The sequence below is a fragment of the Nonomuraea monospora genome, from assembly GCF_039531895.1.
Classification (GTDB): domain Bacteria; phylum Actinomycetota; class Actinomycetes; order Streptosporangiales; family Streptosporangiaceae; genus Nonomuraea; species Nonomuraea monospora.
Window position 1 is genome coordinate 285,524 of sequence record NZ_BAAAQX010000008.1, and the last position, 54,100, is coordinate 339,623.

The window sequence follows — 54,100 nt, forward strand, 5'->3', positions numbered from 1 at the left end:
CAGATCGGCCTCCAGGGCGGCGATCTGCTGCGAGATCGCCGACTGGGTGTAGCCGAGCTCGGCTGCGGCGGCGGAGAACGAGCCGTGCCGGGCGACGGTCACGAACGTGGTCAGCAGGTGAGGGTCCATCAGCATCGCTTATCGTCGGTGCAGTAATCATCGTTGGCGCTTAACGCGGTGCGCCGGTCACGATGGTGCCATGAGAATCGCTCTGGTGGGGGACCGCTCCCCCGAAGTCCGCTCCCACACCCGGATCCCGCTGCTGATCGAGACGCTGCGCGAGCGTGACGGGATCGCGCTCGACCCGTACTGGATGCCCACCGACGACGTCAGCGGGGTGGACGCCTTCGACGGGATCTGGCTGGTGCCCGGAAGCCCGTACCGCGACGAGGCGGGCGCGGTGGAAGCCGTGCGGGTGGCGCGGGAGCAGCGGATCCCGTTCCTGGGGACGTGCGCGGGGTTCCAGCACATGCTGCTGGAGTTCGGGCGCAACGTGTGCGGGCTGCGGGTCGCGCACGCCGAGAACGAGCCCGGCGCGGAGGAGCTCCTGATGACGCCGCTGGCGTGCTCGCTGGCCGGGCACGAAGGACGGGTGCGGCTGGTGCCCGGCACGCGGATCGAGCAGATCGTGGGGGCGTCCTCGACGATGGAGTCCTACATCTGCTCCTACGGGCTGAACGAGGCGTACAAGGAGACGCTGGCAGAGGGCGGGATGGTGTTCTCGGGGCATGCCGATGACGGGACGGCTCGGGTGGCGGAGCTGCCGGGGCATCCGTTCTTCGTGGCCACCTTGTTCCAGCCGGAGCTGGCCGGGGATGGGCGGCGGCCGCATCCGGTGGTGGCGGCGTTCGCGGCTGCGGTCGCCCGGCATCACAGCGGGCGCGATCTGGCCTCCGCCCGCTGATACGGCCCACCGCCACCCGTCCGGCCCGACGCCGGTTCGACGGGCCGCCCGCCTGCGCCTGCCCCCCGTGCCGGTTCGGCGAGCGTCCCCTGCACGAGCTCCCGTCGGTGCGGTGCGGTGCGGTGCGGTGCGGTTGGCGGGAGCGGCGGTGCGGCAGGCTCGTCCGTGCCGGCGGGGGCGTTCGTGGCCGAGTGAGGTCGGACGGCTGGTCGCGGGGGTGGTCGTGACGGGGCGCGGTGGACGGCCGGTGGCCGGGGGTGGTCAACCGGTGGCGCGTTCGGCGTGGCGCAGGGCGCGCAGGCCGGGCAGGGTAAAGGCGCCCAGGCGGGCGCCGGTGGCCCCGTCCAGGCGCAGAACCTGCTCGCCCGCGCCCGCCAGCACCTCCCCCTCCAGGTACGCCAGCCCGCGCGCCGCCCCCGGCAACTCCCAGGTGGCCTGCGGGACGAGCGTGGCACCGTCGGCGACCAGCACCCGCCGGCCCTCCGCCAGGTACAACCGCCCGCCACCCGCCACCGAGAACGCCTCCTGCGCGGCCGAGCCCTCAGCAGCACCGCTGGCGGAACGGCCCAGCAGGGCGGAGCGGCCGATCGTCAGGACCTGCGCCGAGGCCCGCACCACCCGCCCGCTGGCGGCGTCGAACACGTACAGCACCGCCTCCCCCAGCGCCAGCGTGTGCCCCGGGGCGGGCCCGAGCCCGAACGGGGCGGGCAGATCCAGGCAGTACGCCCAGCGCTGGTCGAGGTGCAGGACGTGGACGAAGGCGTGCACCCCGGGGCTGAGGTCCTGGCCCGCCGCCAGGTCGCGGGTGTGCAGGTGAGTGTCCTGATGGGTGTAGAGCGTGTAGAGGACGTTCTGGGCGGGGTCGAGGACGGCCTGGCGGCCCTGGCCGCGCATCTCCTCCTCCTGCCCGGCCGGGACCTGCCGCTTGTCGCGCGTCTGCAGGGGGCCCATGCGCTCGCGGGTCAGGTCGAAGGCGCGCACGCGGTAGCGGTCGGGGGCCGCTGGGGGCAGGCGGTCCAGGACGTACATGACGGCGCCGTCCGAGGAGAAGGCCTCGGGTTCGATGTTGCCGTCGAGCCGCAGGGTGCGGGGACGGCCCTCACCGGTGAGGGTGAGGGTGGTGCGGGTACGCGCTCCCGGGGGCGGGCCGAGGACGATCTGACCGGTCGAGGCGGCCTTGATCTGCTCACCTGCCGCGGTGACCTCGTGGAGGAGGCGGCCGGTGGCGGGGTCGTAGGTGCGCAGGTGGCCGTCGGCGAGCTGGTAGAGGCGGGTCCAGCTCGCGTCGGCGACCGCGCCGGGGTAGGTGGCGCGGACGGTGCCGGTGGCCAGGTCGGCCACGGCCAGCCCGGCGGTGGTGTCGGCGAACAGCCGTCCTGGGCGGGGCGGGGGCGGGCTCGTGGCGTCCGCGGCCGGGCGGGAGGCGGTGGGAGGGGTGCTGGAGCAGCCTGGCAGGAGGGCGGCGCCGGTCAGGGCGCCGCCGAGGGCGAGGGCACGGCGTCTGGTGTAGGAAGCCATGCCCTGCCTACACCGGCCGGCCCGCGCAGGTTCCCGCCGGCCGCGAGCGGCAGAAGCCCGGTCAGGCGGGTGGCAGGAGGCGGCCCAGTCTGTGCAGGCTGTGCCGGGCGAAGGCGTCGGCGAAGGGCCGGACCAGCGGCCACACCGCCCGTCCCACGACCCCGAACGGCAGCTCCAGCTCCTCCGCCCACAACACCCGGCTGCCACCCCGCTCAGCCCGTACCCGAAAGGCGCCGCGCCCGCGCACCACCCGGCCGGTGTGCGTGACGCGCACCAGCGACGGCGGCTCCCAGTGGGTGATGGTCATCGTGTCCAGGAACCCGAACGGCCACTTGCCCGTGTACGCCTCCAGCCCGCTCTCGCCCACCCGCCGCGCGGTGGTCATGAACATCCACTCCTGATGCCGTGACCAGTCGGTCATCAGCGCGAACACCTGCTCCGGCGGTGCGGGCACGTGCACGACGCCGGCCGAGTACACGGGTTTCACCACGAACGGCTCCCCTCGTCGTCATCGGGCGGGAACGCCCGTGGAGTACCTGCTCACGACGGGACCCGATGAATCCGGCCAGGCCGCAGGACGCTCAGAACGTGACCACGACCTTGCCGTGGACGTGGCGTCCGGCCTGCAGCGTCACGGCGTCGCGGATCTTCTCCACCGGGAAGGTCGCGGCGATGGGAACGGTGAGCCCGCCACCGGCGATCGCGGCGGTGATCCGCTCCATGGCGTCCGCCGCCGCGCTGTACGCGCCGGTCGCCTGGACGCCGCCGGGCGGGTTGGGGCCCGCGGCGACCGTGGAGATCCGGCCAGGCGCCACGCCGAGTGTCAGCGCGGCCTCGGCCGTCTCCGTGCCGAACAGGTCCGTCGCGGCGGTGACCCCGCCGGGCGCCAGCGCCCGCACCCGCTCCGCCAGCCCGGCGCCGTAGGCCACCGGCTCGGCGCCGAGCCGCCGCAGGAAGCCGAACGTGCCCGGCGAGGCGGTGCCGATCACGGTGGCGCCGGCGAGCCTGGCGAGCTGCACGGCGAACACGCCCACGCCGCCCGCGGCTCCTCCGATCAGGACGGTGTCGCCCGCCCGCGGGCCGATCGCGGCCAGGGCGGCGGCAGCGGTGAGGCCCGCCACCCCGAGCGTGGCGGCCACCTCGTCGCCGACGCCCTCCGGCGTGCGCCACAGCGCGTCGGCGGGCGGCCGGATCACCACGTGGTCGGCGACCGCCTTGCCCAGCGCGGTGCCGTGGACGCGGTCGCCCGCGGCGAAGCCCTCGACGCCGTCGCCGGCCTCGTCGATCACGCCGGCGAGGTCGGACCCGAAGCCGGACGGCACGGCGATGCCGAAGCGCGCGGCCAGCTCCGGACGGGCGGCGATGGCCCAGTCCATCGGGTTCAGCCCGGCGGCCGTCACGCGCACGCGCACCTCGCCCGGCCCGGCGTGCGGCTCCGGCACTTCCCGCAGCTCCAGCGCTTCGGGGCCGCCGAACGTCTCATAGATCACAGCTCGACTCATCAGGGACCACTCCTCAAGTGACAAGACTTGGTCTCATCACTGTAGCAGGAGTGACGGGACCGAGTCTCATGCGCCTTGCCATCGGCCGGTGAACAGCTCCTCGCCCGGCGGCGAGCCGGGCAGCGGGTCGCGCCCCGGCCGCAGCCCGTCGAGCGCGATCGCGATCAGCCGCCGCCGGGCCTCGGTGGCGGCGGGCAGCAGGTCGTCCCTGCCCTGCTTGCGGAGCTGATCGACCACCGGCGAACGGCCGAGCTGCTCGATGAGCAGCGAGATGTCGATCGCGCTCACGTCCGGGCGCAGCTCGCCGGCCGCGTGCGCCCGCCGTACCAGCTCATCGAGCAGCTCGTCGCCGCGGCGGGACTTGGCGCTCATCTCCTCGGTGACCTCGATGGTGCCCGCGACGGGCGCCAGCGAGCCCTGCCCGAACTCCACGCAGCCGCGCACGAACGCCGCCAGCCCCGCCCAGGGATCGGGGTCGGCCAGGGCTTGTTCGGCGGCGTCGTTCCAGTGGTCGAGGGAGAGCAGGCTGAGCCGCTGGAACAGCTCCTCCTTGGTCTTGTAGCGGCGGTAGAGGCTGCCGATGCCGACGCCCGCGCGGGCCGCGATGGCGGCGACGGACGCGTGCGCGCCGTCCTCGGCGAGCACGTCGCGGGCGGCCTGCAGCAACGTGCGGTCGTTGCGCTCTGCGATGTCTCTGCGTGTGGTCATCGCCCCGGACTCTACCAGTTGCGGAGCGATTCGCTCCGGCGTAGTCTCGGGGCTCCGGAGTGAATCGCTCCGCTAGTTGAGGAGATGCGACATGAATGCCGAGATCGAAGCGATCGAGCAGGTCGTCCGCGACGCGGAGGAGCTGCAGAGCGACGTGGCCGGTTTCACCGGGCTGCTGACCGAGGAGGTGGCCCTGGTCAACTTCACCGGCATCCGGCTGCGTGGCCGCGAGCAGGTCGAGAAGGTCATGGCCCAGGCGCTGCGCACCCCGCTGAAGGACGTGCTGACCACGAACGAGCTGCTCGGCGTCACCTTCCTGCGGCCCGACGTGGCGCTGGCCCACCTGAACAAGCACGTCAGTGACGGCCGGACGGGGGCGCTGACGTTCGTGCTGGTCAAGGACGAGGGCGCGTGGCGGATCGCGCTGGCCCAGACCACCCCGGTGGTGACGCCCTGAGCCACTCCCTGGTCCGGGGTCATTTCCGGGGCATGAGGACGGTGTCGATGAGGTAGACGGTGGCGTTGCGGGTGGACACGTCGCCGCACACCACCCGGGCGTTGCCGGCTGCGGGCAGGAAGCCTTCGAGCGGGGCGGTTTCGGCGCGGCCGGCTACGACGACCTGGCCGTGCTGCCCGAGGGGACGGTGCGGGCCAGCCTGGGCTGCGGTAACCCGGTGGCCGTCGCCGAGCTGCGTGCCGGGGAGACGGTGCTCGACCTCGGCTCGGGCGGCGGCATCGACGTGCTGCTGTCGGCGCGCCGTGTCGGCCCCGAGGGCCGGGTCTACGGGGTGGACGCCAGCCCGGACATGCTCGACCTGGCCCGGCGCAACGCCGAGCAGGCCGGCGCGGCCAACGTGGAGTTCCTGCACGGCACGATCGAGCGGGTACCTCTGCCGGACCGGTCGGTCGACGTGGTCATCTCCAACTGTGTGATCAACCTGTCCGGCGACAAGGCGGCCGTGCTGGCCGAGGCGTTCAGGGTATTGCGACCCGGCGGCCGGTTCGGCGTCAGCGACGTCGTCGCCGCGCACGTCCTGGACGAGCAGGCGCGGGAGCGGGCCGAGCAGCGCATCGGCTGCGCGGCCGGATCGCTCACCGTGCAGGAGTACCGGGACCTGCTGGCCGCGGTCGGGTTCGTCGAGATCGCCATCACGTTGAGCGCCGATCACGGCGACGGGGTGCACTCGGCCATCGTCCAGGCCGTCAAGCCCGCCATCGGGCCCGGTCTGGAGATCCGGCCGATGCACGAAAGCGACGCCGCCGAGGTGCTGGCCATCTATCAGGCCGGGCTGGACACCGGCCAGGCCAGCTTCGAGACCACCGCGCCCAGTTGGGAGGGGTTCACCGCGAGCCGGTTGCCGCAGCTGCGGTACGTGGCAACCGATGGCGACTCCGGCGAGGTGCTCGGCTGGGTGGCCGCCTCGCGGGTGTCGGACAGGCCGGTCTACGCGGGTGTGGTCGAGCACAGTATCTACGTGCACCCGGGGTGCCAGGCGCAGGGTGTCGGCCGGGCGCTGTTGGAGGCGTTCATCGCCGCGAGTGAGGACGCCGGGGTGTGGACGATCCAGTCCGGCATTTTCGGTGAGAATGCCGCCAGTCTGGCTCTGCATCAGGCGGTTGGCTTTCGCGTGGTGGGGACGCGTGAGCGCATCGGTTGCCATCACGGGGTCTGGCGGGACGTGCTGCTGGTGGAGCGTCGCAGCTCGGTGGTCGGCGGGGGTGGCCGGTTCAGGTAGGTGTTTCCACGGCTCCGCGGGTGCCGTCGACGATGACGTGCTGGCCGTCGTGCAGGCGTAGCGTGGCGTCGCCGGTGGCGACGACGGCGGGGATGCCGTACTCGCGGGCGATGAGCGAGGCGTGCGCGGCGAGCGTGCCGCCGTCGGTGACCACGGCGGCGATCCGCGCGAACAGCGGTGTCCAGGCTGGCGCGGTGGTTTTGGCCACGAGGACGTCTCCGGGCTGTACGCGGTGGGCGTCGCTGAGGTCGCGCACGATGCGTACCGGTCCGCCGGCTCGGCCGGGGCTGGCCGCTTGGCCGGTCAGCGCGTCGTGATGGGTCAGGCCGAGGGTGCGCTGGAGGTGGCGGCCGATCAGGGGCGGGGGCGTGCCGATGGACAGCGGTGCGGCCGGCTTGCGCTGCTGTTCCCAGGTCGTGCGGCGCTGCTGGGCGCGTCCGGGCGGTGGCTGGTCCAGCTCGGCCCGGGTGAGGAAGAAGACGTCGTCGGGTGCGTCGATGGCGCCGGAGTCGGCTAGGTGGCGGCCGATGCGCAGGACGCAGGCTCGAAGGAGTGGCCAGCCCAGGGTGAGGGTGCGTGCTTGCCGCTCGCGGATGGCCGCGTACTGCCGGGCGGTCTGGAGGATGGCGGTGAAGTTGGCGAGTGCCGAGCCGGGAAGCCGTTCACGGCAGGCGCGTTCGGCCTCCCTGCGCCGCTGCGCCGTCTCGTTGGCCGGTGTGGGTCCGTGGTCCGGGGGTGTGGTGGGGAGTTCGCCCGCGGTGGGGTGGTACCAGTCGATGCTGTGCACCGCGTGGGCCGCAGGGGTGTGGTCGATGTCTGTCAGGCCGGTCAGCAGCGGTGGGGCGCCGATGTCGGTGAGGTGGTGGCGGTGCAGGAAGCGGGTCAGGTGGGCTTCCATCTTCCAGGCTGCTCCGCCGACCACGGCCAGGTACCACAGGTGACGGCCGGCCATGTGGCCGATGGCGTCGATCAGCTCGTCGGCGGCTGGCTGGGCGATCAGTTCGCGGTAGGCGGGTAACTCCCGCTCCCGCCACTGTTGGTGCAATCGGCCGAGGAGGGCTTGGTGGGCGGCGGCGGGGTTGCGGCCGGGGCGCAGCAGGGCGTTGCGCATGAACGGCAGCAGACGGCCGCGTGAGCGGATGAGCGCGCCCGGTAGTTCGCTGAGCGCGGGGGTGGGGTGGGTGTAGTACCAGCCGTTGACGATCGCGTACGGGAAGCTCACCGCGGCGCCCGCCGTGTCATGCATGCCCGCGCGGAAGCCCTCGTGCATGCGGCGAAGCAGCCAGTCGGCGAACAGTGGTGTGACCGGATCGGGCAGCCATTCGCCGAGCCGGAAGTTGCGCAGCCACAGCCCAGGTTCTGGCGCCGTCCAGGACACCGGCTCAGGCAGCGCGGTCATGGCACGCGCCTGCAGCAGGTGCACCCGCCCGTGTCGTTGTGAGGCCTCGATCGCCCATTCGATGTCCTGGGGCGTCCCGAACCGCTCCTGGACGCGCAGTGCCAGGCGGGCGATGGCCCGCGCCTTGCGTTCGTCCAGCACGGATCGCGCGTGGCGCCCCCTGCGGTGCAGTCGGCCACGGCGGACGATCCATTCCTCGCCCACCGCTGTTCCGGCAACCAGCGACTCGCCCAGCCCATGTACGGCCGTGATCACCACCTCGTCGCGGTCGCCGCTGAGCGGGTTGGCGGTGAAGGCCACGCCGGCGGCCTGCGCGGCGATCATGGGTTGCACCAGCACTCCTACACCCTCGCCACGGCCGGGGGCGTGGTAGGCGAGCACCCGCTGGGTATGGGCGGCGGCGCGGCAGCGGGTCACGGCGTCGGCGACCTGACCTGCGGGCACGTTCAGGTAGGTCTCGTACAGTCCGGCGTAGGAGGCGTCCGGCAAGTCCTCGGCGACGGCCGAGGAACGCACGGCGAACGGCCCGGTGCCCAGGGCCTGCTCCGCGCGGCGCACCTCCTCAGCGGACGGGGCGGCATCGGCGGGGACGACGAACCCGTCCGGCACGGGGAAACCCTCGGCGAGCAGCACGGCCAGTGCGGCGGCCTTGCCGCCGAGGCGTTCCCGGCCGAGCCCGGCCGCATCCGCCAGCTTGATGATCACGGTGTGCGCTCCCTCTTCCTGATCGCGCGAGCGATGAGCGGGATCCCGGCCAGCGCGGGAAGCACCCAGGAGGTCCAGGCCGGCAGGTGCTTCCAGAGCGGTAGATGCGGGCCGTTGTCGACGTAGAAGGCCGTCAGCAGCACCACGTACGACAGCCCCATGGCGGTGATGTGCAGCCGGTCGCAAGTACGCGTGCGCCGATCCAGGTATCCGGCGCCTCCGGCTGCGACGGCCAGCACGCCCAGGACGAACAGGTGGGCGTTGTCCCGCCATCGGATCGCCGACATCACGCTCATCGTGCAGAACACGACCCCCAGCCCGCAGAGGTAGGCCCGGCCGTAACGCCGGTGCCTGGCACCGCCCTTTCGGGCGAGCATCGCCACGGCTCCGCAGCTCACGCAGGTCAGACCGGCCACGACATGGACGGCGAGCGCGACCAGGAAGACCGGTCCGGCGTCCGGGATCGGGATGCCGAGGACGTCCACGACGCCTCCTATAGGTTGCATTGCTACCTATAGGGACGCTACTCCGGCCGTTGCCGTACGGGAAGGCTCGATATAGCGTTACTACCTATGAGAGCCGAAGCGCTCAAAGGCCACCTCGACGGACTGCTCCTGGCCGCGCTGGAAGACGGTCCCCGGCACGGCTACGCGGTCAAGGAGGCGCTGCGCGAGGCCACCGAAGGCCGCATCGACCTGCCCACCGGCACCGTCTATCCGGCGCTGCACCGGCTGGAGCGTGCCGGGCTCATCGCCGGCAACTGGTCGGTCGTCGGCGGCCGGCGCCGCCGCAGCTACGAGCTCACCGCGGCCGGCCGTACCGCGCTCAGCCGGGAGCGCACCGGCTGGCAGGAGTTCGCCACCGCGATCACGGCGGCACTGGGGACGCGGCCATGGCCGGCCACGAGCTGATCTCCGCCCAGCTCAACATCCTGGCCGAGCGCCTGCCCGCCCGAGCGGTGGAGGAGCTGGCCGACGGGCTGCACGAGTCGTATGAGCATCACCTGCGCCGTCACGGCGATCCCGGCGCCGCCGCCCGGGCGGCCATCGCCGAGTTCGGCGACGCCGAGGCGGTCACGGCCGCGTTCGTGCGCGCCTCACCGTGGCGGCGCATGGCCCTGACGTTGCTGGCCACCGGCCCGGTCATGGCCGCCATCTGGGCGACGGCGCTGGTCTCGGGGCAGGCGTGGGCCTGGCCGCTGCCCGCGCCGGTCAAGATCCTTTACGGTCTGGCGCTCCTGACGGCGGTGGGCGTGCTCGCCGCCTCGGCCCTGGCCACGCACGCCTACCGCCAGACGCGCGGGGCCGTGACCGGCGCCGCGCTCGGGCTGATCCTGCTCGACCTCTCGATGGTGATCAGCGTCCTTGCCCTCTCCCCGGGGCCGGTGTGGCCAGTGGCGATCGCCGTCCCGGCCAGCCTGCTGCGGATCCTGGCCGTCGGGCGAATGCTCCCTGCCGCCTTGGCGACCTGACCTACGAGGCCTGCTCCGGCCTTCCCGCGCATGCGCCGGGATCTGTTCGCGTCATCTGCATGAGAACGTCAGCCGGTGTGCTGGCCGCGGTTCTGGGCGTTGAGGATTTCCAGGCCGGTGTGGATGCAGCCGCCGCAGATGGTGACGCCGGGGCCGGTCACGAGGGGGCCGGGGGTGGTGCAGCCGCAGAAGGAGCAGGCCCGGCCATCGACGGTCTTGCCGCGGCGGCGCCGGCTGCGGCGCCGGACGGGGGCGATCCACTCCTCCAGGTGTTTCTTGATCTGGGCGGGGTCGACGGCGAGATCGTTGAGGACACGGCGGGCCGAACAGCCGGGATCCAGAGCGAGACAGTTCGTCGAGAACGCCGCGAGCCTGTCCCTGCATCAGGCGCTCGGTTTCCGGGTGGTGGGCACCCGCGAGCGCATCGGCCGCCACCACGGCGTCTGGCGTGACGTGATCCTGATCGAACGCCGCAGTGCTGTGACCGGAGCCTGAGACCCGCAAGAGTCGCTGTTCGACCGGCGTTCACCTGCATGATATCGACTGCTGTCGATATCGACAGCAGTCGATATGAGCGACGCCGCCGGAGCCCTTCATGGACAGCACCTACCGCCACGCTGATCTGAGTGTCGATCAGCAGCATGCCCTGCTCACCGCAGCCCGCGCGCTCGCCACCGAGTTCGCCGGCATCTTCGGCACCGAGACCATCGAGCGGTTCCTGCACACCAGCTACGACCAGTTCGCCGGTCGTACCATCATCGCCAACTACCTGCCGCTGCTGGCCGAGCGGTTCGCCCGCCAGCGGCTGCGCGCGCTGGCCCGCGTCGAGGGCAAGGACGATGCCGGCGTGCCGATCGTGCTGTTCCTGTGCGTGCACAACGCCGGCCGCTCCCAGATGGCGCTCGGCTTCTTCACTCACCTGGCCGGCAGGGCGCCCCCTTGGCTGGTCCGGCGGCACCGAACCCGGCGAGCTGATCAACCCCGCCGTCGTGGAGGTCATGCGCGAGCGCGGCATCGACATCACCGGCGAGTTCCTCAAGCCGTGGACGAGCGAGATCGTCCAGGCCGCCGACGTGGTGGTCACCATGGGCTGCGGGGATGCCTGCCCGGTCTCCCCGGGCAAGCGCTACCTGGACTGGGACCTGGACGATCCGGACGGCAAGACGCCAGAGCAGATCCACCCGATCCGCGACGACATCGAGCGCCGGGTCCGCGTCCTGCTGGCCGACCTGGAGATTCCCATCTCCTGAGGCCTGCCCTCCCCCGCGTGCGGAGCACACATCGGCTGATGACAATATAGACATGCACCTATTTCGATGAAGGTCTATACGGGAGGGCGGCGGATGGAACTGCTGGAGATCTTGGAGTGCAGCCCGCCGCTGGCCCGCGAGCCGCTGGACGCCGAGCAGGCGGCCGGGGTGGCGCGGGTGTTCAAGGCGCTGGGCGACCCGGTACGGCTGCGCATCGTGTCGATCGTGGCCAGCCGGGCCGGCGGCGAGGTGTGCGTGTGCGACATCACCGGCGCCTTCGAGCTGTCCCAGCCGACCATCAGCCACCACCTGAAGGTGCTCAAGGAGGTTGGGCTGCTGACCTCCGAGCGGCGCGCCTCCTGGGTGTACTACCGGCTGGTGCCCGAGACGCTGGGCGAGCTGTCGGCCCTGCTCGACGTGCCCGCCACCGTCTGAGGAGCAAGCATCATGTCCTCTTCCTCTTCGCCGGCGCCGTCGGCTGCCGGGCCGGCGCAGGGCGTTGTCGCCGGCCTGTCCACCCTCGACCGGTTCCTGCCGGTGTGGATCATCGCGGCCATGGCCGCAGGGCTGCTGCTCGGACGGCTCGTACCCGGGCTGAATACCGCACTGGAGGCGGTGAAGATCGGCGAGATCTCACTGCCGATCGCGCTCGGCCTGCTGCTGATGATGTACCCGGTGCTGGCCAAGGTCCGCTACGACCGGCTCGGCACCGTCACCGGCGACCGCCGCCTGCTCGTCTCATCCCTGGTGCTGAACTGGATCCTCGGCCCGGCCGTCATGTTCGCCCTGGCCTGGATCTTCCTGCCGGATCTGCCCGAGTACCGCACCGGGCTGATCATCGTCGGGCTGGCCCGGTGCATCGCCATGGTGCTCATCTGGAACGACCTGGCCTGCGGCGACCGCGAGGCCGCCGCCGTGCTGGTGGCGCTCAACTCGGTCTTCCAGGTGGTCGCGTTCGGCGCGCTGGGCTGGTTCTACCTGCAGGTGCTGCCCGGCTGGCTCGGCCTGCCGCAGGCCGCGCTGCAGGTTTCAGCCTGGGACATCGCCCAGTACGTGCTCATCTTCCTCGGCATCCCGCTGGTCGCCGGCTACGCCTCGCGCAAGATCGGCGAACGAGCCCGCGGCCGCACCTGGTACGAGACCCGGTTCCTGCCCAAGGTCGGGCCGCTGGCGCTGTACGGGCTGCTGTTCACCATCGTCATCCTGTTCGCCCTGCAAGGCGGCACCATCACCTCCCGGCCCGGCGACGTGGCCCGCATCGCGCTGCCGCTGCTGGCCTACTTCGCTCTCATGTGGGGCGGCTCGTTCCTGGCCGGCAAGCTGATCGGCCTGGGCTACGAGCGCTCCACCACGCTGGCCTTCACCGCCGCCGGCAACAACTTCGAGCTGGCCATCGCGGTGGCGGTCGGCGTCTTCGGCGTCACCTCCGGCCAGGCCCTGGCCGGTGTGGTCGGCCCGCTCATCGAGGTCCCTGTCCTGGTCGCCCTGGTCTACGTCAGCCTGGCCGGCCGCCGCCTGTTCCACCCCACCGCCGAGGAGCCCGCCCGTGCCTGAGAACGCCCCCGAGACCGTCACCGGCAAGCCGTCCGTCCTGTTCGTCTGCGTACACAACGCCGGCCGCTCCCAAATGGCCGCAGGCTGGCTCACCCACCTGGCCGCAGGCCGCATCGAGGTCCGCTCCGCCGGATCGGCGCCCGCCGATCAGGTCAACCCGGTCGCGGTCGAGGCCATGCGCGAAGTGGGCATCGACATCACCGGCGAGCAGCCCAAAGTGCTCACCATCGACGCGGTCGAGGCATCCGACGCCGTGATCACCATGGGGTGCGGCGACGCCTGCCCCGTCTTCCCGGGCAAACGGTATGAGGACTGGACGCTCGACGATCCGGCCGGGCAGGGCATCGACGCTGTCAGGGCCATCCGTGACGACATCCGAGCCCGCGTCGAGAAGTTGCTCGGCGAGTTGCTGCCCGGCTGAACAGTCCACCGTTGTTCGGCAGGATGGGCCGTCGCCAGGCGGCCATCGCCCCTTTTTCGGGTCGGTACGAGGGGCGTCCGGATGGTTACCCTGACGGGATGCAGATCCGCAGCCAGGTTCTTCAGCTGTTAGCGACGCGGGGCACCGATCCCCGGTTCCATGACTCCTATCTGCCCAAGACGATTCGGGCCGCCACCGGCTGCCGGCCCCACCAGGTGTGGGAGGCCCTCTACGGGCTCCTCGCCGATGGGTTGGTCTACATCGATCACGATCAGCAGCCGTCGGCGGACAACTGGCGGTGGAAGTAGTCCGAGCGCGGCCTGAAGGTCGTCAGCGGCGGCCCGTGGGAGCCGTGCGATCCTGAAGGTTATCTGCGCCGGATGCGCCGCCAGGCGCCGGACCTGCACCCCATCTCCTACCAGTACCTGGAGGAATCGCTGCAGGCGTTCAACGCCGGCTGCCATCTGGCCAGCTCGGTGATGCTCGGGGTGGCCGCCGAGCAGGTCTTCCTGGTCGTGGCCGAGGCGATGGTCGCCGCGCTGGATACCCCGGCAGAGAAGCTACGCAAGGAGCTGGACAATCCCAAGAGCTCCCAGAACGCCCGCTTCCAGGCGCCGCGCGCCCGCCTGGAACCGCTGCGCCCACACTGCCCGACGACCTGGGCGACATCTTGACCATGGATGCGGTGGCTGACCTGCTCAGGGTCACCCGCGCGGCCGCGCGGTCGATGAGGACAGGGACACCGCCTACACCCACCTGCAGATGGCCGCCCGCTACCTGGGCAAGATGACGGCGCTGGCCGCGCACTTCACCCAGCAAACCGCTCAGCGCCCCGGCAGCCCACACACCAGCGGCCTGACGGCTAGCAGCTGACATCGGCCCCGGGGCAACCTACCGGCCAAGCGTGAAGCGGGGCTGCCACGCCCCGGCCAGGGTTCCGCCCGGCACCCTGGCAGGGGGGCCGCCGTGCGGCAACTGCCCGCCTGCAGCCGGCGCGATGAAGCCGGCGCCAGGAAGCGCGCACCGCAAAACGCCCATGCGCTCGTTGCTCTCGCCCAGGTACGATCCCAGATCGTGAGCAGCCGAGCATCGGACGCGATGTCGGTGGACCTGTCCGACGGACGCGTCCTGCACCTGTCGACCACGCCGCAGAGGCCATCGGTTTCGGCGAGGATCACCCTGCTCGATACGATTTCCCGCCGTGTCTTCGACCACTGCCCCATCTGCGGAGATCCGGCAACCGAGGAAGAACACGTCCCGCCGGCGGCCATGGGTGGGGAGAAGCTGACCTTCACGTGTGCTGCGTGCAACCACAGGCTGGGCAGTCACGTGGAGGCGGACCTCATCGACTGGTACGACAACATGATCACGCTTCCGCGCTTCACCGGGCCCGGCGTCCAAAGCGCGAGAAGAACCCCACGCATCCCGCTCATGTGGACGCCCGAAGGCGAGTTCGCGTTCCTGCTGAGCGGGAACATCGATCCGGCGATCGACGAGATGCTTCGAAGCGGCGAGATCGAGTTGGCCGGGCTGCTTCCTGATGAGAACCGATACCGGCTCGCTCTGCTCAAGCATTCCTACCTGGCCGCATGTCTACGGTTCGGAATCCTCGAAGGGGCCGATAGCGATCACGTTCGCCGTGACCTCATCACCGCACGCGACGTGACCGGCCGCATGAACGCGCCTCATAGTCCGCTCGCCATGGGTCTGACCGTCATCCGCCATGACGGAGCGACGGCCTTGGCGTCGGCACCGCTCGTCAGAGCGGTCGTGCACCTGGATGAGGAACCGGTCGAGGGCGTGCTCTTGGTGGGCCGCGTCTTCGTCTCATGGTCCTCGACCTTTGATCCCGGCCAGAGCCCGCCGGATCAGAACCGGCACCTCCAGGTCAGCATGCAGGTGGGAAGGCCGATCAGCGGCACAGTGGCATCGGTCGACCCGTAATCCCGGCCACGTCTGCCGGACAGGACCATGCTCCGGCAGGCGTGGACTGATGCGTCCAGGGAGAGGGAGCCGGCTGTCGTTCGGCGCAGGTCGGCCCCACCGCCCGCCCGGCCTCCCGCGGTGCCAGGACGGCGACGCGACGTCTCAGCCGGTGACGGCAGGTACGGCCAGCGGGGTGAACAGCGCGCCGAGCCGGGCGACCTGGTCGGGGATGATCCAGTAGTAGACCCACGTCCCGCGCCGTTCGCTGCCGATCAGTCCGGCGGTGCGCAGCACCTTCAGGTGGTGGCTGATGGTGGGCGCGGTCAGGTCGAAGGCGTCGGTCAGGTCGCACACGCACGCCTCGCCACCGGCGTGCGAGCCGATCATGGACAGCAGCCGCAGCCGGACCGGGTCGGCCACCGCCTTGAGCAGCGCGGCCAGTTCGGCGGCCTCGCCTTCGCCGAGCGGCTGGCGGGCGATCGGCGCGCAGCACACCGTGTCCTGCGCGTCCGCACTCTTCGGGACGAGGGGCAGGCTGGTGGCGGTCATGCGGAAGCCTCCGATGCGGACGGGTGGTTCGACGTTCGTCTAAATGATAGGCGGTGGTAGCCGGCCAGCGCGGCGGCGGCGATCAGGCAGGTCAGCGTGACGGCGGTCATCACCCAGCCGTACCCGGCGGCGTGCGCGACGGCCAGGGCGGTGGCAGGGCTGACGGCCTTGGCCACGGTGGCGGGCAGGGCCAGGCGGCCGGACAAGCTGGCGTAGGCGGTGGTGCCGTAGCGTTCGGTCAGCAGGTGCGGCTTGGTGATGGTGCCCACGCCGAAGCCGAGCCCGAACAGCAGCACCGCGGCGATCGCGCCGGTAGTGGTGGCGCCGATCAGCGGCAGCGCGGCGGCGGCCGAGGCCTGCAGGGCGAAGATGGCGGCGGCGATCAGCGCGGCGGGCAGGCGGTGCTGCAGCCCGGTGGTGATTAGCCGGCCGGTGACCGACAGCACGCCGAGCAGCCCGGCCACGCTCGCGGCCAGCAGCGGCGGGTGGCCGAGGTGGATCAAGTAGGTGATCAGCAGGACCGAGATGGTGGCCACGCCGATGCCGTGCAGGGTGAAGGCGGCCCCCAGCAGCCAGAAGGCCGCCTGGCGGGTGGCGGTGCGCACCAGCGCTGCCCGCTCGCCTGCCCCGCCTCGGGGCGGGTCGGGAACGGAGGTGGTGGCCGGGGTGGGAGCCGGTGCCGGGCGATCCGGCGCCGGTGGCACGGTCCGGGCCGGGCGGGGCCGGCGTACGGCAAGGGCGTGCAGTGGGATGGCGGTCGCGCCGTACAGCAGGGCGAGGATGATCAGGGCCTGGCGCCAGCCGTGCGCCTGGGCCAGCGCGCCGGTGAGCGGCATGAAGATGGAGGAGGCGAACCCGGCCACCACGGTGAGGGCGAGCAGCGCCGTGGCGCGGGCCGGGGCGGTGAAGCGGGCGACGATGACGGCGAAGGCCGCCTCGTACAGCACCATGGCCGAGGCGACGCCGATCAGGGCGAACACCGCGTACAGCTGCGCCACGGTGTGCACCTGCGACCAGGCCAGCAGCGCCGCCGTGCCGAGCACCGAGCCCGCCGTCATCAGGGCGCGCCCGCCGCGCGCGTCCAGCCAGCGGCCCGCCACCGGCGCGCCCAGCGCCGCGACGAGCACCGAGGCCGTCAACGCCAGCGACACCTGTGAGGCGCCCGCGCCCAGGTCCCGGCTCATCGGCGTGAGCAGCACCGAGAAGCTGTAGTACAGCACGCCGAAGCCGATGGTCTGGGTGACGGCCAGCGCCGCCACCAGCCGCCAATCACCGCCTGAAGGGCGGCCCGGCAGGGTAAGGGGGCCACTCTCGCCGCCGACCGAGGCGGCGAGAGGATCGGCGGCGGGCATGGGGTTTCTCCTTGAAGGGGGGTGCGGCAGCGGGCGGGGGTGTTCGGTGGGCGTCAGCCGCAGCAGCCGCCGCCCTGGGACGCCCCGGCGGTGGCCAGCGGCAGCGGAGTGCCGAGCAGGCCGCCGCTGACTCCGGTGGCCAGCCCGGCCCGCTGCTCCTGGGCCTCGGCCAGACTGGAGGAGCACACCCCGGTCTCGGGCAGGTCCAGCTGCACGTCCCGGGCGGCCTCCCAGTCGCCCGCCAGCGCCGCGACGACGGAGCGGGCCTGCTCATACCCGGTGGCCAACAGGAACGTGGGAGCGCGGCCGTAGCTCTTGACCCCGACGGCGTAGTAGCCGTCCTCGGGGTGTGCGAGCTCCTCAGCGCCGTGCGGCGGCACCGTGCCGCAGGAGTGCGCGTTGGGGTCGATCAGCGGCGCGAGCGCCCGGGTGGAGCCGAGGATCGGGTCGAGGTCGAGGCGCAGTTCGCCGGCGATGGTGTGGTCGGGGCGGTAACCGGTCGCGCTGACGATCTGGTCTGCTGTCACGCTCTGCTCGTGGCCGGACGGGTCGCGGCTGATCACCCGCATCTGCTCGCCGTCGCGTTCGATGGCGTGGGTGAAGAAGCCGGTCACCAGGCGGATCCGGCCGGAGGTGGCGTGGGCGTGCAGGCGGGTGCCGAGCGCGCCGCGGGCGGGCAGCGCGTCGGCCTCGCCGCCGCCGTAGGCGCGGCTGGCATTGCCCGCGCGGATCGCCCAGGTGATCGGGGTGTCCTCCAGCTGAGCCAGGGCGAGCAGGGTGGTGGCGGCCGAGTGGCCGGCGCCGACGACCAGGACGTGCTTGCCGGCGTAGCGGTCGCGGTCGGTGCCGAGCACGTCGGGCAGCGCGTGGTCGACCAGGTCCGCCGCGCCGGCCTCGCCGTGGGCGGGCAGGCCTGAGGCGCCGAGCACGTTGGGGGTGGTGTAGGTGCCGGAGGCGTCGATGACGGCGCGGGCGTGCAGCTCGCTGCCGTCGGCCAGGCGGATCAGGAACGGCGCCGCGTCGCGGCCGGCGGTGCGGACGCGGTCGTAGCCGAGCCTGCTGATCGCGCTCACCCTCGCGCCCGTACGGACCCGGTCACCGAACAGCTTGGCCAGCGGCGCCAGGTAGTCCTCGATGAGCTCGGCGCCGGTGGGCAGCCAGTCGGGGTCGGGCGCGCTCCAGCCGTCAGCCTCCAGCAGACGGCGGGCGGCGGAGTCGACGTTGTACTTCCACGGGCTGAACACTCGGACGTGGCCCCACTGGGCCACCGACGCGCCCGCCTGCTCACCGGCCTCCAGCACCACGAAGTCGAGGCCCCGTTCGGCGAGGTGGGCCGCCGCGGCCAGGCCGATCGGGCCGGCGCCGATGACCACGACGGGCAGGTCACCGGGCTGGCCGGCCTGGCGGCTGGGCTCCAGTTCGACGGCGGTGGGACCGCAGCATCCGCTCATGACGCGTCTCCTCATGGTTGCGCGGGCCGTGTCCAGCCCGGGTTGTTTTGAAGAATGTCTAAGTAGCTTCGACGGCAGGATGCCCGATGGATTAGAGAAGTGTCAAATTAGATATATATCTAATCAGCGGGCGTGCGGAGGTGTTGCCGCTCCCGCGCGGGCATGCAGGCGGCCTCCGCGCGCGTGGCGGGCGAGCGCGGCCACGACGCGGCGGGCGTCGGCACCGACCCCGCGCAGCGTGTTGGAGGACGGGGTGCGCTGCCACTCCAGGCCCAGGTAGCCCAGGCCGGGATAGGTAAGGGACAGGCCGCGGCGCTGGCGGGGATGCCCGCCGGCGTCTACTGCGCCCAGGCCGGTGAGGTAGGGCAGGTTCGGCCGGTAGCCGGTGGCCAGCAGCACCGCGTCGACGCGTTCGTGGCCGTCGGGCCAGACCGCGCGATCGCCATCGAGCCGGGTGAACATCGCCTTGCGCGTGTAGCGGCCCTCGCGCAGCGCCTGGCGGTAGCGGCCGTCATCCAGCACCGGCGAGGCGGGCGGAGCCTCCGCGCGGGCCAGCGGCAGCCGGTCGAACCCAGTTACGTGGAACCAGAAGTGCAGGTCCCGGCCGAGCGGGCGCTGCTCGACGAAACGGATCGGCGCCCGGCTGGCCAGCGTCACCCGGCGCCCAGCGGCCGAGTCGATGGCCAGCTCGTGCGCGACCTGGACCGCCGAGTTGCCCGCCCCGACCACCACGACGTGCTCGCCGGGCAGCGAGGCCGGCGAGCGGTAGTCGGCGACGTGCAGCACCGGCCCGGCGAAGGTGTCCAGGCCGGGCAGGGCGGGCCGGTGCGGGCGGCCGAAGGAGCCGCTGGCCGCGATGACGGCCGGGGCGGTCAGCTCCTGTCCGTCGGCCAGGCGCACGAGGAAGCCGCTCTGGCCGGGCTCGCCGGCGGGGTGAACGGCCTCGACACGGGCGCCGGTGCGCAGCTCGGCGCCGCGCTCGATCAGGGCGGCGGCGTAGCGCTCCAGGTAGGCGACGACCTCGTCGCGGCGCGGGTAACGCTCGGGGTCGCCGCTGAAGGGCAGGCCGGGCAGGCTGCTGTAGCGGGCGGGTGAGAACAGGGCGAGGCTGTCGTAGTAGCGCGGCCAGGACCCGGCGGCCCGGCCGGAGGCTTCCAGCAGCACGGGCCGTAGCCCCTGCTCCAGGGCGGCGTGCACGGCGGCCAGGCCGGATTGCCCGGCCCCGACGATCAGGATGCGGTCGTTGTCGATGGGCATGCCGCAGAACGTACCGTCATTTTCTAATATGTCAATAAGTTGGTATGACGGTAGGGTGCGGTGGACAGGAAGGAGCGGGCATGGCCGAGACCACAACATCATCAGCCGCGCCGACGGATGTGCCGGCGGGCGGGACGGCGGGTGCCGCGTGCGCGCCGCAGCTGCCGCAGGCCGCCCAGGACTTCCTCAAGGCCCTGGCCAACCCCGGACGCCAGCAGATCATGCTGCTGTTCGCCCAGGGCGCCGAACTGTCGGTCAACCAGGTCGCCGAGCGCGCCGGCATCAGCCAGTCCGCCGCCTCCCAGCAACTCGCCCTGCTGCGCCGCGGCGGCATCGTCACCTCCCGCCGCGACGGCAAGGAGGTGCTGTATCGGGGCGACCGCGACAGCGTCGGCCGGATCCTCGCCGATCTGCAGGGTTATCTGAAATTCTGCTGCTGACCGCCCGTCGCGCTGGTCACGGCGGTGAACCGGCGACGGCGTCTCCCAGCTCCAGATGGCGGTTCATGTCGAGCTCGAAGCGGCCGTACAGGTTCAGGTGCGACCAGAACAGGGCGCTCAGCCCCCGCCGGTCGGCCGGGCTCAGCTGCTTCTTCCACGCCGGATCACGCAACACCATCTGGATCAGGTGCGTGTTGAGGGAGGTGATGGCGGCGGCCAGCAGGTACAGCGCCAGCGCCGAGACCTCGGCGTGCTCGCGATCGTCGCCGGTCAGATCCCCGGCCTTGCCGTAGAACAGGTCCTTGCTGGCGGAATTGAAGTTCTCCACCACGTTCAGGCCCTCGCCGATCTCACGCCGGAGTTCCTCATCCGCGAGGTACTCACAGATGAAGATCGTCCTGATGACCCGGCCCAGCTCCTCGATCGCCTGGTAGGTAGGGTGCTTGGGACCGCCGCGGGTGAAGCGGCGCAGCATCTGGTGGGACTCGGCGGTCCGCAGCCGCAGCGCGGTCGCGTACTTGATCATCTGATCGTAATGGCGGGCGATGAGATCCCAGTCGATGGTCTTGTTCGACACCACCGTCTCCAGGCGCGGCCACGCCTCGTCCTCACCGGTCCCGGGCCGGTACAGCCGCGCCGAGCCGATGTTCTTCAACCGGGGCAGCAGCTTGAAGTCCAGCGGCTCGGAGAAGGCGCCCCCCACGATGGAAGCGCCGTGCGCATCGGTGTACTGGCGATCGATGTCGGCGTCGGTCAGATGCCGCAGCAGGCCCTCGATCATCGAGGCCACTTCCGAAGCGGTCGTGCTCGTGACCTGGCTGTAGATGCACACCGACCGTCGTTCGACGTGCCAGTACACCATGATCCCAGGCCCGCCGTAGCGCTGATGCCACTCGGTCATCGCGTTGGCCGCCCACGAGCCGAACTTGCGCGAGTCGGACGCGCACGAGGTGCCCTCGCCCCACAGGGCCACATCGCGCGCCGTCAGCGTGGCATTGACGATCAGGCGGCTCGCGCCGCGCAGGTTGTCGCGGTTGATGAACAGCCGGCGGGGTGCGCCGCAGCGCCGCCTCGGTGTCGGCCTGGCCCACCGGCAGCGCGGCCGCGGCCACCCGCTTGATCCCGACGTTCGTACCCAGCCCGTACAGGCATAACAGCAACCGTCGCTGCAGCACCGCCTCCTCGGTGACGGTGCGCGAGGCCACCGAGGTGAACGCGGCGGGGTAGCCGGTGACGTGGGCGACGTCCTTGAGCACGTCCAGCAGGTCGATCACGCCCCACCGGCGGGAGATCTCCGCCTTCAGCGCCTTCAGGCCGGTCGGCTCCTCCTGCTTGTCCAGCGGCGGCACGCTGATCCACGGCTCGCCCTTCCTCCGCGTGATCGCCACCCCGCCGGTGGTGCCCTTACGCAGCGCGCTCTCCAGCCGGTTCAGCGCGGCGGTGTGGCGGCGCTGCAGGTCGGCGATGAACGCCGCCGGATCGCGCGGCTTGGCCAGAGCCTCGTAGTGCACGTCCCGGTTGTCGTCGAAGTCGGCCGGCAGGTCGGCCTCGGGGTTGCGCCAGGTCTTGCCGCCCTCAACCCAGATCTCCCGGCGACGGAGGGCCTTGCGCAGCGCGACCAGCGCGCACAACTCGTACGGGATGCGCTCGATCCGGCCGTGCTCGTCGGCCACCGCCTCCTGCCAGTCCTCGGGCACCACGTGCTCGATCGGCATCGTCTCGGCGGCATCGTAGAAGACGGCCTCGGAGTCGGCGTAGCGCTCCAGCAGCGCCAGCGCGTCCATCACCGGCTGGAAGGTGGTGTTGTTACAGCGGAAGCCCAGCGCGCGCAGCAGCTTGGGCAGCCCGCGCCGGTAGTGGCGCGAGTAGGAGCCGCGCAGCCTGACCCGCACCCGGGTCCGCAGCTCCTTCTCGTTCGCCTTGGCCTCTGCGATGATGTCGGCCAGCGTGGCCGTGCCCACCACCGGGTAGATCGCCGTGCGGACGAGCTCCTCGGGCAGGTCCAGGGCGGCCTGGGCGAGCCGGGCCAGAGTGCCGTGCTTGCCCTGCACCCGCCGGAACTCGCTGCTCAACTCGTTCTCGACCTTCCGCTCGGCCCGCACGCTGATCTTGTGCACGAGCTGGATCAGCAACTCGACCAAACCGTCGATCATCTCCGTCTTGCGCACCCAGCACAGCGCCGCCAGCAGGGTCAGCCGGATCGACTCCGGCGCGGCGGCGAAGTCGGAGGGGGTACATGCGCATCGCCCGCGCCCGCCACGCCTCCACGACCTTCTCCGAGGTCCCCTCGAACAGCGTCTCCGGCAGCCCGATCGCCTTGACCCGCTCCAGCTTGACGATCTCGGCCAGCAGCGTCTCCCGCTGCAGCGGCCCCGGGTCCTCCTTCAGCTCCTGCAAGAAGCTGCGCAGCGCCGCGCCTCCCTTCACCGCCCTCTTCCTCGCCCTCCGGGACGGGATCGGGAACCGTGATCAAGTCCTCCAGCGCGGTGACGGCCGCGGCCGGCAACCGCTGGACGGTGGTGGCGGTGAACTCCCGCTCGAACATCGCCTCGGCCGCTCCCGCGAGGCGCTCGATGCGCTTGGCCGCGGGCGGCTCCAGCCGCTCCTCCCGGCAGCGGGCCAGCAGCGCGGCCCGCAACCGCTCCCGTGCGGTCTCCACCGGGCAGATCTCGCCGGCCAGCCAGAAGATCAGCTTCTCCTCGTCGGCGACCGTCGGCTGCCGGAAGCCGTGGAACTGGCGGACCTGAGATCGGTGATACTCGATCGTGCTGCCCGCCCACTGGTCGTGACCACTACGTAATGAACCAGAAACATTACGCACAGTTACTTTGGGGCTGGTGGCGCGAACCCGAGCGGGGAGCCCTCCAGCCGACCCACCACCAGATCCGACACCTCGTCGAACGACCCGCGCGGCTCCAGCCGCGCCGCCCGCTCCTCCCGGTCCGTGCCCGCCTGCGCCGCACGCACCCGGTCGATCGCCCGCCGATGCGCGATGGTCAGCACCCACGCCAGCCCCGACCCCTTGCCCGGCTCGAAGCGGGCAGCGCTGCGCCACACCTCCACCAGCACCTCCTGCGCCACCTCCTCACTGTGCGCCCGATCCCGCAGCACCCGCAGCACCAGCCCGTACACCCGCGGCGCCAGCACCTCGTACAGCCGCTCGAACGCGCCGCGATCGCCCTTGCCGACCGCCTGCAGCAGCTCCTCCAGGCCCGGCGGGCCGCCGTCCTGGCGGTCCTCGCCCACCGCCGATCGGTCACGCGCTCCCATGCAGCCCCTCCTGCCCCTGCCGGCACAGCACCGGCCACAACAGCTTCGGAGCCGTCCGCGTAACGGATGGGTGTCCTGCCTGAAAACATGTCACCGGGCCGGCCATCGCGTCGTGAGGCGAGGCGGACCCGGGTGGCCTGGGCCGACGTGCCGGGCGAAGAGCTAGACGAGTGATTCCTAAGTCGGGTTAGTGATCGTAGGCGATCAGTGATCGGGTGACGGGCTGGCCGGTGTCGCGGTTGTAGGCCGGGACGGTCGGCGAGCAGGTCCGGGTCGTGCGCGCAGATGGCCATCAGCACCTGCCGTTCGTCGAGGTTGGGGGTGGCCAGCGCCCAGGTGATCGGCAGGCCGGCGGGGGTGCAGATCAGGTGCAGGCGCAGTCCCCAGAAGTAGCGTGAGTGGGAGCGGCAGTAGCCGTAGCCGGCCCAGCCGGCCAGCTCCGAGCGTTGGACGGTGGGGCGGGAACGGCCGCACTCGATCGGGGTGGAGTCCGCCACCCACACGGGGTCGGCCCACAGGTCGGTGTCGCAGGCCAGAGCCCGGATCGCGCGTTTGAACAGCGGCAGGGTCTTACGCAGGCGTTTGTTGTAGCCGGACTGGCCGGGCAGGTAGGGGAAGGCGCCGGGCAGGTGCTCGGGGACGTAGCGCAGCCAGCGGGCCTCGGAGTGTATGCCGAGCAGCACCTGGGCGACGGCCAGGGTGAGCAGTTCGGCATCGGTCAGTTTCGGTTTGCGTCCCAGCCGCGGCTGGTGCCCGAGCCAGTCGTCGATCCTGACGTACAGTGCGGTGAGAAGGGTGTTGAGGTCTGTCTTCACAAACCGATCGTCAACACCCTTCGTCATGAACGCACTCCACACCGCAGCGACTTAGGACTTACTCGTCTAGAGGCGGCGCAGCACCTCCATGGCCTCCTCCTCGATGCGGGCGAGGTCGCCCAGCAGGGTGCCCGCCTGCTCCAGGGGTGCGGCGTCGCCGCTCTCGCCCGCCTTGGCGATCAGGGCCGCCACGTCCGTCCACAGGACGGCCGCCTCGGCGTACAGCCGGTGACCGGTGCGCAGGCCGCCGCCGCCGACCAGCCGAGCGCCCTCGTCCAGGAAGTCGCGGAACAGGACACGGAACAGCGCGCCGCCGGTGCCGCCCCGCTCCATGAGCAGGGCGGCCTGCGGCAGGTCCCGCCGCGGCTCGGCCGCGCGGCGCAGCCAGCCCGGCACCAGCTTGGCCGCCTTGGCGATGCCGCGGTGGCCGAGGTTGGCGATGGGCGCGGCGAGGAAGGCCTCGGCGCAGTGCCGGACGGCGGGCACGATCTGGTCCTGCCAGGACGGCGGGCGCTGCGGCAGTGCGAGGGTGAAGGAACGGTTCCTGGCCGTCATCGGGCCGCGCTCGGCCCGCGCCGCCGCCAGCCCGGCCAGCCCCGTACGCACCGCTCCGCCCTGCTGGCCGGTGTCGACCAGGTAGGCGTCGTGCTCGTCGTAGCCGTACATGGCCACGACGTGCCCGCCGAAGTGCACCTTGGTGCCGAAGTAGTCCAGGTGGAAGGAGTCGAGCTGGAGCCCGACCGGCCTGCCCGCGTCGATGGAGGCGGTCACGTTCTGCCACGCCTTGCGCGGCGAGGCGGTCTCCTGGACCGTCAGCGTGAGCCCCAGCCTGGACGCCAGGTTCCGGGTCAGCTCGAACGGCTTGACGCGGCCACCGAGGAACGGGAACGGCATGCTCCTGGCGTCCCAGTAGACGAACGACAGGCCCGAGCCCAGCCCGAACAGCATGGGCTCGGACAGCTCCAGCCCCTCGTGCCGCAGCAGCACCCCCAGCGCGGTCGTCTCGCAGTGGTGCATACCGCGGGCCTCGATGCCCTGCACGATGGTCATGCCTCGTCCCTTCCCGTTCGCTCCGAACCCCCCATATGGTCGGGTCTCCCTCCGGGGGAGAGTCCAGCGGGGCGGCGCCGGCCGCGCTCATCGCGAGACCAGCTCGCGCAGCCGCCGGGCCACGGGATCGTCCGGGCGGGTGCCGAAGCAGAGGTTCAGCCACCCCTCGGCATCGGCCTGGAGAAGATCGTCGCGGATGGACGGGTCGGCGCCGCGCTCCAGCAGCAGGCGGACCACGTCCGCTCGACCGGCCGGGATCGCCCAGTGCAGGCCGGTACGCCCCAGGTAGGGTGCGACGTCCGGATCCACGCCACGATCGAGGAACCACCGCACGACCTCGATCCGGCCGTGCTGGCAGGCGTGGACGAACGCCTCACCCACGATCTCCTCCGGGTCGTCGGTCGCGGGCAGCCGGGACGGGAAACCCGCGCCGGTGTCCGCCAGATCGGGGCGCGCAGTCGCCGCGTCCGGCCGGAGGACGCCGTCCGCGTCGAAGCACGCCCGCACCAGATCCAGCCGCCCGCAGGCGGCGAACGTCCACAGCGCCGCCGGGACGATCGCGTAGACGGCGAGCAGGTCGACGACGTCCGTGTGGCCGTGGTAGATCGCGTTCTCCAGCGGGGTGGCGCCCCAGGCGCGGGTGCCGGGGCCGGCGCCGGCGTCCAGCAGCAGCCGCACGTACGCGAGCCTGCCGGAGCGGGCCGCCCAGATGAGCGGGAGGTCCAGGTCGGCGGCCTTGCCGAGCAGGACCTCCACCCCGGCGCGCGGCACACCGAGGTCCCTGCCGAGCCGGACGCCGGGGAGCGGCTCGGGGGCCGCGAGCATGCGCAGCAGGGTCGCGGCCTGCGCGGTGGTCACCCGGGCCAGGCGGTCGGCGTCGCCCGCCAGCAGGGCTTCGGCCTCGCGGTGCAGCCGCCGGCGTTCCTCCCGGTGGGCGCCGAGGTCGCGCTGGGACTTCTCGGTGTACGACATCAGCTCCCGCCAGGTCGGGAAGCCCAGCTCCCGGGCGATGACCAGCCGCGCGTCCCGAAGCTCGACGATCGCGGCGGCAGCGGAGGTCGGGGTGGTAGCGGAGGCGAAGGCGGCGGTGGCGGAGGTCGTGGAGGCGGTGGCGGAGGTCGAGGTGGAGGCGGTGGGCGAGGTAGGGGCGGTGGCGGAGGTGGTGCTTGCGTGGCGGGGCACGTAGGCGCGCAGCCGCCGCAGCGCGCCCGGGTCGCCGCGGCGCAGCTCGGCGAGGAGGGTGTCGGCCATCGAGGCGTACGTGTCCGGCTGGACGCCCATCAACCGGGAGACCGGCCGGTCCTCGGTGGCGCGACGGCCGGTGAGGTGGGCGCGGAACTCGGCCCACGTCCGGAACCCGTGCTCCTGCGCGAGCACGAACTGCGCGTCGCTGAGCAGGAACCGCCCGGCGGCCCGGTCGCCCAGCACCTCGGCGGCCCGCGCCCGGGCGGACGCCTCGCCCGCCGCGTGCGCGTGGTGCAGGTGTTTGGCCTGCTTGCGGTAGTACTCCAGGCTCGGACGGGCCGGCAGCTCGAAATGACGTGCGGACATCGCGACCTCCTCCGTCACCGAGGTCCGCTCGCCCGGCCGGAAAGAGGCTGGTCTACGTCCAGTGCGTCGACGTGGTCGATCGAGGTGGGAAACTCCCTGCCCGCGGACTGGCAGCGCCCTCGCACGCTCCCGTCCACAGTAATGATCGCCTCCACGCGAAGGCAACCGCGCGAAGGAACCGGCTCGTGGGCAAGCGTGCGTAGGCGCTGGCTCGTGGGTAAGCGTGCGTAGGCGACCGCTCGCGGACGCCTACTCCGCGCGCACGCCCGACGTGGACAGCAGCGGGATGCCGAGCATCACCAGCCGCGGATCCAGCGAGATCTCCGCGAGGAAGTGCAGGTCCCCGGCCTCCATCCCGGCCTCCGAAAGCTGCGGCGCCAGCTCCCTGCTGCCGAAGTGGGCCAGCAGGCACACACCGGTCCCGCCGCTCCACGAGCGCTGCCACACCTCGGTCTCGACCCGGCTCAGCCCGGTCCCGGTCATCGCCGCGTGCACGTGGCGGCACCAGTCGAGGTCGTTGTCGTTGGCCCGCAGGACGGCGCGGATGCCGCGCTCGTAGGCGGCGAACACGTCGTGGGCGCGCGGGTCGGGGGTGTCGAGCACGGACGCGGCCCACCGCGCCTCCAGCTCCTCCACCAGCAGCACCCCGCCGGGCGCGAGGGAGCCGGCCAGCCGGGCGAGCACCTCGCGGCGCTGCGGCACGTGCTGCAGCACGGCCCGGGCGTGGATGAGGTCGAAGCTGCCGGCGGGCATCGGGTCGGCGGCGACGTTGTGGCGGATGACCGTGAGCCGGGGGTGCGGGCGTACGTGCTGGGGCTTGACGTCGGTGGCGATCACCTCGCCCTCCGGTCCGACGCGGTCGGCGAGCCAGGCCGCGATCGTGCCCGCGCCTGCGCCTGCCTCCAGGCAGCGGGCGCCCTCGGCGACGCCGAGCCGGGCCAGCCTGGCGGTCGTGTACTCGTCGAGCATCTCGCCCAGCGAGCTGAGCACCCGGTCGGCGTCGGGCGCGTCGTTGTCGAAGGCGTACGGGGTGGCCGGGTCGTGGGGGTGCCCTGTGTGCGCGCTCATCGGCCCTCCTCGTTGGACCTCGCCGGCGGTGCTCCGGCGGCGAAGATCGGACCTGGCCGGAGTGTCGCAGGTCTGCGCGCCGGGAGCAAGCCGCCCCACGAGCAGGCGCGGGCGGTGGGACGGGGTCAGGCGCGGCCTCCGGTGAACGGCGGCTCGCCCTCCTTCAGCGGCCGGAAGCGCATCGCCGACCACACCTCGTCCACCGCCACCTGCCCGTTGGGCCGCAGCCCGTACTCCCCCACGATCGGCCACAACGTGTCGCGGTTGATGTCCGACTTGTTGCCCTTGGGGTAGGCGATCCAGACGATGCCGGGCTCGGTGAGCGCGGCGCGCTGCTCGTCGAGCAGCCGGCGGGCCGCGGCGGCGTCGGCGGCGAAGAACACCGCCACGTCCGCCTCCTTCACGGCGCTCGCGTGGCGGGCCCCGCCGGGCAGCGGCTCCACGAGCGGGCGGTGGGCGTCCTCGGAGATCCAGACGGCGGCGCCCGGCTTGATGAGCAGTTTCTCGGCGACGGTCTTGGCAGGCATGGTCAGGCCCTCGTGTAGGTCAGGTTCAGCACGCCGGTGCTGAAGGTCTCGGATCGGGTGAGCTTGAGGGGGATCTGCCCGATCCCGTCCTGGAACAGGCGCTGCCCGCCGCCGACCACGATGGGGTGCACCATCAGGTTGAGCTGGTCGAGCAGGCCTTCGCGCAGCAGCCAGATCACCAGGGTGGGGCTGCCGCTCATGCCGATGTCCTTGCCGGGGCCCTCCTTGAGCCGGAGCAGCTCCTTGCGCGGGTCGGCGTTGATGACGGTGGTGTTCTGCCAGGCGGGGTCGGTCAGGGTGGTGGAGACGACGTACTTGGGGGCGGCGTTCAGCGTGGCGGCCATGGGGTCCTTGGCGGAGTCCTGGAGCGGCCAGTGGGCGGCGAAGACGTCGTAGGTGTGCCTGCCGAGCAGCAGGGCGTCGGCGGCTGCCATCTGGGCGGCGACGGCCTGGCCCATCTCGTCGTCGAGGTAGGGGAAGTGCCAGGTCTCGGGCGCCTCGACGACGCCGTCGAGCGAGATGAACAGGTTCGCGACGATCTTTCTCATGGTGCTGGCTCCTTGCCTTCTCTGCGGTGGCCTCAGCCTTCCACCGAAAAAAATAATTGTCAAGGCAAGCCGTTCTGTCGGTGCAGCAATGCGGATGAAAGGCCGATAAGGTGCATGCACATGACCTATCCCCGCAAGCTGACCAGGGGCGATGTGGTGCGGGTCGTGGCCCCGTCCAGGTCCCGCGCGATGGTGACCGAGCACGACCACACCGGCCTCATCGAGACCCGCTTCGCCGAGCTCGGCCTCACCCTCACCTACGGCCGCCACGTGGACGAGCGCGACGCCTTCGACTCCTCGGCCGTCGCCTCCCGGGTCGCCGACCTGCACGACGCCTTCGCCGACCCGGCCGTCGCGGCGATCATCACGGTCATCGGCGGATACAACAGCAACGAGCTGCTGCCGTACCTGGACTGGGACCTCATCCGCGCCAACCCCAAGATCCTGTGCGGCTACTCCGACATCAGCGCCCTGCAGAACGCCATCCTCGCCCGCACCGGCCTGGTCACCTACTCGGGGCCGCACTGGTCGACGTTCGGCATGCGCGACCACTTCGAGCCGACCCTGCGCTGGTTCACCGAGGTCATGTTCGGCTCCGGCCCGGTCGCCCTGGAGCCCTCGCAGGCCTGGAGCGACGACCTGTGGTTCCTCGACCAGGACAAGCGTGAGCTCGTCCCCAACGAGGGCTGGTGGCGGCTGCGCCCCGGCACCGCCGAAGGACGGATCGTCGGCGGCAACCTCGCCACCCTGGGCGCGCTGCGGGGCACCCCGTACATGCCGTCACTGGACGGCGCGATTCTGGTGCTGGAGGACGACTTCGAGTCGCACGCGGCGACCTTCGCCCGCAACCTGACGTCCCTGCTGCAGCTTCCCGGCGCCGCTGGGGTGCGCGGCCTGGCCATCGGACGTTTTCAGCCGGCCAGCCACGTCACCCGGCCGCTGCTGGAGCAGATCGTCGCCACCCAGCCGGCCCTGCGGGAGGTGCCGGTGCTGGCCAACCTGGACATCGGCCACACCTACCCGCTGGCCACCGTCCCGATCGGCGGGCTGGCCGAGCTCACGGTCACCGGCGAGGAGGCGAGCCTCGTCCTGCGCGAGCACTGAGGGCCGCCCGAGCACTGACGATCACGCGAACGCTGACGACCACGCGAGCGCTGACGGCCGCCCGAGCGCTGACGGCCGCCCGAGCGCTGACGGCCGCCCGAGCGCTGACGGCCGCCCGAGCGCTGACGGCAAGTGTCCTGTTCTGGACGGCGCGTGACTGGTGACGGCCCCGCCGGGCGGGCGGATGCTGGAGGGCGCCACGCGGAAAGGAGGTCCGCACGGGGGCATGGTCGAGGTGCGCAGCCGAGCGTGGTGACCGATCACTGGCGGGCCGGCCCGTCCTGTGTCCGGGCCGGCCCTCGAAGATCTCCCCCTCGCCGAGGAGGCATTCATGGCGGCTCTCACCGCTGGGCGCACGTACGTGATTCGCAACCGCAAGAGCGGCAACGTGCTGAACGTCGCCGCCTACAGCACGGGTTCGTCGGCCAAGCTGGAGACCTGGTCCCTGCAGAGCGACCTGAACAGGCCCAGCCAGGTCTGGCACCTGTTCCCGCTGGACCAGGGCACCTGCCTGCTGGTCAACAAGCGCAGCGGTCACCTGGCCAACGTCGCGTCCAACAGCGCCCAGCCCTCGGCCGGTCTGGAGCAGCTGACCGACGGGGCGACGATGCACACGTGGATGCTGCGCGAGGCGCCCGGCGGCGGCTACCACATCGTCAACAAGCGCAGCGGCCTGTACATGAACGTGTCCGGCAACAGCAGCAAGCTCAGCGCGCCGGTGGAGCAGTACTACCTGCAGAACACCGCCGAGGCGGCCGAGGTGTGGAACCTGGAGATCGAGGACGAGTACAAGACGGTCCTCGACGCGGGGCACGTCGAGCGTGACCCCGCCGACGTGGGCGACATCGTCCGCCTGACCTCCTACAAGCAGCCCGCGAAGACGCAGACCGAGCCGGTGCTCATCGGCCGGGTCGCGCTGCCGTTCGTGATGGTGGCCGACCCGGCGCTGCCGCGTGAGCGCCAGTCGGCCGAGAGCCCGTACTACCTGCTGTCGCGTTACGGCTACTGGAAGCTGGTCTACTTCTTCGAGCACGGCGGCGCCTCCGAATACACCAAGACCCAGGAGGTGCGGGTGGGCTTGAGCACCACCAACGCCAAGGAGGTGGAGTCGACGGTGGGCATCTCGGTGACGGCCGAGGCGTCCTTCGGCTACGGCGGCTTCTCCGGCTCGCTCAGCGCGACGGTCAGCGCCGAGCTGAAGGTGACCACCTCCACCAGCACCACGCAGGAGTCCTCCCGTACCGACACCGTGTCGCGCACCTACCCGGCGGGCAAGCGCGTGTCCGAGACCATCTGGTACAAGGAGGACAAGTACGTCCTGACGCGGCTGGACGGCACCACGCTGACGGAGTGGGTGGTGCGCGACCCGGACACCTGCATCACCGACGCCTACCCCAGCGACGCCCCGCCCGCCCCGCCGCAGATTCCGCCGCGGGCCCGGCTGATCGTCAAGCACTCCGGCCAGGCCATCGACATCGAGGGCGCCGGCACGGGCAACGGCGCCCAGGCGGTGCAGTGGAACGCCGGCGGCGGCGACAACCAGAAGTTCGAGCTGCGCGACGCGGGCGACGGCTCCTACCGGATCGTGGCCAAGCACTCGGGCAAGGTGCTGGCCGTCGAGGGCGCCAGCACGGGCAACGGCGCCCGGGTGATCCAGTGGAGCTCCGGCTCCGACGCCAACGAGAGGTTCGAGCTGCGTGACGCCGGCGACGGCTACTACCGGCTGGTGGCCAGGCACTCGGGCAAGGTCCTGGCCATCGAGTACGCCAGCCGCGACGCCGGAGCCCGGCTGATCCAGTGGGACTCCGGCGGCGACGACAACGAGAAGTTCAGGCTGGAGCCGATCAGCGACGCGAGCTGGTGAGGCTCACGACTCCAGGAAGTGCAGCACGGCGAGCACGCGACGGCTGTAACCGCTGGTGTGCGACAGGTTCAGCTTGTCGAACAGCGAGTTGACGTGTTTTTCCACCGCGCTCTGCGACACGTGCAGCTCCTGGGCGATGGAGGCGTTGGTCAGCCCCTGCGCCATCCGTTCGAGCACTTCGCGCTCGCGGGCCGTCAGCCGGGCCAGCGGGTCGACCTGGGTGGTGCGCGCCAGGAGCTGCCGCACCACCTCGGGGTCGAACGCCGCGCCGCCCGCGCCGACCCGTTCCAGCGCGTCGAGGAAGTCGCCGACCTGGCCGACGCGGTCCTTGAGCAGGTAGCCGACGCCGTCCACGTCGGAGCTCATCAGCTCGGTGGCGTAGCGTTTCTCCACGTACTGCGACAGGACCAGCACCTTGATCTCGGGCCAGCGGCGCCGGATCTCCAGCGCCGCCCGCAGCCCCTCGTCGGTGTGGGTGGGCGGCATGCGCACGTCGGCCACCACGATGTCGGGACGGTGCTCGTCCACGGCCGCCACCAGCGCCTGGCCGTCGCTGACGGCGGCGGGCACCTCGTGGCCCTCTTCCAGCAGCAGCCGCACCAGGCCCTCGCGCAGCAGCGTGGAGTCCTCGGCGAGGATCACCCGCACGGCAGCACCGCCGTGATCGTCGTGGGCCCGCCCGCCGGGCTGGTCACCTCGAACCGGCCGTCGAGCGCCGCCACCCGCCGGGCCAGCCCCGACAGGCCGCTCCCGGCCGGCCGGGCGCCGCCCGAGCCGTCGTCGGTCACCCGTACGAGCACCGCCGTCTCCTCCTCTTCCCGCACCTCGACCGTGATGAGCGTGGCGCCGGCGTGCTTGGCCGCGTTCGTCACGGCCTCGCAGACCACGAAGTACGCCGCCGTCTCCACCGCCATCGGGGGCCGCCGCTCCAGGCGGCAATCTACCCTGACCGGGACGCTGGAGCGTTCCGCCACCCCCGCCAGCGCCTCGCCCAGCCCGAGCGAGTCGAGCCCGCTCGGGTAGACCCGCCAGGCCACCTCGCGCAGCTCGGCGAGGGCCTGCTGCGCCTCCCGGTGCGCCTGCTCCATCAGCTCGGTACGGCCGCGCAGGGAGCGGCCGATCAGCATCGACAGCGCCACCAGCCGCTGCTGCAGGCCGTCGTGCAGGTCGCGCTCGATCCTGCGCCGCTCGGAGTCGACCGCCGCCACGATGCCGGCCCGGCTCTCGGCCAGCTCGGCGATCCGGCGCCGCAGCACCTCGGTGGGGTCGGGGCCGAGCATCCGCCTGGCCAGCGTGGACTCCAGCGCGTGCACGCCGGCCAGGCCCGACAGCACCAGGAACAGCCCGACGAACCCGGCGACGCCGAAGTAGGTCACCAACGGCGCCGACGGCACCATCCCGTCGAACGGCTCGCCGTTCGCCCAGGCGACCGTGATCTGCACGCCGACCGAGATCCCGTACACCAGCAGCAGGATCACCAGGCCGCCCAGCACCCCGACCGGCGCCCGCGCGGCCAGGTATCCGGCCGCGCGCTTGCCGCGCCCGTCCGTCAGCGCGTCGAGCGCCGTCAGGTCCAGGCGCAGGCGGCGGGCCTCCATCCTGGCCAGCCGCCGCGCGGCGGCGTACACGTTGGGGTTGCCCAGGAACGGCAGCGTGAGCAGCAGGAACGCCAGCTCGGCCGGCGCGGTGACGGCGCCGAGGACCACCGCGCCGCCCAGGCGCAGCCCCTCAGCGGCGGCTCGCATGCCTCCCCTTGCGGCGCTCGGACAGCCGGATCACGACGAACACCACGACGGCGAGGGCGACCAGGCCGAGCACGACCTTGCTGCCGATCCCCGCGTAGGTCTCCACCAGGTGCCACTGGTCGCCCAGCAGGTAGCCGGCCATCACGAAGACGGTGTTCCAGATGAGGCTGCCGGCCGTGGTGAGCAGCGTGAAGATCGGCAGCGGCATGCGCTCCACGCCGGCCGGGATGGAGATGAGGCTGCGGAAGATGGGGATCATCCTGCCGAAGAACACGGTCTTGCGGCCGTGGCGCTGGAAGAACGCCTCGGTCTTCTCGATGTCGGTGATCTTGATCAGGGGGAGCTTGCCCGCGATGGCCAGCGTGCGTTCGCGGCCGAGCATCGCCCCGACGGCGTACAAGGCCAGCGCGCCGACCACCGATCCGAGCGTCGTGCACACCAGGACGTCGAGCAGGTCCATGTTGCCTCTGCTCGCCGTGAAACCGGCCAGCGGCAGGATCACCTCGCTGGGTAGGGGCGGGAACAGGTTCTCGAGTGCGATGGCCAGGCCCGCCCCTACGGCACCAAGGCTCTCCATCAGTCCGATCAGCCAGTCAGTCATGAGATCAAGGCTATGGAAGATCCGGATAAACGCGGAATGAGGAGGCTGCCCGATCTCTGCTGAGGTAAACCACACCCTCTTTGTACCGTACGATGTACGGCCGTGAGCTCTTCGACGGATCTGGCCCGGCACCCGGCAGTCTTCCAACCCGGCGACCCGCCCAGATCCGGCCACGTCGCCTTCCTCGATCCCGGCGGAAACGACCAGGTCACCGTGGCCGAGGAACGCGACGGCCAGGTCAGCACCAGGCCCGCCGCCGCCACCCTCGTGCCCGTCGGCGAGGCGGTCGCGGCGCTGGCCAGGGCCCGCACGGCCCCGGACGCCCACCCCGCAGCCCGCTTCTGGGGCGCCGCCGCGCTCGTGGCACTGCAACTCCTCACCCGGGGGCGGATCCTGCCCGGCGTGACGGCCGGGGAGCACGACACGTGGCGGGCCGGGCCGCTGGACGCCGACGATCTGCGCCGGGTGCGGGAGCTGGCGGCCGCCATGCCCGCCGCCGCCCGCGCCATCCCCCTCAGCGCTTCCGACGGGGAAGCGCTGCTGCCGGACGCCGAGCCGCTCGTGCGCGCCTTCCTGGACGCGGTCGCCGACGCCATGCCCCGCTCGCCCGGCGCCGTCCGCGCCACCGGCACCACCGCCTTCGCCGCCGCCAAACCCGTCAAGGTCCCCCACCTGCGCCGCTGGTCCGAGGAGGTCTCGGCGGGGCTGGACGCGGGCGTGCGGCTGTCGCTGCGCGTCGAGGCCGACGACCTGGCCGCCGCCGAGTTCCGCGCCGTCGTCCAGCTCCACAGCCTGGCCGACCCGTCCCTCGTCGTGGACGCCGCCGACCTGTGGCAGGGCCGCGACCCCGGCTTCGGCGCCCGCGCCAGGATCGAGGCGACCCTCGCCGTCCGCCGCGCCGCCCGCGCCTGGCCCCGCCTGGAGCGCCTGCTCGACAACGCCGTCCCCGACGAGCTCACCCTCTCCGACGGCGACGTCGAGGACCTCCTGGCCGGAGCCGCCGACCGGCTGGCCGCCGCCGGCGTGGACGTGCACTGGCCCAAGTCCCTGGTACGCGGCCTCAGCGCCCGCGCCGTCATCGGCGACCGCGACCCGGCGCCCTCCGACATGCCGTCCTTCCTCGGCGGCCACCACCTGACCAGCTTCGACTGGCAGCTCGCCCTCGGCGGACGCCGCCTGACCGCCGAGGAGATGGACCGCCTCGCCGAGGCCCACCGCCCCGTCGTGCGGCTGCGCGACCAGTGGGTACTCATCGACCCCGACCTGGCCCGCAAGGCCCGCCAGCGCGACCTGAAGCCCCTGACGGGCATCGAGGCGCTCGGCGCCGCCCTGACCGGCACGGTCGAGGTGGAGGGCGAGCAGGTGCCCGTCGAGCCCACCGCCTGGCTGCAGGAGCTGCGCGAGCGCCTGGCCGAGCCCGCCGCCGCCGACCCACCCGGCGGGCTGGCCGCCACGCTGCGCGACTACCAGCTCGCCGGGCTGCGCTGGCTGGCCAGGATGACCTCCCTCGGCCTCGGCGCCTGCCTGGCCGACGACATGGGCCTGGGCAAGACGATCACGCTCATCGCGCTGCACCTGCACCGCGCCGCCGAAGGAGCCGCCGAGGGGGCCGGGCCCACGCTCGTCGTCTGCCCCGCCTCGCTGCTGGGCAACTGGGAGCGCGAGATCACCCGGTTCGCGCCGGGCGTGCCCGTGCGCCGCTACCACGGCAGCAACCGGGCCCTGCCCGGCGATGGGGCCGAGGACGGGTTCGTGCTGACCACGTACGCCACCATGCGCCTGGACGCCTCCCTGCTGGCCGCGCACCGCTGGGGCCTGCTCGTCGCCGACGAGGCGCAGCACGTCAAGAACCCCGCCTCCGGCACCGCCAAGGCCCTGCGCGAGATCCCCGCCGCCGCCCGCGTCGCCCTCACCGGCACCCCCGTCGAGAACAACCTGTCGGAGCTGTGGGCCATCCTCGACTGGACCACACCAGGGCTGCTCGGCCCGCTCGGCAGGTTCAGGGCCCGATGGGCCAAACCCGTCGAGTCCGGCGACACCGAGACGGCCGGGCGGCTGTCCCGCCTCGTCGGCCCGTTCCTGCTGCGCCGCCGCAAGAGCGACCCCGGCATCGCGCCCGAGCTGCCGCCCAAGACCGAGACCGACCGTCCCGTGCCGCTCACCACCGAACAGGCCGGCCTGTACGAGGCGGTCGTCCGCGAGATCATGACCCAGATCGGCGCCGCCCAGGGCATGGCCAGGCGCGGCCTCATCGTCAAGCTCCTCACCGGGCTCAAGCAGATCTGCAACCACCCCGCGCACTACCTGCACGAGACCGGCCCGCGCCTGAGCGGCCGCTCCGGCAAGCTGGAACTGCTCGACGAACTCGTCGACACCATCGTCGCCGAGGACGGCGCCGTGCTGGTCTTCACCCAGTACGTCGCCATGGCCCGGCTGCTGGAACGCCACCTCACCGGCCGCGGCGTACCCACCCAGCTCCTGCACGGCGGCACGCCCGTCGCCCGCCGCGAGGAGATGGTCCAGCGCTTCCAGGACGGCAGCGCCCCCGTGTTCCTGCTGTCGCTCAAGGCCGCCGGGACCGGGCTGAACCTGACCCGCGCCGACCACGTCATCCACTACGACCGCTGGTGGAACCCGGCCGTCGAGGACCAGGCCACCGACCGGGCCTACCGCATCGGCCAGACCAGGCCCGTCCAGGTGCACCGCCTCATCGCCGAAGGCACGATCGAGGACCGCATCGCCCGCATGCTCACCGCCAAGCGCTCGCTCGCCGACGCCGTGCTGGCCTCCGGCGAGGCCGCCTTCACCGAGCTGACCGACGCCGAGCTCGCCGCCCTCGTGGAGCTGAGATGACCACCGCCGCGCCCGCCGCCTTCGCGGCCGAGACGACCGACACCGAGCTCGCCGCCTTCGTGGAGCTGAGATGACCGACGCCCGCGGTTTCGCCGCGTTCCCCCCGCAAAGCGCCGGCGCCCGCTTCGCCACCTCCTGGTGGGGACGCGCCTGGATCCAGGCCATCGAGGACACCTCCCTCGACCACGGCCTGCTGCGCAAGGGCCGCGCCTACGCCAAGCAAGGACTGCTCGGCCCCATCACCGTCAGCCCCGGCAGGCTCGCCGCCGTCGCCGAGAGCGAGTACGACGTCGTCGTCCGCGTCGAACAGCTCACCGACGCCGCCTGGGAACGCTTCCTCGACCAGGTCGCCGCCAAGGCCGGGCACATCGCCGCGCTGCTCGACCGCGACATGCCGCACGACCTGGTGGAGGCCGCCGAGGACGCCGCCGTGCCGCTGCTGCCGGCCGTCGGCGACCTGGAGCCCGAATGCTCCTGCCCCGACTGGGGACACCCGTGCAAGCACGCCGCCGCCCTGTGCTATCAGGCGTCCTGGCTGCTGGACGCCGACCCGTTCGTGCTGCTGCTGTTGCGCGGGCGCGGCGAGCGCGACCTCATCGAGGCGTTGCAAGAGCGCGAGGAGCCCGTCCGGGAGCCGTCCGGGGTGCCGGTCGCGCAGGCTTACGCGGTGGGGGTGCCGCCGCTGCCTGAGCCGCCGCCGTACGACGTCGGCTACACCCCGCCCGCCCTGGAGCCCGCGCCAGGCGTGGACGTGGCCGCGCTGGCCGTGCTGGCCGCTTCGGCGGCCGGGCGGGCCCGCGAGCTGCTGCGGCGCGGGCGGCTGCCCGATCTTGGCGAGTACCAGGACCGCGTCCGGCTGGCCGCCGAGCACGACCTCGACCTGGGGCTCGACGCCGCCGTCCAGGCCTGGCGGTACGGCGGCGCCGACGGCCTGGACGTCCTGGACGGCTCGTGGACGCCGCCCCGGCGGGAGCTGGCCAGGGCGCAGGCGCTGCTGGAGGCGGGGTGGGAGGGCGAACGGCCGCCGGAGGTGGAGGCCTGGCGCAACCGCTGGACGATCGGCGCCGTGCAGTTGCGTTACGGCCGGGACGGGCGGTGGTACCCGTTCACGCGGCGCGAGGAGGAGTGGTGGCCGGCGGGACCGCCGGAGCGCGACCCGGCGGCACTGCTCGGGTGACACTGCTCGGGTGACCGAGCCCGCGCCGCTCGCCCGCCGAAGCCCGCCCGAACGCCCGCCCAGACGCCTCCCTGTAGTCCCGGGGAAATTTTGGTCGAATTTCGCTGACCTGCACTGATGCGGGCAGGTTCCGTTTGTTGATCACTTCCGCTACGGTTCGTGCTGTCCTGGCCGGTTGCGGTGTGGGGGTGGTCGATGTCGACCCGGATGTTCTCCGAGAACCAGTTGGAGCGGCTGCGGTCCTATCCCGACATCAGCCGGGAGGATCTGATCCGGTACTTCACCCTGACGCCCGCCGACCTCGCCTTCATTGACCCGGGCGCGGCCGCGGCCCGGGTGATCGATTAGGGCTTGCCGTTCAACTGGCGACCTTGCCCTGGTTGGGGTTCGTGCCGGACGAGGTGAGCTCGGCTCGCCGGTGGCGGTGGCCCGGTTGGCCGAGCGGCTGGGGATGGATCCGGTCGTGCTGGAGGGGTACGGCGACAGGCCGCACACCCGCTCGGATCATCTGCGGTTGGCGGCCGGCTATTTGGGGTGGAAGAGCGCCCCGGCCGGCAGTACCGCGATGTAGGAGCTGGAGCAGTTCCTGCTGGATCGGGCGATGGAGCACGATTCGCCCACGCTGTTGTTCAACTTGGCCACCGAGTATCTGATGGCGGCCAAGACGATCCGGCCGGGTGTGACGACGCTGGCCAAGATGGTGGCCGCCGCCCGGACCGGCGCCACCGCGCTGACCTGGGAGAAGGTCACGCATCTGCTGACCCGTCAGTTACGTGCGGACCTGGACCGGCTGCTGGTCCATGACGCGAGGCTGAAGATGACCCGGCTGGCCTGGCTGATCAAGGCTGCCACCGATGCCAGCGCCACCTCGGTGAAGAACGCCATCGACAAGCTGCTCTACCTACGCAACATGGACGCCCACACCCTGGACGTGTCGGAGCTGGCGGCCGAGCGGCGCCGTTTCCTGGCCTCGGTGGGTCGCCGATCGACCAACCAGGCGTTGGAGCGTCGCGAGCCGCAGCGCCGCTATCCGATCTTGCTGGCAGTGGTCGCGCAGTCCGCTGTGGAACAGGTCGATGAGGTGGTGATGCTGTTCGACCAGGCCGTGTCCGCGCGGGAGTCACGAGCCAAGTCCAAGACGGACGAGGCACTGATCGAGCGGGCGAAGGTGGGTGAGGCCCGTCAGCTGCTGCTGGATGTGATCTTGCCGGTGCTCGCCGACCCGTCCATCCCCGACGAGCAGATCGGCGGGCTGCTGCGCAACACGATCGGGATGAGCAAGCTGCGCGAGGTCGTCTCCGAGGGCTGGAAGAAGCTCCCCCGCGACCACGGCCGCCTGTCGGCCCTGCATGCCTCCTACACCTACCTGCGCCAGTTCACCCCGCAGGTGCTGGCGGCGATCGACTTCCAGGGCGGGACCGGCACCGCAGAGCTGATGGAGGCGGTGGCCATCTTGAAGCGGCTCAATGAGAGCGGCGGGCGCAAGGTGCCCGAGGGCGCGCCGACCTCGTTCGTGCCCACCCGCTACGCCGAGTACCTGGCCAAGGCGCGAAAAGACGGCGACGAGACCGCCTACCGGCATTATTGGGAGCTGTGTGTGGTGCTGGCGCTGCGCGACGGGCTGCGCTCGGGCGACATCTTCGTGCCCGGCTCGCGCCGCTACGCCGACCCGGCCACCTACCTGTACACGCCCGAGCAGTGGGCGCCGCGGCAGGCCGACTTCTGCGCGCTGGTGCGTAAGCCCGCCGACGCGGTCGAGGCGATCGAGCAGGGCAAACAGGAGCTGCACACCGCGCTGGCCCAGCTGGAGCAGACGCTGGCCCAGGCGCTGGCCCAGGCGCTGCCGGACGACACCGGTTCGGTCCGGCTCGATGAGGACGACAAGCTGGTCATCCCGCCGCTGTCGGCCGAGGACGTGCCGGGCGAGGTCAAGGAGCTGAAGGCCGAGCTGACCGGCATGCTGCCGTTCGCGCCGATCGCCTCGCTGCTGATCGAACTGGACGTGCGCACCGGGTTCCTGGACTGCTTCACCCACGCCGGTGGCCGCAAGATCAGCACGTCGACCGAGACCAAGCGCAACATCCGCAGTGTCTTGATCGCCAATGCCACGAACCTGGGGCTGGCCAGGATGTCGGAGGCCTGCGGCATCGGCTACGACGTGCTGCGCTGGACGCAGGAGTGGTATGTGCGGGAGGAGACGCTGCGCGAGGCTAACACCTGCCTGGTTTAACCACCACCATGCCCTGGAGCTGTCGAAGGTGTTCGGCGGCGGCACCATGTCGAGTTCGGACGCCCAGAGGTTCCCCGTGCGCGGGAAGAGCACGACCGCCCGGGACATGACCATCCATGGCGGCCAGGTGCTGTCGTCCTACACGCACGTGTCGGATCAACACTCCACCTTCGGGACCAAGATCATCGTTCCGAACGCACGAGAGGCGCACTTCGTGCTGGACGACTTCTTGGGCAACGCCACCGATCTGCCCCTGTTCGAGCACGCGACCGATACCCACGGCGTCACCTTGATCAACTTTGCCCTGTTCGACCTGGTGGGCAAGCTGCTGTCCCCGCGCATCCGCGATCTGGGCAAGATCACCCTGATCCGGGACGACACCCCCACCGAGACGGTCAAGCGCTACCCGCACGCCGGCCCGCTGCTGAGCACCCGCTGGAACGAGGACCTGATCACCGAGTGCTGGCCGGGCCTGTTGCGGATGGCCGGGTCGCTGAAATACGGCCAGGCCACCGCCTCGCTGGTGGTGGGTAAGTGGTCGGCCGCCTCCCGGCAGAACACCCTGGCCGCCGCCTTGAAGGAGTGGGGCATGCTGCGCCGCACCCTGCACGCCGCGAAGTACCTGTCGGATCCGGCCTACCGCAGGAAGATCGCCCGCCAGCTGAACAAAGGCGAGAGCCTGCACGCGCTGCGCCGGGACCTGCACTACGCCCAGCAAGGCGCGGTCACCAAGCCCGCCCTGGCCGATCAGACCGACCAGGCATGGTGCTTGACCGTTTTGACCAACGCCGTCATCACCTGGACGACGGAGTACTACTCGCTGGCCGTGCGGCAATTGCGTGCGGCAGGCCGGGACGTGCCGGACGAGCTGCTGGCTCACATCTCCCCGGCGCACAGCGAGAACGTCAACTTCTTCGGCGTGATCACCGTGGATGTCGAGGCGGAGCTGGCCAAGCTCGACACCAGCGGCTGGCGACCGCTGCGGCCCGCGCAGCTGCGCGAACTGGGGCTTTGAGCCGATTCCGGCGCAGAACTTGTTCCCGGTGGGCTCGCGACTGGCGAGGGGCGATGGGTGGTCTGGCAGGGCGAGGCGGTCCACTTGTCACACTTCAGTGGTTATCTTGGGTTCTTGGCCTCTTCTTGCAGGTCAGGGCGCGATGATCTTGTCAGGCACGTAAGGCATGTTGGCTGGCAGTGCTGCAAATATGGGTGCGGTGCCAGCGGCAACGTGGGATGGTGCACGTCCCGACCGGTGCGGGCGGTGATGTGTCCGGTCGACGTCGATCAGGTGCGCCGGATCGTGGCCTCGACGGCCCGGGCCGTCCCGCCGATCCTGCTGTAGGACCAAGTGCTCACCGACGTTTCCTCGGCCCCGAACAGGGGCCTGCGGCCGCTCGGCCGGGCCGCGTCGTCCGAGGCTGGCACCACCAGTGCCGCTGTCGTGGACGAGGACGGCGTCTGAAGCACGGAGTTCACATCCACTGACGTGAAATGACCACTGGTGAAGTTGGTGGTCAGTGATCTCTCGGCAGCAGACGCCGTCCGCCGGACCGGCAACCATCAAGATCCCGGAAATAGCGAGCTATCGCGGAAGATAATCTTCCGCGATGCTCTCTAGCCTGATGTTCATGACGCACGACATAACTGACATTCGGCCGTTTCGCCTGGAGATCCCGCAAGGCGATCTGGATGACTTGCGCGCCCGCCTGGCCCGCACCCGCTGGCCCAGCCGCCTGCCGGGCGCCGCTTGGAGCCGGGGAGTCCCCGTCTCCTACCTCAAGGAACTGGTGGACTACTGGGCGGACGCGTACGACTGGCGCGCCCAGGAAACCAAGCTGAACCAGTTCCCGCAGTTCACCACGGATATCGACGGCCAGAGCGTTCACTTCCTCCACGTCCGATCCGCCGACCCTGACGCGCCCGCACTGATCCTCACGCACAGCTGGCCGAACTCGATCGTCGAGTTCACCGACCTCCTCGGCCCGCTGTCGGAGACCTTCCACGTGATCGCCCCATCGCTGCCGGGGTTCGGCTTCTCCCCGTTCCCCGAGCCCGCGGACGAGCGGCCCTGGAGCATCGAACGCGTGGCCCGCACCTGGGCGGAGCTGATGAGCAGGCTGGGCTACGAGCGCTACGGCGTCCACGGCAACGACGCGGGCGCGCTCGTCGCACCACAACTGGCCGTGCTGGCCCCCGAGCACGTGATCGGTGTGCACATCACCGGCGGCATCGGCATGCCGACCGGCCCGGCCGACCTCGAAGGGCTGCCGGAGGAGGACCGGGCCAGCGTGGAGTGGGTGGCCGACATGCTGAGCGGCACCGGCGGCAGCGGGTACGCGCCCTACCTGGCCGCGCGGCCGCAGACGCTCAGCTTCGGCTGGGCGGACTCGCCGGTCGCCCAGCTGGCCTACCTGGTGGAGCGCTTCAAGGAGTTCGACGGCTGGCCAGAGGACGCGGCGCCGCCGGAGCCCATCGACCGCGACCTGATCCTCACCAACGCGAGCCTGTACTGGCTGACCAACACCGGCGGCTCGTCGTCGTGGACGTACTACGAGGACGCCGCGGGCATGCCGATCGACCAGAAGGCGGTGCCCACGGGCGTCTCCCACGGCGGCCCGGCGGTCTTCCGCCGGATCGCCGAGCGCGGGAACGCCATCGTGCACTGGGAGGACCATGAGCACCCCAGTCACATGCTGGCGATGGCGGCGCCTGACTCGCTGGTGGCCGACATCCGAAAGTTCTTCGCGGGCCTCGGTCGCATGTGATCAGGGCGGCGGGATCAACGGGGCGGTCTTCTCTGCTGATCCCGCCGCCTTCGCCTGTTCGGGCTGAGCACAAGGACCACCATGCTCGACGCCTCCACCAAGGCCCATCGCCTCGCGCCATGAGGCCCTCCGAGGCGCGCCTTTCGACAGGTCTGCCGCCGGCTCACAGCAGTCCGCCGACGTCCTCGTGGCGGTCAACGCCCACAGTGGCTCGGACTTCGGCCCCGCTGATGTCGCCCGTTGGGCACAGCAGCAAGCGCGCGACGAAGAAGAGAAACGGGCACGCCGGAAGCGAGGGCGACACCCGTCTAGCGAACGAGGCGAACGCCTGTGGTTGGGGCCCTACTTCGTGGACCCGAACACTGTGCCGGAGGAGTGCCCCTGCTGCCGCCAGACCGGTGACCCCGTCAAGTGGGACGCCGCTCGATTCCGCGACGCGTGACTCACGTCCCGTACATGCCTCACACCCATCGGATATCTGTAAGGCACGTACGTCGAGCGGGCACATGTCTCACATGCCTGACGCTCGAAAAGCACCCAAGATAAGCAGCGCCCCCTTGGTCTCGTTCCTCTATCGCTGCCCTCGGTAAAGGGTGTCTCGATTCCTTCTCAGCGATCTTGAGGGAGCCCAAAGCCCCTCGTCCGCTGCTGACTACGGTGGGCATTCCAACCTGGAGCCCCTCACCGGAGTTAATTCGATACATGGACCGTTACGAGGGGTTCCACGAGTTCGTACGCACACGTCAGCAGTCGCTCATGCGGACGGCGTACCTGCTCACCGGGAACCCCCATCTCGCCGAGGACCTCTTGCAGACGGTCCTCACCCGTGTCGCCTCCCACTGGACGAAACTCGCCAAAGGCGGCAACCCTGAGGCCTACGCCCGTAAGGCCCTGGTGAATCAGGCCATCTCGTGGCGCAAGCGCAAGCAGGTTGAATTACCAGGGGCCGAGCTGCCGGAGACAGCCGAACCCGCGCGCCGAGCACCTGTTCAAGACAGCCTCCGCCGAACAGGACCCGCACCACCAAGGGTGGACCTTGCACCAGCTCCGGCACAGCGCGTTGCAGCATCTCGCGCAGGCCGGACGGACCGCCCCGGAGTTGCAGGCCAAAAGCCGCCACCAGCACCTGGCCAGCCTTGGCCGCTACGTCCGCCTCGGCGAAGAGACCTCCGCCCGCATCACCGCCGAGGCCGACCCCGTTCAGCGCCGCCGCCCCCGCTGAGCATCCCACCGGCCCAGCACTGGAGACGCCGTCAGTGCAGGTCAGCGAAATCCGACCAAAATTTCCCCGACACTACAGGGAGCCCCAGACGCCCGTTCGTGTCTCCTGGTGGTCCGGACGCCGGTCAGGTGGCCACCGAGACGACGTGACCGACCGACGTGCGGTCACCGATCAGCTCCAGCATGCAGTGCGCCACATCGGCGCGGGTCGTCCGCAATCCGCCCCGCACACTCAGATCGCGAGCCGTCCGGTACGAGCCGGTGAGGCCGTCGTCGGTCAGCCGGGCGGGCCGGACGATCGTCCAGTCCGCGTCGGAGGCCCGCAGCAGCCCCTCCGCCCTGGCCAGATCGGCGTAGGAGTGCCGGAACACGCGCTGGATGATCAGCGGCTTGAGCACGTACCGGGTGAACAGGCCGTCACCGGCGTCGGCCGCCAGCCCGGAGGCGCTGACCATGAGCAGCCGCCGAGCCCCTTCCTGCCGCATCGCGGCCAGGATGGAGGTGATGCTGCCCGCCTGGACGGTGGTGGGGCCGCGCTCGCGCGAGCCCATCGCGCTCAGCACGGCGTCGCGGCCCTTGACGGCGGGGGCGATGGCGGCGGGGTTCATGATGTCGGCCTCGATGACGTCGAGGCGGTCGCGCAGGCCGGCGGGCAGGCGATCGGCGTTCCTGACGACGGCGGTGACGTCGTGGGCCCGCTCCAGGCCCTGGCGCAGCAGCTCAAGCCCGGTGCCACCGGTGGCACCGAAGACGGTGATCTTCATGGGCGATCATCCCCAAGAGAGGTGGGTAAGTGCTCACTCACCACCCTACTCGCCCCTCCCTCCGCCCGCCTCACCCCCTGCCGCTGCCGCTCGCGCACGCACGCCGCTCGCCCTGCCCGCTCCCGCGCGCGCCGCTCGCCAGGTCAAGCGGCCGCGGTGCGATCACGCGGCAGCGGGCCCACCTCAAGATCCGCCGACGGCGCTGAAGCGGCGCGGCCGGTCAGGCGCGTGAAGCGGCGCCTGTCACCTGATCGGCCAGCACCCGCGCCAGCTCCACCACCACCTCCCGGCGGCGGGCAACAGCGCGCTCGGGGTCGGGCTCGTCCAGGATGAGCCGCCGCACCTGCGGCACCGCGAAGTTCCACGCCACCAGCCCCAGGACGGTGAACAGCCAGTCCTGCGCCGTCGCCCGGTCCGGCAGGCCGGTGGTCTGCAGCCCGGCCACGTGCTCGCGGTAGGAGTCGCGGCGTTCCTCCTCGCCCTCGACCCGGTCGTCACCGGCCTCCAGCGCCTCCCACAGCAGCAGGCGGATCAGCTCGGGATGCTCGTGGTACCAGTCGTAGAGCTGCCCCACCGCCTCGGGCAGGGTGCGCGGGTCGAGGGTCAGCGTGTGGCAGATCTCGTCCATCTTGGCCCGCACGACCGCGCCGAAGAGCTTCTCCTTGCCGCCGAAGTACAGGTAGATGGCCTGTTTGTTGGCGCGGGCGGCGGTGGCGATGCGGTCGATCCTGGCGCCGGCCAGCCCGTTCTCGGCGAACTCGGCCGTGGCGGCCTCGAAGATCCGCTGCCGGGTGGCATCCGCGTCGTACGTCATGGAAGCAGAATAAACCATCCAGTTGACTTATTGGGCGATCGTGCGCCATGGTGGTGCCCGTCGGTAAACCAACCAGATGGTTTATTTCCGGTCCTAAGGAGTTTTGCTCATGTCGACCACCACCGCCGTCGCCCCGATGCCCGTCTCCTCGCCCCTGCCCTCCGCCCTGCAAGGCCGCGGCGTGGTGATCGTCGGCGGCAGCTCCGGCATCGGGCTGGCCGCCGGCGCGCTGCTGACCTCCGTCGGCGCCCGCGTGACGCTCGTCGGCCGCGACGCCGCCCGCCTGGCCGCCGCCGTGGACCGGCTCCGTACGACGCCTGACGCCTCCGTGACCGGCGTCGCCGGCGACGGGAACGACGAGAACGTCCTGGAGCAGGTGCTCGACCAGGCCGGCCAGGTCGACCACGTGCTGGTGACGGCGGGCGGCTTCAGCGCCGGAGCGCTGCTGGACACCCCGGGCGAGCAGGTGCGCGCCAACGTGGACGGGCGGATCTGGGGCGCGTACGGCGCAGCCAGGGCCGCCGCCCGCCGCCTGCCCGCCGGCGGCTCGATCACCTTCAGCTCCGGCCTCTACCTGACCCGCCCCATCCCCGGCGCGTCCGCGGCCATCGCGAGCATCGGCGCCGTCGAGGGCCTCACCCGGGCGCTGGCGGTCGAGCTGGCGCCGCGCCGGCTGCGCGTCAACGCCGTCAGGTACGGGGTCGTGGACACGCCGCTGTCGCGCGGCGCGATGGGCCTGGCCGACGACGCGGCCGTGGCGGCGGCCGGGCAGAGCGCGCTGCTGGGACGCTTCGCCACGGCGGAGGAGGCCGCCTCGGCGACGCTGTTCCTCATGGCCAACAACTTCATGACCGGGACGGTGCTGACGGTGGACGGCGGCCAGAGCCTGGTCTGACCTCCCGCTGGACTACAGTTCACGCCCATGATCGAACTGGCTGACGGCACACGGCTGCGCACCTGGACCACCGGCCCCGCCGCCTCCGGCAGGCTGCCCGTGGTCCTGCTGCACGGCGGCCCTGGGCTGCCCGACTACCTCGCCCCGGTCGCCGGCCTCATCGACGACCTGTGCCCCGTCCACCGCTACGACCAGCGCGGCGCGGGCGGGTCGTCCTGGAAGGGCGAGCACACCGTCGCCCGCCACGTCCAGGACCTCGCGTCGCTGCTCGACGCGTGGGGGCACGAACGGGCCGTCCTGGTGGGGCACTCGTACGGGACGGACCTGGCCGCCTACTTCCTGCTCGCCCATCCCGGGCGGGTGGCCGGGCTGATCCAGCTCGCCGGGCCCTTCCTGGACCCGTGGCGGGAGGCCGACCGGGCGGCCCAGCTCGCCCGGCGCACCGGCGAGCAGCAGGCCAGGCTCGACGAGCTGGAGGCGATCGCGTCGCGTACCGAGGACGAGGAGATCGAGTACCTCACGCTGTCCTGGTTCACCGACCACGCCGACCGGGACCGGGCGTGGGAGTGGGCGCTGGCCGCCGCCCGCGCGTGGCGGCCCGTCAACTACGTGATGAACGCCCAGGTCAGGGCGTCGGAGAAGGCGGATCCGCTGGAGGCGCGCGTGGACGAGCTTCGCGAGCGGCTGCCCGCCCATGCGGTGATCATCGGCGGGGAGGGCGACAGCCGCCCGTCCGGCGCGCTGCGGCGGCTCGGCGCGCGGCTCGGCTGCGAGGTCGCGATCATCCAGGACGCGGGACACCACCCCTGGCTGGACGCCCCGGATCGGTTCCGTGAGCTGTTCCGCGCCGCCGTCGAACAGGCGACGCGACGCCCCTCCTGAGCCGCGAGCCTTGACCAGGGGCGATGCGCGCGTCGTGACGTGCCGTGCCCTCAGCGGGCGTCCCGACGCCACTGATCACCGGCGCGTCTCCCCCATCGCGAAACCCGGATAATGCGGGAGGTCGGCGACATCCCATCCGGCGGTCTCGTCCAGCCAGGCCCGCACCGCCTCGCGTACGCCCGGCAGGTCGCCCGCGCGCGGTCGAGGTAGCCGGGGCGGGCGCCGGGCTGGGCGTAGGCGGTGTACGAGCGTTCCCACTCGGCGCGGCGGTCCGCGGCGGAGACGGCGAGGCGGCCGCACGTGCTCGCCCAGGTGAGCAGGCCCTCCTCGGCGGCCTGCGGCGAGTCGCCGAGGAGCAGGTCGGCCAGGCTCGGGGCGGTGCCGCCGCCGGCCCGCTCGCAGCGCAGCACCTGGCTGCGGGTGCTGCCGCCCAGGTCCGCCGGGTGGTCGAGCCTTTCGCCGAGAGCGGCCGAGGCCGCCGCCAGAATCCGCTCCATGCGCAAGATCCTAAGCGGCGGCCGACCTCACGCCAGGTTGAGCTGCCACGAGACGCCGAAGCGGTCGTTGACCCAGCCGAACTTCGTGCTGAACCCGTACGACCCGAGCGGCATGAGCGCCTGCCTGCCCTCACCCAGCGCGTCGTACAGCCGCTGAAGCTGCTCGTCACTGTCGCACTCCACGAACAGCGACATCGACGGCGTGAAGGTGAAGCCGTGCACGGGCGGGCTGTCGAAGCACCGGTACTCCTGCCCGGCCAGCGAGAACACGGCCTGCTTCACCGTGCCCTCCGCCCCGTCCTCCCCCGGCCCGAAGCGCTCGACGGCGACCACCTTGCCGTCGTCGAACAGCGACACGTAGAGGTTCATCGCCTCCTCGGCGTCGCCGTTCTGGAACATCAGGAACGTGGTGATCTTCATCAGGAGCCTTCTTCGGGGGCGTAGAACGCGCTGGTCGCGGCGACCGTGGCGGCGACGTGGCCGGCCGGGGCCCCCGCGGCCCGGTGGGCCTCTCCCCACGCCTGGGTGCTGCCGAGGATGTAGGCGCGGCCCTCCTCGGTGAGGTGGAAGCTCGCCTCCTCGACCTTCTCGCCGCCCGCCAGGTGCAGGGCGAGTCCGAGCAGGGCCAGGTCCCAGCCGACGCCGACGGCGCCGGGCCCGAACTGCCCCCAGAACTCCTCGGGCGGCTCGGCGGTGTGGGTCAGCTCGAACAGGGTGCCGCCGTCCTTGGCGGCCAGGCGCACCTCGACCTCGGAGAAGCCGGGGTCGGGGCCGAACAGCCAGGAGACCTTGAGCAGGCTCGGCGGCTCGCAGCGCAGGATCTCGCCGCCGGCGTTGCCTTCGAGCTGGTACGTGCCGCCCAGGCGCAGGTCGCCGCTGATGGGCATGAACCAGCGGCTGAGCCGGTCGGGGTCGGTGCAGGCCTGCCAGACGTCCTCGACCTCGGCGTCGTAGTGGCGGCGCAGCACGACGACCTTGCGGGTGCCGTCGGTGAGCTCGCGGTGTGCCTGGGTGAGCTGGTCGATCATCTTCATGGGTTGTCCTTCTTCTCGCTGTTCAGACGGCGTTCGCGGTTGCCCCGGGCCAGCTCCGTGGCCAGCGCGTCCAGGCGCTGGTCCCAGAAACCCCTGAAGCGCTCCAGCCAGAGGTCGACCTCCTGGAGCGGCCCCGCCTCCACGGCGTAGAGGCGCCGGGTGCCCTGGGACCGGACGCTGGCGAACCCGTTGTCCCGCAGCACCCGCAGGTGCTGGGAGACGGCGGGCTGGGAGATGCCGAACTCGCGCTGGATGACGGCGGTGACGTCTCCGGAGCTGCGCTCACCGCCTGCGAGCAGCTCCAGGATCCGGCGGCGGACCGGATCGCCGAGGACGTCGAATGCGTGCACGGCCCGAAGTGTTTCAGTCGCGGCTTATATAAGTCAAGCCCGGCATAAGAGGATCAGTCGTCCAGGCCGCGAGCGCTGAGCGCCTCCCCCAGCGCGTCGGCGTGCCGCAGTGAGCTGACCACCAGCGGCACCGCGAACGCCCGCAGGCTGCGCTCGACGCCCCTGGCCCGCTGCGCCTCCCTGACGCGGGCGGCCAGCCCCGCCACCACCGGCACGCTGCGCACGGTCAGCGACAGCAACAGCGACAGCCGGAACGGGTCAAGCCCCACGAACCTGACCGGCGACAGGCACCACTCCAGCGTCCGCATCATGTCGGCCGTGCGGGTGGTGAGCGTGACCAGCCCGGCCAGCGCCACGGCCAGCACCACCCGCAGCGTCGTCGAGATCGCCCCGTCGAGGCCGGCGAAGACGAGCTGCATCCCGAACAGCGCCACCGCGAACCACCGCACCGGCCTGACCTGCGCCCACGCCGCCGCCACGCCCACCCGCGACAGCGCGTACAGGGCCGCGGTCACCGCCGCTGCCACGGCCAGGGCCGCGGGCGTGCGCAGCAGCACGAGGGTGGTGCAGGCCGCGGCGAGCGCGGCCAGCTTGACGCCGGCGGGCAGGCGGTGCAGGACGGACGAGCCGGGGACGTAGGCGCCGGTCAGGCTGTTCAGGCCACTCACGCCATGAGCTTCCTGTAGTGGCCGACGGCCTCCTGCGGGGAGCCGTCGGCGACGACGCGGCCCTCGTCCAGCACCAGCACGCGATCGAAGCCGGACAGCAGCGGCAGGTCGTGGGTGACCACCAGCACCTGCTGCGGCATGTCCCGCAGCAGCTCGCCGACCTGGCGCGAGTGGCGCAGGTCCAGCAGCGTGGTCGGCTCGTCCATGACCAGGATGTCGGGCTCCAGCACCATGACCGAGCAGAGCGCCAGGAGCTGCTTCTGGCCGCCCGACAGGTGGTGGGCGGGATGGTCGGCGTGATCGGCCAGACGGTAGCGGGACAGGACGTCCGTCACGCGCCGCTCGACCTCCTCGCGGGACAGGCCCTTGCGGCGCAGCGAGAACGCCACGTCCTCGGCCACCGTGGGCATCACGATCTGCGCGTCGGGGTCGGTGAACAGGAAGCCGACGCCGCGCCGGATCTTGGCGGCGTGGCGGCGGGTGTCCAGGCCGAGCACGGTGACGCTGCCGGAGGTGGGCAGCGCCAGGCCGTTGATCAGGCGGGCGAGCGTGCTCTTGCCCGAGCCGTTGGCGCCGACCACGCCGACGCGCCGCTCGGGCAGGGAGGCGGTGATGCCGCGCAGCACGTCGCGCTGACCGAGCCGGACGTGCACGTCGGCGAAGTCGATGGCCATCAGACCACCTCGAACAGCGCGGCCACGCCCAGCCCGCCGCCGACGGCCGCCGCGGCCAGGCCCAGCGTCCCCGGCGGGGCGGCGGCCCGTACGAGACCGCTGAACAGCCTGGTCACCACGACCGCCCCGGTCGCCCCCCACGGGTGCCCGAGCGCCAGCGCCCCGCCGCCGGGGCACACCCGGTCGGCGTCGGCGCCCAGCGGGTCGAGCCCGAGCGCGTCCGTCACCGCCAGCACCTGCGCCGCGAACGCCTCCACGATCTCCACCGCCGCGACCTGCTCCAATCCCACCCCCGTACGCGCCAGCACCCGGCGGATCGCCGGCACAGGCCCCCAGCCGGGCAGCCCGGGATCGCACCCGACGACGGCCCCGGCCACCAGCCGCATCCCCGGCAGGCCCGCGCGCAGCCGCTCAGGCACGATCGCCACGGCCGCCGCGCCGTCGCTGACCGGGGACGCGTTACCGGCCGTCACTGTACCTTCCGCGACGAACGCCGCAGGCAGGCGGGCCAGCGACGCCGCGCGCAGCGGACGCGGGCGCTGGTCGTCGCGGCGCTCGCCGATCGGCACGATCTCCTGCTCGAAGCGGCCCGCCTGGCGGGCCGCCAGGGCGCGGGCGTGGCTGCGGCAGGCGTAGGCGTCCTGGCGTTCACGCTCGATCCCGTACGCCGCCGCGAGCGCTTCCGCGGCCGGCCCCATGTCGGGGTCGGGATGGCCGCCGGGGGTGAACGGCGCCCGCTCGTACGGCCGTTCCGCACCTCTGAACGTGCGCAGCGGCGCGGTCGAGGCGCTCTCTGCCCCGCCCGCGATCACCAGGTCCGCCTCGCCGGCGCGCACGGCCTGCCCGGCCACCAGGATCGCGGCCAGCCCGCTGCCGCACTGCCGGTCCACCGTCAGGCCGGGCACCTCGTGTCCCAGGCCCGCGGCCAGCGCCGACACCCGGGCCACGTTCCCGCCGGGGCCCATGCAGTTGCCCAGCACCACGTCGTCGACCCGCCGTCCGGGCAGTCGCGCGGCCACGGCGGCGAGCACGGGGGCGGCCAGCCGGTCGACGGTCAGCTCCTTGTAGGCGTGCCCGGCGGTGCCGATGGGCGTGCGCAGCGCCGCCACCACCACGGGGGCGTCACCCCCGTCAGCCCGGCTCATCTCCGACCTGTTCATGTCAGACCAGCCGCCTGATTTCGGGGTCGCCGCCCGCCAGCCGGTCGGCGACCAGGGCGCGGGCGGGCTTGCCCGTCGGGTTGCGCGGCAGGCTCGGCACCACGAACCACCGGCGCGGCCGCTGCGCCGCGTCCAGCCCGCCCCTGGCGGTGGCCTCCAGCAGGGCGCGCGGCGGCTGCCGGGCGGGCTCCGCCTCGACGACGGCCGTCACGACCGAGCCCAGCGACGGGTGCGGCAGCCCGACCACCACGATGTCGCCCACGCCGGGCACCTTCCTGAGCACCTCCTCGACGTCCTCGGGCACGACGGTGGCGCCGCCCGTCTGGATGGCGCCGTCGCCGCGCCCGCGCAGCCGCAGCACCTGTCCTACCCGGTACGGCTCCGCCAGGTCGCCGACGGTCACCCAACCGTCACCGTCGCGCCGCAACGGCCCGGCGGCGCCCGCCAGGTATCCCTCCGACAGCCAGGGCGAGCGGGCCCACACCTCGCCGAGCGGCCCGTGGGCGCCGGTTCGTACCTCGATCTCCACGCAGGGAAAGGGACGCAGCCCGCCCCCGTCCACGTCGGCGGCCACGAACGACAGCTCGGTCGCCCCGTAGTACGACACCACGCGCACCCCTGCCGCGGCGGCGTCCGCCCGCGTGCCGGCGTCGAGCGCCGCGCCGCCGACCACGGCCACGCGGACGGAGCCGGGCCGCGCGAGCACGTCGGGCAGCCGGTGCGGCACCACGTGCACGACGCTCGCCCTGTCCAGGCAGTCGGCCAGGGATCGGCCAGGCCAGCGGCCGGGCAGGAGGGCCGTCGCGCCGGTGGCCAGGGTGTGCAGGGCGGCGAAGGAGTACAGGGAGGAGACGAGCGGGCCGGGCACCAGCACGACGTCGTCGGGGCTGATCCCGGTCAGCGCGTCGAGGTGCGGGTAGGAGCCGGTCCACGAGGCGCGGGTGCGCACGATGGCGCGGGGACGGCCGGTGCTGCCCGAGCTGAAGCACGCCCAGGCCAGGTCATCGGGCCGAGCCTCACCCCACACGGACAGGCCCGCGTCGAACGGGCCCGCCTCGGACAGGCCCGCCTCGGACAGGCCCGCCTCAAGCGAGCCCCCGTCGGATGGACCTGCATCGAACGGGCCCGCGCCGGACGGGAGGGGCGTGTCGATGCGGGCGGCGAGGTCCTCGCCGGTGATCTGGTCCCACCGCTCGCGCTCCCAGGCCGGATCGCCCACCAGCGGCGTGGCTCCTACCAGGTCGGCCGCCAGCACGGCGGTGAGCAGCTCCACGGGGTCGGCCAGGGCGACGGCGACCAGCGCGCCGGGCCCGACGCCCCGCCCGCGCAGGTGACGCGCGGCGCCCTCGATCTTGTCGGCGAACCGGGCGTAGGTCAGCTCACCCTCGGGACCGCACACGGCGAGCCGGGACGGCCGCTCGGCGGCGTACGCCAGGACGTGTCGTGCTACGGGCATGAAGGGGTCAACGCCCCCAGCCCGAACGCACGCGTTCCCGGTGCACGGCGGGCACCGCGTCGGGGTAGGCCCGCTGCGTGCCCCTGGCCACGACCGCGGTCAGCCCCGCCTTGAGCAGGTCGCCGGGCAGGAACAGGAGGGTGCTCAACGCGGCCGTGCCGAGCGGGATCCCGCCCACGAGCGACCACACGGGGATCCCGAACAAGTAGATCACGCCGATGCAACCTACCAAGCAGGCCACGAACAGCTGCAAGGTGCTCGGGCTGCGGCCGGCCCGCTCCGTCAGCCACCCGGTCACCGCCGCCCCGGGCAGCCAGCCGATCAGGAACCCGGCCGACGGCCCGGTGAACAACCCGAGCCCGCCCCGCCCGCCG

The 54,100-nt window shown here is 72.0% G+C and carries 59 protein-coding genes and 5 pseudogenes (2 of these 64 cut by a window edge); 29 read left to right on the forward strand and 35 right to left on the reverse strand.

Annotation, left to right across the window (positions count from 1 at the left end):
* Positions 1 to 135 carry the 5' portion of a LysR family transcriptional regulator gene (locus tag ABD331_RS18425; protein WP_344476231.1) on the reverse strand. It extends 747 nt beyond the left edge of the window, so the window shows 135 of its 882 coding nt (coding positions 1-135); its start codon is at positions 133 to 135; its stop codon lies off the left edge, out of view.
* A gap of 64 nt (positions 136 to 199) precedes the next feature.
* On the opposite strand from ABD331_RS18425, the gene ABD331_RS18430 reads away from it, so the two are divergent.
* A complete protein-coding gene (locus ABD331_RS18430; protein ID WP_344476233.1) occupies positions 200 to 904 on the forward strand; it encodes a CTP synthase C-terminal region-related (seleno)protein in 705 nt (234 codons plus the stop codon).
* A 261-nt stretch (positions 905 to 1,165) separates the two neighbouring features.
* Here the strand turns inward: ABD331_RS18430 and ABD331_RS18435 are convergent, their stop codons facing one another.
* The 4 genes from ABD331_RS18435 to ABD331_RS18450 all read right to left on the reverse strand — a co-directional run bounded on the left by ABD331_RS18435 (position 1,166) and on the right by ABD331_RS18450 (position 4,632).
* Complete coding sequence (locus ABD331_RS18435; protein ID WP_344476235.1) at positions 1,166 to 2,422, reverse strand: hypothetical protein; 1,257 nt, start codon at positions 2,420 to 2,422, stop codon at positions 1,166 to 1,168.
* Between the two features lie 61 nt (positions 2,423 to 2,483).
* Positions 2,484 to 2,912, reverse strand: coding sequence for an SRPBCC family protein (locus ABD331_RS18440; protein WP_344476237.1), 429 nt, complete (start codon positions 2,910 to 2,912; stop codon positions 2,484 to 2,486).
* Between the two features lie 91 nt (positions 2,913 to 3,003).
* Complete coding sequence (locus ABD331_RS18445) at positions 3,004 to 3,924, reverse strand: NADP-dependent oxidoreductase (protein WP_344476239.1); 921 nt, start codon at positions 3,922 to 3,924, stop codon at positions 3,004 to 3,006.
* A gap of 66 nt (positions 3,925 to 3,990) precedes the next feature.
* Positions 3,991 to 4,632 carry a TetR/AcrR family transcriptional regulator gene (locus ABD331_RS18450; protein ID WP_344476241.1) on the reverse strand — a complete coding sequence of 214 codons (642 nt, stop codon included), beginning with the start codon at positions 4,630 to 4,632 and terminating at the stop codon, positions 3,991 to 3,993.
* 91 nt (positions 4,633 to 4,723) lie between these two features.
* On the opposite strand from ABD331_RS18450, the gene ABD331_RS18455 reads away from it, so the two are divergent.
* The 3 genes and pseudogenes from ABD331_RS18455 (at position 4,724) to ABD331_RS60940 (ending at position 6,368) form a co-directional block, all read left to right on the forward strand.
* Entirely contained in the window at positions 4,724 to 5,089 is a 366-nt protein-coding gene (locus ABD331_RS18455; protein WP_344476243.1) for an SgcJ/EcaC family oxidoreductase, read from the forward strand.
* Positions 5,090 to 5,204: 115 nt separating this feature from the next.
* Positions 5,205 to 5,786 (forward strand): annotated as a pseudogene (arsM, locus tag ABD331_RS60935) (arsenite methyltransferase); the annotation flags it as partial.
* A gap of 24 nt (positions 5,787 to 5,810) precedes the next feature.
* Positions 5,811 to 6,368, forward strand: coding sequence for a GNAT family N-acetyltransferase (locus ABD331_RS60940; RefSeq protein ID WP_425566009.1), 558 nt, complete (start codon positions 5,811 to 5,813; stop codon positions 6,366 to 6,368).
* Here ABD331_RS60940 and ABD331_RS18465 read toward each other — a convergent pair.
* Positions 6,361 to 8,472 (reverse strand): PEP/pyruvate-binding domain-containing protein, encoded by a 2,112-nt coding sequence (locus ABD331_RS18465; protein ID WP_344476245.1) that lies wholly within the window; start codon positions 8,470 to 8,472, stop codon positions 6,361 to 6,363. The two genes, ABD331_RS60940 and ABD331_RS18465, sit on opposite strands and share 8 nt — an antisense overlap.
* Entirely contained in the window at positions 8,469 to 8,957 is a 489-nt protein-coding gene (locus tag ABD331_RS18470; protein ID WP_344476246.1) for a DUF2306 domain-containing protein, read from the reverse strand. The genes ABD331_RS18465 and ABD331_RS18470 overlap by 4 nt, the downstream gene beginning before the upstream one ends.
* 87 nt (positions 8,958 to 9,044) lie before the next feature.
* Here ABD331_RS18470 and ABD331_RS18475 point away from each other — a divergent pair, with 87 nt between their 5' ends.
* From ABD331_RS18475 to ABD331_RS18525, 11 genes and pseudogenes are all read left to right on the forward strand, one after another.
* Positions 9,045 to 9,383, forward strand: a complete 339-nt coding sequence (locus ABD331_RS18475) for a PadR family transcriptional regulator (protein WP_344476248.1) — start codon at positions 9,045 to 9,047, stop codon at positions 9,381 to 9,383.
* Positions 9,365 to 9,943 (forward strand): hypothetical protein, encoded by a 579-nt coding sequence (locus ABD331_RS18480; RefSeq protein ID WP_344476250.1) that lies wholly within the window; start codon positions 9,365 to 9,367, stop codon positions 9,941 to 9,943. The genes ABD331_RS18475 and ABD331_RS18480 overlap by 19 nt, the downstream gene beginning before the upstream one ends.
* Positions 9,944 to 10,249: 306 nt before the next feature.
* The gene (locus tag ABD331_RS18485) at positions 10,250 to 10,438 is read left to right on the forward strand and encodes a GNAT family N-acetyltransferase (protein WP_344476252.1); all 189 of its coding nucleotides are present in this window, start codon (positions 10,250 to 10,252) and stop codon (positions 10,436 to 10,438) included.
* A gap of 100 nt (positions 10,439 to 10,538) precedes the next feature.
* Positions 10,539 to 10,703: pseudogene (locus tag ABD331_RS18490) on the forward strand (three-helix bundle dimerization domain-containing protein); the annotation flags it as partial.
* 238 nt (positions 10,704 to 10,941) lie between these two features.
* Positions 10,942 to 11,193, forward strand: a complete 252-nt coding sequence (locus tag ABD331_RS18495; RefSeq protein ID WP_344476507.1) for an arsenate reductase/protein-tyrosine-phosphatase family protein — start codon at positions 10,942 to 10,944, stop codon at positions 11,191 to 11,193.
* A 93-nt stretch (positions 11,194 to 11,286) separates the two neighbouring features.
* Positions 11,287 to 11,628: an ArsR/SmtB family transcription factor gene (locus tag ABD331_RS18500; RefSeq protein ID WP_091093096.1), complete on the forward strand. Its 342-nt coding sequence runs from the start codon at positions 11,287 to 11,289 to the stop codon at positions 11,626 to 11,628.
* Positions 11,629 to 11,640: 12 nt separating this feature from the next.
* Entirely contained in the window at positions 11,641 to 12,747 is a 1,107-nt protein-coding gene (gene arsB, locus ABD331_RS18505; protein ID WP_344476255.1) for an ACR3 family arsenite efflux transporter, read from the forward strand.
* Positions 12,740 to 13,168: an arsenate reductase ArsC gene (locus ABD331_RS18510; protein WP_344476257.1), complete on the forward strand. Its 429-nt coding sequence runs from the start codon at positions 12,740 to 12,742 to the stop codon at positions 13,166 to 13,168. Before arsB ends, ABD331_RS18510 begins: the two co-directional genes overlap by 8 nt.
* A 98-nt stretch (positions 13,169 to 13,266) precedes the next feature.
* Positions 13,267 to 13,476, forward strand: coding sequence for a hypothetical protein (locus tag ABD331_RS18515; protein ID WP_344476259.1), 210 nt, complete (start codon positions 13,267 to 13,269; stop codon positions 13,474 to 13,476).
* Positions 13,477 to 13,548: 72 nt separating this feature from the next.
* Positions 13,549 to 13,842 carry a hypothetical protein gene (locus ABD331_RS18520; RefSeq protein WP_344476261.1) on the forward strand — a complete coding sequence of 98 codons (294 nt, stop codon included), beginning with the start codon at positions 13,549 to 13,551 and terminating at the stop codon, positions 13,840 to 13,842.
* 292 nt (positions 13,843 to 14,134) lie between these two features.
* Positions 14,135 to 15,112, forward strand: coding sequence for an HNH endonuclease (locus ABD331_RS18525; RefSeq protein WP_344476262.1), 978 nt, complete (start codon positions 14,135 to 14,137; stop codon positions 15,110 to 15,112).
* 144 nt (positions 15,113 to 15,256) lie between these two features.
* Here the strand turns inward: ABD331_RS18525 and ABD331_RS18530 are convergent, their stop codons facing one another.
* The 4 genes from ABD331_RS18530 to ABD331_RS18545 all read right to left on the reverse strand — a co-directional run bounded on the left by ABD331_RS18530 (position 15,257) and on the right by ABD331_RS18545 (position 19,703).
* The gene (locus ABD331_RS18530; protein ID WP_344476264.1) at positions 15,257 to 15,643 is read right to left on the reverse strand and encodes an ArsR/SmtB family transcription factor; all 387 of its coding nucleotides are present in this window, start codon (positions 15,641 to 15,643) and stop codon (positions 15,257 to 15,259) included.
* On the reverse strand, positions 15,640 to 16,995 hold the full coding sequence (locus ABD331_RS18535; protein ID WP_344476266.1) for an MFS transporter: 1,356 nt from the start codon (positions 16,993 to 16,995) through the stop codon (positions 15,640 to 15,642). Before ABD331_RS18535 ends, ABD331_RS18530 begins: the two co-directional genes overlap by 4 nt.
* Positions 16,996 to 17,048: 53 nt before the next feature.
* On the reverse strand, positions 17,049 to 18,446 hold the full coding sequence (locus tag ABD331_RS18540) for an FAD-dependent oxidoreductase (RefSeq protein ID WP_344476268.1): 1,398 nt from the start codon (positions 18,444 to 18,446) through the stop codon (positions 17,049 to 17,051).
* Between the two features lie 123 nt (positions 18,447 to 18,569).
* Positions 18,570 to 19,703 carry a flavin-containing monooxygenase gene (locus ABD331_RS18545; RefSeq protein WP_344476270.1) on the reverse strand — a complete coding sequence of 378 codons (1,134 nt, stop codon included), beginning with the start codon at positions 19,701 to 19,703 and terminating at the stop codon, positions 18,570 to 18,572.
* An 80-nt stretch (positions 19,704 to 19,783) separates the two neighbouring features.
* Between ABD331_RS18545 and ABD331_RS18550 the strand changes: the two genes are divergently transcribed.
* Entirely contained in the window at positions 19,784 to 20,143 is a 360-nt protein-coding gene (locus ABD331_RS18550) for an ArsR/SmtB family transcription factor (RefSeq protein WP_344476272.1), read from the forward strand.
* A 16-nt stretch (positions 20,144 to 20,159) separates the two neighbouring features.
* Here the strand turns inward: ABD331_RS18550 and ABD331_RS18555 are convergent, their stop codons facing one another.
* Together ABD331_RS18555 and ABD331_RS18560 are read right to left on the reverse strand one after the other, a co-directional pair.
* Positions 20,160 to 21,188 carry a Tn3 family transposase gene (locus ABD331_RS18555; protein WP_344476509.1) on the reverse strand — a complete coding sequence of 343 codons (1,029 nt, stop codon included), beginning with the start codon at positions 21,186 to 21,188 and terminating at the stop codon, positions 20,160 to 20,162.
* 67 nt (positions 21,189 to 21,255) lie between these two features.
* Positions 21,256 to 22,296, reverse strand: a pseudogene (locus ABD331_RS18560) (Tn3 family transposase); the annotation flags it as partial.
* Positions 22,297 to 22,608: 312 nt separating this feature from the next.
* On the opposite strand from ABD331_RS18560, the gene ABD331_RS61280 reads away from it, so the two are divergent.
* The gene (locus ABD331_RS61280) at positions 22,609 to 22,890 is read left to right on the forward strand and encodes a hypothetical protein (RefSeq protein ID WP_344476274.1); all 282 of its coding nucleotides are present in this window, start codon (positions 22,609 to 22,611) and stop codon (positions 22,888 to 22,890) included.
* A 76-nt stretch (positions 22,891 to 22,966) separates the two neighbouring features.
* Here ABD331_RS61280 and ABD331_RS18570 read toward each other — a convergent pair whose 3' ends face one another.
* The 7 genes and pseudogenes from ABD331_RS18570 to ABD331_RS18595 form a co-directional block, all read right to left on the reverse strand.
* Entirely contained in the window at positions 22,967 to 23,413 is a 447-nt protein-coding gene (locus ABD331_RS18570) for a sigma factor (RefSeq protein WP_344476276.1), read from the reverse strand.
* A 242-nt stretch (positions 23,414 to 23,655) separates the two neighbouring features.
* Positions 23,656 to 24,228: pseudogene (locus ABD331_RS60950) on the reverse strand (transposase family protein); the annotation flags it as partial.
* Between the two features lie 66 nt (positions 24,229 to 24,294).
* Positions 24,295 to 25,278 carry a BtrH N-terminal domain-containing protein gene (locus ABD331_RS18575; RefSeq protein WP_344476278.1) on the reverse strand — a complete coding sequence of 328 codons (984 nt, stop codon included), beginning with the start codon at positions 25,276 to 25,278 and terminating at the stop codon, positions 24,295 to 24,297.
* Positions 25,279 to 25,365: 87 nt separating this feature from the next.
* Positions 25,366 to 26,829, reverse strand: a complete 1,464-nt coding sequence (locus tag ABD331_RS18580; RefSeq protein WP_344476281.1) for an ankyrin repeat domain-containing protein — start codon at positions 26,827 to 26,829, stop codon at positions 25,366 to 25,368.
* Between the two features lie 249 nt (positions 26,830 to 27,078).
* Positions 27,079 to 27,897, reverse strand: a complete 819-nt coding sequence (locus tag ABD331_RS18585) for a class I SAM-dependent methyltransferase (RefSeq protein ID WP_344476283.1) — start codon at positions 27,895 to 27,897, stop codon at positions 27,079 to 27,081.
* A gap of 125 nt (positions 27,898 to 28,022) precedes the next feature.
* Positions 28,023 to 28,424, reverse strand: a complete 402-nt coding sequence (locus tag ABD331_RS18590; RefSeq protein ID WP_344476285.1) for a hypothetical protein — start codon at positions 28,422 to 28,424, stop codon at positions 28,023 to 28,025.
* A 2-nt stretch (positions 28,425 to 28,426) separates the two neighbouring features.
* On the reverse strand, positions 28,427 to 28,972 hold the full coding sequence (locus ABD331_RS18595; RefSeq protein WP_344476287.1) for a dihydrofolate reductase family protein: 546 nt from the start codon (positions 28,970 to 28,972) through the stop codon (positions 28,427 to 28,429).
* Positions 28,973 to 29,092: 120 nt separating this feature from the next.
* Here ABD331_RS18595 and ABD331_RS18600 point away from each other — a divergent pair, with 120 nt between their 5' ends.
* Together ABD331_RS18600 and ABD331_RS18605 are read left to right on the forward strand one after the other, a co-directional pair.
* Positions 29,093 to 30,076, forward strand: a complete 984-nt coding sequence (locus ABD331_RS18600) for a S66 family peptidase (RefSeq protein WP_344476289.1) — start codon at positions 29,093 to 29,095, stop codon at positions 30,074 to 30,076.
* 331 nt (positions 30,077 to 30,407) lie between these two features.
* The gene (locus tag ABD331_RS18605; protein WP_344476292.1) at positions 30,408 to 31,940 is read left to right on the forward strand and encodes an RICIN domain-containing protein; all 1,533 of its coding nucleotides are present in this window, start codon (positions 30,408 to 30,410) and stop codon (positions 31,938 to 31,940) included.
* Between the two features lie 3 nt (positions 31,941 to 31,943).
* Here the strand turns inward: ABD331_RS18605 and ABD331_RS18610 are convergent, their stop codons facing one another.
* From ABD331_RS18610 to ABD331_RS18620, 3 genes are read right to left on the reverse strand one after another with little or no spacing between them, the layout of a single operon-like run.
* A complete protein-coding gene (locus ABD331_RS18610; RefSeq protein ID WP_344476294.1) occupies positions 31,944 to 32,588 on the reverse strand; it encodes a response regulator in 645 nt (214 codons plus the stop codon).
* The gene (locus tag ABD331_RS18615) at positions 32,579 to 33,685 is read right to left on the reverse strand and encodes a sensor histidine kinase (protein WP_344476297.1); all 1,107 of its coding nucleotides are present in this window, start codon (positions 33,683 to 33,685) and stop codon (positions 32,579 to 32,581) included. The genes ABD331_RS18610 and ABD331_RS18615 overlap by 10 nt, the downstream gene beginning before the upstream one ends.
* Entirely contained in the window at positions 33,669 to 34,286 is a 618-nt protein-coding gene (locus ABD331_RS18620) for a DedA family protein (protein WP_344476299.1), read from the reverse strand. The genes ABD331_RS18615 and ABD331_RS18620 overlap by 17 nt, the downstream gene beginning before the upstream one ends.
* A 102-nt stretch (positions 34,287 to 34,388) precedes the next feature.
* Between ABD331_RS18620 and ABD331_RS18625 the strand changes: the two genes are divergently transcribed.
* The 5 genes from ABD331_RS18625 (at position 34,389) to ABD331_RS18645 (ending at position 41,561) form a co-directional block, all read left to right on the forward strand.
* Positions 34,389 to 37,139, forward strand: a complete 2,751-nt coding sequence (locus ABD331_RS18625; protein ID WP_344476301.1) for a DEAD/DEAH box helicase — start codon at positions 34,389 to 34,391, stop codon at positions 37,137 to 37,139.
* Between the two features lie 70 nt (positions 37,140 to 37,209).
* Positions 37,210 to 38,316 carry an SWIM zinc finger family protein gene (locus ABD331_RS18630; protein ID WP_344476303.1) on the forward strand — a complete coding sequence of 369 codons (1,107 nt, stop codon included), beginning with the start codon at positions 37,210 to 37,212 and terminating at the stop codon, positions 38,314 to 38,316.
* 159 nt (positions 38,317 to 38,475) lie between these two features.
* The gene (locus tag ABD331_RS18635; RefSeq protein ID WP_344476305.1) at positions 38,476 to 38,664 is read left to right on the forward strand and encodes a DUF4158 domain-containing protein; all 189 of its coding nucleotides are present in this window, start codon (positions 38,476 to 38,478) and stop codon (positions 38,662 to 38,664) included.
* Between the two features lie 226 nt (positions 38,665 to 38,890).
* Positions 38,891 to 40,546 carry a Tn3 family transposase gene (locus ABD331_RS18640; protein ID WP_344476511.1) on the forward strand — a complete coding sequence of 552 codons (1,656 nt, stop codon included), beginning with the start codon at positions 38,891 to 38,893 and terminating at the stop codon, positions 40,544 to 40,546.
* 46 nt (positions 40,547 to 40,592) lie between these two features.
* Positions 40,593 to 41,561 (forward strand): Tn3 family transposase, encoded by a 969-nt coding sequence (locus ABD331_RS18645; protein ID WP_344476513.1) that lies wholly within the window; start codon positions 40,593 to 40,595, stop codon positions 41,559 to 41,561.
* Between the two features lie 269 nt (positions 41,562 to 41,830).
* Here ABD331_RS18645 and ABD331_RS18650 read toward each other — a convergent pair whose 3' ends face one another.
* Entirely contained in the window at positions 41,831 to 42,022 is a 192-nt protein-coding gene (locus ABD331_RS18650; protein WP_344476308.1) for a hypothetical protein, read from the reverse strand.
* Between the two features lie 131 nt (positions 42,023 to 42,153).
* Here ABD331_RS18650 and ABD331_RS18655 point away from each other — a divergent pair, with 131 nt between their 5' ends.
* The 3 genes and pseudogenes from ABD331_RS18655 (at position 42,154) to ABD331_RS18665 (ending at position 44,533) form a co-directional block, all read left to right on the forward strand.
* A complete protein-coding gene (locus ABD331_RS18655) occupies positions 42,154 to 43,311 on the forward strand; it encodes an epoxide hydrolase family protein (protein ID WP_344476310.1) in 1,158 nt (385 codons plus the stop codon).
* 756 nt (positions 43,312 to 44,067) lie between these two features.
* A pseudogene (locus ABD331_RS18660) lies at positions 44,068 to 44,181 on the forward strand (SigE family RNA polymerase sigma factor); the annotation flags it as partial.
* A 61-nt stretch (positions 44,182 to 44,242) separates the two neighbouring features.
* Positions 44,243 to 44,533, forward strand: a complete 291-nt coding sequence (locus ABD331_RS18665; RefSeq protein ID WP_344476312.1) for a tyrosine-type recombinase/integrase — start codon at positions 44,243 to 44,245, stop codon at positions 44,531 to 44,533.
* A gap of 124 nt (positions 44,534 to 44,657) precedes the next feature.
* Here the strand turns inward: ABD331_RS18665 and ABD331_RS18670 are convergent, their stop codons facing one another.
* Positions 44,658 to 45,296, reverse strand: coding sequence for an NAD(P)-dependent oxidoreductase (locus ABD331_RS18670; protein WP_344476314.1), 639 nt, complete (start codon positions 45,294 to 45,296; stop codon positions 44,658 to 44,660).
* A gap of 220 nt (positions 45,297 to 45,516) precedes the next feature.
* Positions 45,517 to 46,110, reverse strand: a complete 594-nt coding sequence (locus ABD331_RS18675; protein ID WP_344476316.1) for a TetR/AcrR family transcriptional regulator — start codon at positions 46,108 to 46,110, stop codon at positions 45,517 to 45,519.
* A 109-nt stretch (positions 46,111 to 46,219) separates the two neighbouring features.
* Between ABD331_RS18675 and ABD331_RS18680 the strand changes: the two genes are divergently transcribed.
* Both ABD331_RS18680 and ABD331_RS18685 read left to right on the forward strand, forming a co-directional pair.
* Complete coding sequence (locus tag ABD331_RS18680) at positions 46,220 to 47,005, forward strand: SDR family oxidoreductase (RefSeq protein WP_344476318.1); 786 nt, start codon at positions 46,220 to 46,222, stop codon at positions 47,003 to 47,005.
* 27 nt (positions 47,006 to 47,032) lie between these two features.
* Entirely contained in the window at positions 47,033 to 47,887 is an 855-nt protein-coding gene (locus ABD331_RS18685) for an alpha/beta fold hydrolase (RefSeq protein WP_344476321.1), read from the forward strand.
* A gap of 50 nt (positions 47,888 to 47,937) precedes the next feature.
* Here the strand turns inward: ABD331_RS18685 and ABD331_RS18690 are convergent, their stop codons facing one another.
* The 9 genes in view from ABD331_RS18690 to ABD331_RS18730 are tightly spaced (at most 53 nt apart) and all read right to left on the reverse strand, a layout consistent with a single transcriptional unit that may run on beyond the window.
* The gene (locus tag ABD331_RS18690; RefSeq protein WP_344476323.1) at positions 47,938 to 48,384 is read right to left on the reverse strand and encodes a hypothetical protein; all 447 of its coding nucleotides are present in this window, start codon (positions 48,382 to 48,384) and stop codon (positions 47,938 to 47,940) included.
* A gap of 27 nt (positions 48,385 to 48,411) precedes the next feature.
* A complete protein-coding gene (locus ABD331_RS18695) occupies positions 48,412 to 48,804 on the reverse strand; it encodes a VOC family protein (RefSeq protein ID WP_344476325.1) in 393 nt (130 codons plus the stop codon).
* Complete coding sequence (locus ABD331_RS18700; RefSeq protein WP_344476327.1) at positions 48,804 to 49,418, reverse strand: SRPBCC family protein; 615 nt, start codon at positions 49,416 to 49,418, stop codon at positions 48,804 to 48,806. The genes ABD331_RS18695 and ABD331_RS18700 overlap by 1 nt, the downstream gene beginning before the upstream one ends.
* Positions 49,415 to 49,768, reverse strand: coding sequence for an ArsR/SmtB family transcription factor (locus tag ABD331_RS18705; protein WP_148437412.1), 354 nt, complete (start codon positions 49,766 to 49,768; stop codon positions 49,415 to 49,417). Before ABD331_RS18705 ends, ABD331_RS18700 begins: the two co-directional genes overlap by 4 nt.
* A 53-nt stretch (positions 49,769 to 49,821) precedes the next feature.
* On the reverse strand, positions 49,822 to 50,436 hold the full coding sequence (locus ABD331_RS18710; RefSeq protein WP_344476332.1) for an energy-coupling factor transporter transmembrane component T family protein: 615 nt from the start codon (positions 50,434 to 50,436) through the stop codon (positions 49,822 to 49,824).
* On the reverse strand, positions 50,433 to 51,110 hold the full coding sequence (locus tag ABD331_RS18715) for an energy-coupling factor ABC transporter ATP-binding protein (RefSeq protein WP_344476334.1): 678 nt from the start codon (positions 51,108 to 51,110) through the stop codon (positions 50,433 to 50,435). The genes ABD331_RS18710 and ABD331_RS18715 overlap by 4 nt, the downstream gene beginning before the upstream one ends.
* On the reverse strand, positions 51,110 to 52,255 hold the full coding sequence (locus ABD331_RS18720) for a thiolase family protein (RefSeq protein ID WP_344476336.1): 1,146 nt from the start codon (positions 52,253 to 52,255) through the stop codon (positions 51,110 to 51,112). The genes ABD331_RS18715 and ABD331_RS18720 overlap by 1 nt, the downstream gene beginning before the upstream one ends.
* 16 nt (positions 52,256 to 52,271) lie before the next feature.
* A complete protein-coding gene (locus ABD331_RS18725) occupies positions 52,272 to 53,726 on the reverse strand; it encodes a class I adenylate-forming enzyme family protein (protein ID WP_344476338.1) in 1,455 nt (484 codons plus the stop codon).
* 7 nt (positions 53,727 to 53,733) lie between these two features.
* Positions 53,734 to 54,100, reverse strand: the 3' portion of a protein-coding gene (locus tag ABD331_RS18730) for a biotin transporter BioY (RefSeq protein ID WP_344476340.1). 233 nt of this gene lie beyond the right edge of the window; 367 of the gene's 600 nt are visible here — the last part of the coding sequence; its start codon lies off the right edge, out of view; it ends in the stop codon at positions 53,734 to 53,736.

Coding starts and splice junctions, on each gene's coding strand:
- ABD331_RS18720 (WP_344476336.1), bottom strand. CDS start 52,255: ATGAGCCGGGCTGACGGGGGTGACGCCCCCGTGGTGGTGGCGGCGCTG.
- ABD331_RS18600 (WP_344476289.1), top strand. CDS start 29,093: ATGACCTATCCCCGCAAGCTGACCAGGGGCGATGTGGTGCGGGTCGTG.
- ABD331_RS18675 (WP_344476316.1), bottom strand. CDS start 46,110: ATGACGTACGACGCGGATGCCACCCGGCAGCGGATCTTCGAGGCCGCC.
- ABD331_RS18430 (WP_344476233.1), top strand. CDS start 200: ATGAGAATCGCTCTGGTGGGGGACCGCTCCCCCGAAGTCCGCTCCCAC.
- ABD331_RS18700 (WP_344476327.1), bottom strand. CDS start 49,418: ATGAAGATGATCGACCAGCTCACCCAGGCACACCGCGAGCTCACCGAC.
- arsB (WP_344476255.1), top strand. CDS start 11,641: ATGTCCTCTTCCTCTTCGCCGGCGCCGTCGGCTGCCGGGCCGGCGCAG.
- ABD331_RS18655 (WP_344476310.1), top strand. CDS start 42,154: ATGCTCTCTAGCCTGATGTTCATGACGCACGACATAACTGACATTCGG.
- ABD331_RS18500 (WP_091093096.1), top strand. CDS start 11,287: ATGGAACTGCTGGAGATCTTGGAGTGCAGCCCGCCGCTGGCCCGCGAG.
- ABD331_RS18605 (WP_344476292.1), top strand. CDS start 30,408: ATGGCGGCTCTCACCGCTGGGCGCACGTACGTGATTCGCAACCGCAAG.
- ABD331_RS18445 (WP_344476239.1), bottom strand. CDS start 3,924: ATGAGTCGAGCTGTGATCTATGAGACGTTCGGCGGCCCCGAAGCGCTG.
- ABD331_RS18570 (WP_344476276.1), bottom strand. CDS start 23,413: ATGGGAGCGCGTGACCGATCGGCGGTGGGCGAGGACCGCCAGGACGGC.
- ABD331_RS18645 (WP_344476513.1), top strand. CDS start 40,593: ATGTCGAGTTCGGACGCCCAGAGGTTCCCCGTGCGCGGGAAGAGCACG.
- ABD331_RS18725 (WP_344476338.1), bottom strand. CDS start 53,726: ATGCCCGTAGCACGACACGTCCTGGCGTACGCCGCCGAGCGGCCGTCC.
- ABD331_RS18585 (WP_344476283.1), bottom strand. CDS start 27,897: ATGAGCGCGCACACAGGGCACCCCCACGACCCGGCCACCCCGTACGCC.
- ABD331_RS18680 (WP_344476318.1), top strand. CDS start 46,220: ATGTCGACCACCACCGCCGTCGCCCCGATGCCCGTCTCCTCGCCCCTG.
- ABD331_RS18480 (WP_344476250.1), top strand. CDS start 9,365: ATGGCCGGCCACGAGCTGATCTCCGCCCAGCTCAACATCCTGGCCGAG.
- ABD331_RS18590 (WP_344476285.1), bottom strand. CDS start 28,424: ATGCCTGCCAAGACCGTCGCCGAGAAACTGCTCATCAAGCCGGGCGCC.
- ABD331_RS18515 (WP_344476259.1), top strand. CDS start 13,267: ATGCAGATCCGCAGCCAGGTTCTTCAGCTGTTAGCGACGCGGGGCACC.
- ABD331_RS18670 (WP_344476314.1), bottom strand. CDS start 45,296: ATGAAGATCACCGTCTTCGGTGCCACCGGTGGCACCGGGCTTGAGCTG.
- ABD331_RS18540 (WP_344476268.1), bottom strand. CDS start 18,446: ATGAGCGGATGCTGCGGTCCCACCGCCGTCGAACTGGAGCCCAGCCGC.
- ABD331_RS18530 (WP_344476264.1), bottom strand. CDS start 15,643: ATGACCGCCACCAGCCTGCCCCTCGTCCCGAAGAGTGCGGACGCGCAG.
- ABD331_RS18615 (WP_344476297.1), bottom strand. CDS start 33,685: ATGCGAGCCGCCGCTGAGGGGCTGCGCCTGGGCGGCGCGGTGGTCCTC.
- ABD331_RS18630 (WP_344476303.1), top strand. CDS start 37,210: ATGACCGACGCCCGCGGTTTCGCCGCGTTCCCCCCGCAAAGCGCCGGC.
- ABD331_RS18545 (WP_344476270.1), bottom strand. CDS start 19,703: ATGCCCATCGACAACGACCGCATCCTGATCGTCGGGGCCGGGCAATCC.
- ABD331_RS18495 (WP_344476507.1), top strand. CDS start 10,942: ATGCGCGAGCGCGGCATCGACATCACCGGCGAGTTCCTCAAGCCGTGG.
- ABD331_RS18620 (WP_344476299.1), bottom strand. CDS start 34,286: ATGACTGACTGGCTGATCGGACTGATGGAGAGCCTTGGTGCCGTAGGG.
- ABD331_RS18475 (WP_344476248.1), top strand. CDS start 9,045: ATGAGAGCCGAAGCGCTCAAAGGCCACCTCGACGGACTGCTCCTGGCC.
- ABD331_RS18595 (WP_344476287.1), bottom strand. CDS start 28,972: ATGAGAAAGATCGTCGCGAACCTGTTCATCTCGCTCGACGGCGTCGTC.
- ABD331_RS18580 (WP_344476281.1), bottom strand. CDS start 26,829: ATGTCCGCACGTCATTTCGAGCTGCCGGCCCGTCCGAGCCTGGAGTAC.
- ABD331_RS18535 (WP_344476266.1), bottom strand. CDS start 16,995: ATGCCCGCCGCCGATCCTCTCGCCGCCTCGGTCGGCGGCGAGAGTGGC.
- ABD331_RS18715 (WP_344476334.1), bottom strand. CDS start 51,110: ATGGCCATCGACTTCGCCGACGTGCACGTCCGGCTCGGTCAGCGCGAC.
- ABD331_RS18695 (WP_344476325.1), bottom strand. CDS start 48,804: ATGAAGATCACCACGTTCCTGATGTTCCAGAACGGCGACGCCGAGGAG.
- ABD331_RS18520 (WP_344476261.1), top strand. CDS start 13,549: ATGCGCCGCCAGGCGCCGGACCTGCACCCCATCTCCTACCAGTACCTG.
- ABD331_RS18685 (WP_344476321.1), top strand. CDS start 47,033: ATGATCGAACTGGCTGACGGCACACGGCTGCGCACCTGGACCACCGGC.
- ABD331_RS18690 (WP_344476323.1), bottom strand. CDS start 48,384: ATGGAGCGGATTCTGGCGGCGGCCTCGGCCGCTCTCGGCGAAAGGCTC.
- ABD331_RS18575 (WP_344476278.1), bottom strand. CDS start 25,278: ATGACCATCGTGCAGGGCATCGAGGCCCGCGGTATGCACCACTGCGAG.
- ABD331_RS18450 (WP_344476241.1), bottom strand. CDS start 4,632: ATGACCACACGCAGAGACATCGCAGAGCGCAACGACCGCACGTTGCTG.
- ABD331_RS18435 (WP_344476235.1), bottom strand. CDS start 2,422: ATGGCTTCCTACACCAGACGCCGTGCCCTCGCCCTCGGCGGCGCCCTG.
- ABD331_RS18550 (WP_344476272.1), top strand. CDS start 19,784: ATGGCCGAGACCACAACATCATCAGCCGCGCCGACGGATGTGCCGGCG.
- ABD331_RS18455 (WP_344476243.1), top strand. CDS start 4,724: ATGAATGCCGAGATCGAAGCGATCGAGCAGGTCGTCCGCGACGCGGAG.